Here is a 47,498-nt window from a genome sequence, read left to right as displayed (position 1 = left end):
TTTTTCGTTAATTGGGGAAGAATCGACTATTTTTTTAGCTATATCTTCCTTATTAAAATTAACTAGATTCTTTTTATCTAAAGGGTTTATAAGGTTTTTTTAATGTTAAATTAAAAATAAATTATTTAAAAATAAATAAGATGTAAATGCAATTACATTTATTTTATAACTAAAATAATAAATATAGGTCTATAAGAACCAATGAGTATTAAAATGACAAATATTTTTTATAATAGATTAACTATGTTTTACATTAAAAAAGTTCTAAAGTGATTACTACCATATTACATAAAAAATGATGTAATTATCCTTTATACTTTCATAAATGATTTTTAATACAGTTAAATTTTATTAAAGTAAATAAAAATTATATAAGAAGGTGGATTTAATTTAATAATAAGTGGATAGTAACATTGTTTAAAAATATTGGCACAATTATTTTAGAATTAACTAATTATGCTTAAATAAAAAATAGAAGAATTACATTATATTTATGGTAAGAAAAGCGTATGGTTTTTATCTGAAAAAATTTATTGTAAATTTGAATTGTGAAAAATAAGATTAACATTGCCGATATTCCTGGAATTTCATCATTAATTAAAGATTATATAAATAAAAAGGAAAGTACAGTACCCTATTATGATAGAAATTTATCAAAAGAATCTTTACTATTTCAGGCAAAAGAAAAAACATCTAAGTATACTAATAGGGAAACGTTAGTTAAAGAAATGTATACTCAGTTGGATAGATTGGAATTGAGTGAAAAACAAAAATTAAATTTGAAAAAATTAGCCGATCCCAATTCAGTAACTATCACAACGGGACATCAACTTAATTTAATGACAGGGCCTTTATATTTTATCTATAAAATTTTACATGTTATTAAGTTATGTGATTCAATGAATGGAAGTCAAGATGAATATAATTTCATTCCTATTTTTTGGATGGCAACGGAAGATCATGATTTTGAGGAAATCAATCATTTTTATTTTAAAAATGAAAAGATATGCTGGAATGAGAAACACAATGATTTTGTTGGAGAAATTTCAACTTTAGGCTTAAAAGAAGTTCTTTCCGGATTTTATGAAGAATTAAAATATTATCCTCACGGTAAAGAATTAAGAAAAATTATTGAAAAATCTTATTTTTCCGAACCCACACTTTCTGATGCAACACGTATTATAGTACATGAATTGTTTAAAGAATATGGATTACTTTTCATTGATGCTAATAGTAAAACATTAAAAAAGTTGTTTACTCCTTATATTAAAGATGATATAAAAGAAAAAAAGTCATTTCACGCTATTTCAAAAACCATTGATAAATTAAAAGATAAAAATTATAAAATTCAGGTAAATCCAAGAAAAATTAATTTCTTTTATCATAATAATGAAGAAAGAAATCGTATTGATGAAACGAATGGAAGGTATTATATTTTAGGAAGTTGCAAAAATTTTAGTGAGAGTGAAATACTTGATGAAATTGATAATAAGCCTGAAAATTTTAGCCCTAATGCTTTAATGAGACCCGTATATCAAGAAGTATTATTGCCAAATGTTGCTTATGTAGGAGGGAATGCTGAAATTGCTTATTGGTTGGAATTGAAAGAATATTTTATGGAACAAAAAATTTCTTTTCCAATTCTAATACCGAGAAATTCATTCTTGTTGACAAGCACCAATCAAGAAAAAAAAATGCAACGACTTCATTGGGAAATTACCGATTTATTTCATCCGAAAGAATCTATAATTAATTCTATAGTTGAAAAAGTATCTTCTTATAAATTTGATGTTTCAAAATATGAAAGTCGACTTGAAAGTATATTCAAAGATTTGTTAAATGAGTCTTCGAATACAGACTCGAGTTGGAAAGATATGATTCTTGCTCAACAAAAAAAACAATTAAACGGATTACAAAAAATAGAAAAACGTTTTTATAAAGCAAATAGGCTAAAGCATAAAGAAATTGTTTTGAATTTTGAATCTTTGTATGATGAAATGTTTCCTAATGGAACTTGGCAGGAAAGAATTCTAAATTTTTCTTATTACTATGCAATCATGGGAGCCGAATTTTTAGCTCGAATTTATAATGAAACTAGTGAATTCGAAAATAAATTAACAGTCTTTAATTTAGAAAAGGGAAATAAATAATTTAATTACATTTGCATCAAAGTTATTTAAGAATGAAAAAGCAATTTAATACGCTGCTATTATTATTTATAAGTTCCTTTATGCTTTCGCAACAGCATCATACTGTAGTTGCGAAAGAAACACTATATGGGTTGAGCAAAAAATATAATGTTTCAATTGAAGATTTAAAGAAAGCAAATCCTCAACTGAATAATCGTGCGCTGCAAATAGGAGATATACTAGTTATTCCGGATAAAAGCACGCCATCAAATTTAAATAGAATTTCCGAATACGATTCATCAATAAATTTACAACGTAAACAAAATGAGGAGAATTCAGAGTATATTTTTATTACCGTTGAGCCCAAACAAACTTTATATGGACTAAGTAAAAAATATAATACTACCATTAAAGCTATAAAAAGTTTAAATCCATCATTAGATAAAAATGGCCCTAAAATAGGAGAAGTTCTGAAAATTCCTAATAATTCAAAAGTTCAGGACAAAATCACTTATAGCCATGTTTACAATCAAAATGATCAAAATACTCGCAATGAACCTAAAAATGTTAATTCAGAATCTAAAGATGAAAAAGTAGGTGCGAATAATTTAAATCAAACTGAAACAAGAGTAAATAATGGGGAAGAAAAAGAGCCGATCAATTTAAACAATAATAAATCAGAGACAGTATCTGATCTAGAGTTCAAAAAAGAGGGGGTAAACATAGTTATGTTTTTACCATTCCATACAGGAGAAACTTCAAACAACGCAGAAAAGAGAATTGCAACCCAATTTTATTCCGGTGTTAAATTAGCTATGGATTCGTTATCCAATAAAGGAAAAAAAATTCATGTTAAAATATTTGACAGTAGTAATAATAAAGAATATCAGGAAATAATAAACACATATAATTTCTCAAATACTAACTTAATTATTGGACCTTTATTCAAATCTGATCTCTTAGCAATTACAGAAAAAATTAAAAAGGTCCCTATAATATCGCCGTTTTCCTCAAGTGATGATTTAGATGATTATGAAAATTTGATTTTATATAATACCAAAGATCAAATTTTAGTTGAAAAAATAGTTGATGAAATGATGAAAAAATATGCAGATGAAAAAGTGTATATTTTATATGATGACGATCATTATAAAGCTGCTATGTATTTTCAATCATTAGTGAAGGAAAAAAGTAGTAATGCTGAAATTGTTTTAACTAAAAACGCTGAGGATATTATACCGGATAGAAATCTTGTAACCAACGAATATAATAAGATTTATGCAATTTTATTTTCAAACCAAGAACCTATTGTAAATAAATATTTAGATACAATTGTAATGTATCAATCCAATCAGGTTAATCCAATATCTTTATTTTATTCATCTTTATTTGATAATAGTAAATATGAAGAAAAGCTTCTAGACTTAGGTTTACTTTATTTAGATACCAATTATGTAAATGAATATGGATTTAATGAACAAAAAATGCTGAAAATGTATACGAAAGAATATTGTCATATGCCGGATAAATATGCGATAGCCGGTTTTGATGTTACCTATGATATCCTTAGTCGAGTGGACGAGAAAGGTAACTTATCCAATTCAATAATGAAGGTAGAAACTAAACAAGTAAGCAATAAATATTCTTTTAGAAGGATTAAGAAAAATGGAGCGTGGGTAAATCAAGAAGCAAGACTTATAAAATTATTAAAGTAATAATAAACAAATAAAATAAAAACAATAAAATTCTTAATATTAAAAAAGATTAATGAATTCATTAGTATTTCCCGGACAGGGGTCTCAGTTTCCAGGCATGGGAAAAGAAATATATGAGAGCCGAGCAGATATTAAAGAAATGATGAACTCAGCAAATGATATACTGGGATTCAATATCATTGATATTATGTTTAATGGAACCGTAGAACAACTCATCCAAACCAAGGTTACCCAACCAGCTATTTTTATTTATTCCATAGCTTCAGCAAAAGTAAATGAAAATTCCAGAATTGAAATGGTTGCCGGCCATTCCCTTGGTGAATTTTCAGCTTTAGTAGGTAATGGGGTCCTTTCTTTTGATAGTGGGTTGAGATTGGTATATGAAAGAGCTTTGGCAATGCAGGACGCCTGCGAGGAAAATCCTTCTTCAATGGCTGCTATTATCGGATTAGAAGATAGCGTTGTAGAGTCTGTTTGTAATGAAATTTCCACTGAAAAAAATTTAGTTGTCCCTGCAAATTACAATTGTCCCGGACAGATTGTGATTTCCGGTCATACTTCGGCTGTAAAACGTGCATGTGAACTACTAAAAGAAAAAGGAGCTAAACGAGCAATTATGCTTCCGGTAAGTGGTGCCTTTCATTCACCTCTAATGAGTAGTGCCCAGAAAAGATTGGAAGATATTATATTAAAAACCAAATTTAATACTCCAAGTGTACCCATCTATCAGAATTATACGAGTAAAGCTGTGACCCATATAGATGAAATAAAAGAAAATCTTATAAAGCAATTAACGTCTCCCGTAAACTGGACTAAAACTATACGAAATATGATACAAGACAATTGTGACGTATTTGTAGAAACAGGACCGGGTAAAGTTTTACAAGGTTTGATTAAAAAAATTGACAATACAGTGGAAGTTACCTCTTTATCAAATTAAAATTTTATATCGTTTATATTTAAAGAGATCTGAATCAGGATCTCTTTTTTTTGTAAAATAAATTATAATTTTTAAATTGGATAAGCTAAATTGTAATTTAAAAAATATAAAAATATATACGATAGAGTTTTATATGATAAAATAACAATATATATTAAATAATATGTATTTTATATTGTTTATGGTGAAATATTTCAATTAGATTATTAAATTAGGTGTGAATACTTAAAACAGCCTTATAAATGATCTTCTAAATTTAATGTTAAATGTAACAATTTGCTGTTAAAACATACAAATTAGTAATTACAATTGTAAATGACATGATTTCATTGAAAAACATACATAAATATTATGACATTGGACATAATAAATTACATGTATTGAAAGGGATTAATCTTGAAATAGAGGAAGGAGAGATGGTTGCGATAATGGGGTCTTCCGGATCTGGTAAATCGACATTGTTGAATATATTGGGTATATTGGATTATGCGGATGAAGGAGAATATCTTTTGGATGGAGTTAAAATAGAAAAAGATTTAAGTGAGGCAAAGGCAGCGGATTACAGAAACAAATTTTTAGGTTTTGTTTTCCAATCTTTTAATCTTATAAGCTTTAAAAATGCAATGGAAAATGTTGCTCTACCTTTATATTACCAAAAAGTAAAACGTTCAGAAAGAAATGCTCGAGCAATGGAGTATTTAAAAATGGTAGGTCTAGATGATAGAGCTGATCACATGCCAAATGAATTGTCGGGAGGACAAAAACAAAGGGTTGCCATTGCACGTGCCTTGGTAACGCATCCCAAAGTAATTTTAGCAGATGAGCCTACCGGAGCATTAGATAGTCAGACAACTTATGATGTAATAAAATTTCTACAAAAAATTAATAATGAAGGAAAAACTATTTTAATAGTAACACATGAACCTGATGTGGCTAAGCAATGTAAGAGAGTTGTTCATTTAAAAGATGGAATTATTGAAAGAGATGAATGTATTAATCAAGAAGTTTTAGTATAAATTATTAACTATGTTTAGTATAGATCGCTGGCAAGAAATATTTTATTCTATTAAGCAGAATAAATTAAGAACTTTTCTTTCCGGATTTACAATATCTTTAGGGTTATTTATCTTTATTATACTTTTTGGATTCGGTAATGGTTTAAAAAACGGGTTTTCCCGTGATTTTATATTAGACTCTTCCAGTACTATTAATATAATTCCCGGAAAAACTACTGAGGCATATTTAGGTTTACAACAAAATAGGAATATTACCCTTAAAAATGAAGATTTTGATCTCGTTAGGAAAGAATATAATCATGAATTAGAATATAAAACGGCTACTATAACACAACCTGAGAATGTAATTTATAAAACAAGTTCGGGCATATATACAGTACAAGCTACATATCCGGATAAGCAATATATTGAAAAAGCAATCGTTACTTCAGGACGATTCTTAAATCAATCAGACATTAATAATAAGACAAAATTCGCTGTAATTGGGCGTTTAGTTGAAAAGGATCTTTTTAAAAATGAAAAACCCTTAGGTAAATATATCAATATCGGAGGCATAAATTATAAGGTTGTTGGAATATTTAGCGATGAAGGAGGAGATAATGATGAGCGAATAATTTACATACCAATAACTACCTTACAAATTCTCAAAAAAAATACTGATGAAGTAAGTCAAATAGATGTAGCGTATTTATCCGATATGGAGCCTAGCGTGGCTGTAAAATTAGGTGACGAAATTGAAAAAACCTTACGCACCAAATTAAAAATATCTCCTTCAGATAGAACCGGATTGGTTATCAGAAATAGAGCTCAGAATATGGAAGATACCTATTCTTTTTTCATGGTTATTTCATCTTTAGTTATGTTTATTGGATTTGGTACTATAATGGCCGGAATTATAGGTATCAGTAATATAATGGTTTATATAGTCAAAGAAAGAACTAAAGAAATTGGAATTAGAAAAGCCTTGGGAGCACGTCCTTTAAGTATAGTTGGATTAATATTACAAGAATCTATTTTTATAACAGTTCTTTCCGGAATTACTGGTGTTGCTTTAGGTAGCTTAACTTTATATTTAATAGGAAATAACCTATCAACTTATCTTATTGTTGATCCTTCTGTAAGCAAAGAATTATTGTTTTTTGCAACATTATCTTTAATAACTTTTGGCTCTATAGCAGGATTTATTCCGGCTAGAAAAGCTGCAAAAATTAAACCGATTGAAGCATTAAGTTCAGACTAAATTATTTAATAAAATAAATTATAAACTATAAAGATGCAAATTTTCGATAGAGAAACATGGGTTGAAATTTACCATACTCTCAGTAAAAATAAGTTACGCACGATTTTGACAATGATAGGTGTAGCCTGGGGTATGTTTCTATATGTATTTCTTCTTGGAGCTGCCAAAGGTGCTGAAAATGGATTTTACAAAATTTTCGACGGATATGCAACGAATAGTATATTTCTATGGGGAGGATCTACTGGAGAACCCTATAAAGGTTATCCCAGAGGAAGGGATTTAATCATTCATTTAGATGATGAAGAATACTTAAAAAAACAAATTCCAGAAATAGATTTTGTAGTGCCGAGAAGTGCGGCAGAATCAGAACAAAGCGTTATTAATCGAAAAAATAAAAGTAAAAATTTCACCGTTTTTGGAGATTTTGCTTCAGTTTCCAAAGTTCAAAAAAAACAATTGATAACCGGAAGATTATTAAATGAAGAAGATGATATTCAGAAAAAAAAGGTAACTATCATTGGTAAAGAAGTATATGAACAATTATTTAATCATGAGGAAAATGCTATAGGTCAATATATTAAAATCAATGGAATATATTTTCAAGTAGTGGGAGTATATAGAAATCCCAATTCAGGATTTTTACAAGAAGATGTAGTTTATATTCCTTTTAATACCTATCAAAAAATATATAATCAAGGAGATAAAGTAAACTGGATGGTAATTTCCATTAAGCCACAGTATAACGTAAATATAGTTGAGGAAAAAATTAAAGCAGCTTTAAGAAAAAAATACGACGTTGCTCCAACCGATGAAAAAGCATTTGGAGCTTGGAATTTTGCCGAAAATTTTAGAAAATTAACTAATTTCTTAAAAGGATTACAAATACTTACTTGGTTCGTTGGTGGATTAACGATCCTTGCCGGGGTAGTAGCAATTTCCAATATATTATTGATCACAGTTAAAGAAAGAACTTTAGAGATTGGTATTCGAAGAGCATTAGGAGCAAAACCCGCAGAAATAAGAACACAAATTCTTATGGAGAGTGTTTTCTTAACTGTTCTTTCCGGACTTCTTGGATTTATTTTGGGAGTGTTACTCTTAATAGGTATGAGCTCATTTATGGGAGAAGCCAATCCGAAGTTTCCGTTCTATAACCCAACTGTAAATATATGGAACGTATTAGCCGCCCTAATTTTAATGGTAAGTTTAGGGTTGTTTATCGGATTAATACCGGCACAAAGAGCTGTACAAATTAAGCCTATTGAGGCATTAAGAACAGAATAATAAAGCCTCTACAAGAAAGTTAATATATTAGCTATTATTTAAATAATAAATGGAGCAATCATATAACTAAGTTTAATTTTGGGTGTTAAAGTGTGAACATATCAAGTATTTGGTATATATTATGAAACGCTAAAACAAAGAAATAGGATTTTCATATGTTGAAAATCCTATTTTAATATCCGATTGTAAACAAATTATTAAAAAAAATTTTAATAAAATAGTACCTTTGTACTCATTCTAAAAAATAATAATTCATGTCAGAAATTACAGCAAAATATACCCCTAAGAATGTAGAAAATAAATGGTATAAATTTTGGATGGAAAACAACTTTTTTCATTCCGAGCCAAACGATAAAAAACCTTATACCATTGTTATTCCTCCACCTAATGTTACTGGAGTATTACATATGGGGCATATGCTTAATAATACTATACAGGATGTATTGATTAGGCGTGCACGTATGCTGGGATTTAATGCTTGTTGGGTACCAGGAACAGACCATGCTTCCATAGCCACTGAAGCTAAAGTAGTAAATAAACTAAAAGAAGAAGGCATAAGTAAATTTGACATTGGAAGAGAAAAGTTTTTGGAACATGCTTGGGAATGGACTCATACGCATGGAGGAATTATATTAGAACAATTAAAAAAATTAGGATGTTCATGCGATTGGGATAGAACTAAATTTACCCTTGATGGAGACCTTTATAATTCTGTGATTAAATGTTTTGTAGATCTTTACAACAGAGGATATATTTATAAAGGAAACAAAATGATTAATTGGGACCCTGAAGCAAAAACCAATATATCAGATGAAGAAGTAATTTATAAAGAACAAAACGGGAAATTATATTTTGTTCGCTATAAAGTAATAGGTGAAGATAACTATGTTATTGTTGCAACAACCAGACCTGAAACAATTTTTGGTGATACAGCGCTATGTATTAATCCTAATGATGAAAGATATAAATATTTAAAAGGGAAAAAAGTAATCGTTCCTATTTGTAATAGAGAAATTCCAGTTATAGAGGATGATTATGTAGATACCGAATTCGGGACAGGGGTTCTAAAAATAACTCCAGCCCATGACATGAATGACTATAACCTGGGAAAGAAGCACCAATTAGCTACCATTGATATTTTTAATGATAATGCAACTCTTAATGAAAATGGAATGCATTATAAAGGAAAAGATAGATTTGTAGTACGAAAGGAAATAGCAAGAGAACTTAAAGAAAAAAATCTACTTGAAAAAGAAGAGAATTATGTTAATAAGGTAGGAACTTCAGAAAGAACCGGAGCAGTAATCGAGCCTAAAATTTCGATACAGTGGTTTATGAAAATGAAAGATTTCGCTAAACCAGCTTTAGATGCTGTGTTAAAAGATGAGCTTAAATTATATCCGGAAAAATTTGTAACTACATATAGAAATTGGCTCGAAGATATTCATGATTGGAATATTTCACGCCAACTTTGGTGGGGACATAGAATTCCTGCTTATTATTATGGGACAGGAGAAAACGATTTTGTTATAGCTCAAACAAAAGAAGAAGCTTTAAAATTAGCTCTTGAAAAAAATTCTGACATTACCATTGATACGCTAAGACAAGAAGAAGATGTATTAGATACTTGGTTTTCTTCGTGGTTGTGGCCTATTTCAGTTTTTAATGGAATAAACGAACCCGATAACAAAGAAATAAATTATTATTATCCCACTCAAGACTTAGTAACCGGACCGGATATTATATTTTTCTGGGTTGCCAGAATGGTCATGGCAGGATATGCATTTAGAAATGAAAAGCCATTCTCTAATGTATATTTTACCGGAATTGTAAGAGATAAGTTAAGAAGAAAGATGTCAAAACAGTTAGGTAATTCACCTGATCCTTTACATTTAATTGAAGAATACGGAGCAGATGGAGTACGTGTTGGAGTATTACTAAGTTCTTCAGCAGGAAATGATTTAATGTTTGATGAAGAATTATGTTTACAAGGAAGAAATTTCGCCAATAAAATTTGGAATTCATTTCGTTTACTGAAATCTTGGAATATCGATTCATCAAAATCTCAAACAGTTGAAAGTAAAGAAGCCATTTCTTGGTTGAAAAATAAAATTGCCAAAACCGTAGTTGATATTAATACAGATTTTGAAAAATATCGAATTTCTGATGCTCTAATGAGCCTATATAAACTTGTATGGGATGATTATTGCTCCTGGTATTTAGAAGTTGTTAAACCGCCGTTTGGAGAATCCATAGATGAAAAAACGTTTTTAGATACTATAGCGATTTTAGAAGACCTTTTAAAATTATTACATCCGTTTATGCCATTTATTTCCGAAGAAATTTGGCAGACCATTAAAGAAAGAGATGTACAAGAAAGTCTTATAATTACTACCTGTGTTTCAGAAGACTCTTTTGACGAAACTATAATTTCCAATTTTGAAATAACTAAAGAAATTATATCCTCCATAAGAAATTTCAGATCCGAGAAAGGAATTTCTCCTAAAGAAGAGCTAATACTTATATTTAAATCCAATCAGCAGTTGGATAATATCGATATCATTAAGAAATTAGCTAATATTTCCGAAATTACCGACAAAATAACTGATGATAAACCATCCTATACTTTTTTAGTTGGTAAATTAGAATTCGCTATACCATTTACCCAAACTATTGATACAGAAGCTGAGAAATCAAAAATAATTGAAGATATCGCTTATTTAGAAGGATTTTTAAAAAGCGTTAATGCAAAATTATCTAATGAAAAATTTGTGAACGGAGCACCTGAAAAAGTAGTTGAAATGGAAAAGAAAAAACAATCCGATACCCTTGAAAAAATTTCAATATTAAAAGAAAGCTTAAAAAAATTATAATTAATACAATTTACATATAATTATTTTATAAGATAAAATCAAAAGTGCTTTACTATATTTTTTATAATATGTATTGAATCAATGCGTTAATTTTATAAAAAAATTAGTATTATATAATTAGTTAAATATCATTATTTTATGAAAGCTATTACTGTATTTTTTTGTTTTATCTCTATAATTTTATATGGGCAAATAGAGAAAAATTTTATAGATTTATCCGAATATCCGAATAAACATATTTTATCTTCTCTTATCAATGAAACTTCTGCCGTTGAATATTATAAGAATTATCTTTATACCTGTAATGATAGTGGAGGTAAGGCAGAAGTTTATAAATTGAATTCTAGTAATGGTAACGTTCTTCAAACTATTAAAATTAAAGGAATTAAAAATGTTGACTGGGAAGAATTAGCACGTAAGGGTGATACCCTTTATATTGGAGATTTTGGAAACAATTTAGGAATTCGTAAAGATTTAACCATATATTCAATCAAACTTCCTTCGGATTATTCACAAATTATAGAAGTTCCAATTTTGGAAAAATTCCGGTTTATTTTTGAAGATCAAAAGGAATTCAGTAACCAAGGAAGTTATCAAACCAATTTTGATTGTGAAGCTTTTATTTATTATAAAAATAAACTACATTTATTTACAAAACGATGGAGTGATTTTCAAACTACACATTATGAGTTGGATTTAAAATCATCTAAAATTCCTATCATAGCAAAAAAGATAGAAACATTTGACACCGAATGCCTAATTACAGGTTCCGATATTCATAAAGATACCTTATATTTGATAGGATATACCAAAGAAACAGCTTATGTTTGGAAATTTTATGATTTCTTTGAGAATAAATTTTTTAATGGTAAAGCCCAACAATCCCTGATCGGATTGACGGGAGCTGTAGGACAAACTGAAGGTATTGCAGTTACTGATAACTACATTTATATTACAGGAGAAGAAATGAATTATTCGTTATTTCATGTAGATCCTACTCTTTATATTTTAAATAAAGAAGAATTGAATTAAAAGTTAAAAAAATTATTGAGATCTATTATAATTATTAAATATTATTTTCTATCAATTTACACCCGTAAGTTTTATTATATAATTTAATTGTATATTCAAAATAGTATTTGTACAAATAAAAAATTATATATTCCTATACAGTCATTGAAAATAACTTAGTCTGAGGTGCATTTTTCATCATTCTTAAATCAAATGCCATACAGATATTACGAATAAAGGAACGTCCTTCTTCTTTAATAATTAATGAATTTTCATTCAATTCAATGAGACCATCAGCCTCAAATTCTTTTAACCTTTCAATAATTTCAGGATAATTAGTAAAGATAATTTCGTTTTCCCATCTTGTTTCTAATAAACACATCAAGTTGAGGATATGTCTTCTTATAAATAGATCTTCGGCATTTAAAATATGACCACGAAAAACGGGAAGTTTATGATCATTTACTTTTTGATAATATTCTTCAATAGTTTTTACATTTTGAGCAAAGGCATACCAATTGTCAGAAATGGATGAAACGCCTAATCCTATCATTACCTGTGTTGAGGAAGAAGTATAACCCATAAAATTTCTATGAATTTTTTTATTTAACATGGATTGATATAACGAATCAGATTTTAATGAAAAATGATCCATACCGATCTCAAAATATCCCATTTTTTCTAATAGTTCTTTGCCTTTTTCATATAATTCTCTCTTGATTTCTCCGCTAGGTAAATCTTCCTCTTTAAATCCTCTTTGTCCAACCCCTTTAATCCAAGGAACATGAGCATAGGAATAAAACGCAATTCGATCGGGTTGCAAAAATTCGGTTTTTTTTATTGTGTGAATTACTTTATTTAAATCTTGAAAGGGGAGACCAAATACTAAATCATGACTTATACTTTCATAGCCTATTTCACGAGCTATTTCAGTTACTTTCTTTACATTTTCAAAAGGTTGAATTCTATGTATTGCTTTTTGTACTCTTATATCATAATCTTGTACGCCAAAGCTCACCCTTTTAAATCCGAGATTATAGAGTGCTTGGAGATGTTCACGAGTAGTATTATTAGGATGACCTTCAAAACTAAATTCTTTATTCGGGTGAATCTCTGCTTTAGAAAAGATGTTTTCCAATAAATAGATTAGATTTTTGGGTGAAAAAAATGAGGGAGTTCCCCCACCTAAATGCAATTCTCTGATAATAGGTTTTTCAGACAAAACATTCAAATAAAGTTGCCATTCTTTTAAAAGAGTTTCAATATATACTAATTCTACATTATGTTGTTTTGTTATGCGTTTATTGCAAGCACAAAAAGTACATAAGCTTTCACAAAAAGGTAAATGAAGATAGAGACTTATACCTTCTTTTGAATTACTTTCTTTAAAAGATTTTTGTAGGGTATCGATCCATTTTTCGGTGGAAAAATTTTTTTCATCCCAATAGGGTACAGTTGGATAACTTGTATATCTTGGACCCGGAACATTGTATTTTTGTATAAGAGTATTATTTAGCATTTTCATATCGTTATTACAAAATTATTTATAATAAAACAGAAAATTTAAATAAAACAATTATTTTCAACTATATAATTATTAATTATAGTAATAATAGATTAACAAAGTTTATAACTTATGTAATTTAATATAAGTAATAAAAAATAATTGAGTATGCATAAGCATCCTTTATATTATAAATAATTTTGATAAAATAATAGAACTTATATGTATAATTTCAACTTATTAAAATTTTTAAAAATCTAGCTTATAGCTTCTCTTATTTTTACCAATTTTTCAAGAAGGTTTTCTAAAAAATCTAATTTGAGCATATTAGCTCCGTCAGAAAGCGCTTTTTCAGGATTAGGGTGAGTTTCGATAAAAATACCGTCAGCACCTACAGCTATACCTGCTTTAGCAATGGTTTCAATCATGTCAGGTCTGCCTCCGGTTACTCCAGTAGTCTGATTAGGCTGTTGCAAAGAATGAGTAACATCTAAAATGACCGGAGCGTATTGTCTCATAGTAGGAATTCCTCTATAATCAACAATTAAATCATGATATCCAAAGGAAGTACCTCTATCAATGATAGCATAATTGTTATTTCCGGAATCTTTAATTTTTTGAGCGGCAAATTGCATGGCTTCCGGTGATAAAAATTGACCTTTTTTTAAGGTAATGTATTTTCCGGTTTTTGCTGCCGCGATTAATAAATCGGTCTGTCTTATCAAAAATGCAGGAATTTGTAAAACATCTACATATTCGGCTGCCCACTTAGCTTGCTCATTTTCATGAATATCGGTGGTGGTAGGAATGGAATAAGTATCGCCTACTTTTTTTAATATTTCTAATGATTTTTGTTCGCCAATGGTTGTAAAACTATCCACCCTAGATCTATTGGCCTTTTTAAAAGAACCTTTAAAGATATAGGGGATACCTAATTTACTAGTAATTTCAACAATTTTACCTGCAATATCTATAGCCATTTGTTCTCCTTCAATAATGCATGGCCCCGCAATTAAAGTAAAATTATTTTTATCTATGTTTTTTATTTTAGGAATCGATAATAAGCTATTTTTCATGGTACTCTTTTTTACAAATTTACTATATATTTACGATCCATGGAAATTACTAATAAAAGCTTTCTTAACTATTAAATTTGATGGTAGTTAAAAAAATATTGATTACCAGCAAGTAGTATTAATTAGTGAGTATAAGCTAAAAAAATAATAAAAATTACTGAAGCTGATTATAATGAATGTATGATTTCCATTTATCAAGAACCTGCTTCATATCTTCAGGTAAGTCAACTTCAAAAAACATTTCTTTATTTGTTTTAGGGTGAACAAAACCTAATGTGCGAGCGTGTAATGCTTGACGCGGCAGAATTTGAAAGCAATTCTCAACAAACTGTTTATATTTTGTGAATGTTGTACCTTTCAAAATTATATGACCTCCATATCGTTCATCATTGAAAAGAATATGACCTTTATATTTCATATGAGCCCGAATTTGATGCGTTCTTCCTGTTTCAAGCCTGCATTCAACTAAAGTTACATATCTGAATCTTTCTAAAACTTTATAATGAGTAACAGCATGCTTGCCATGAGAACCATCCGGAAAAACGGCCATTTGCATACGATCCTTTAAATCACGACCAATATTACCGATGATGGTCCCTTCATCTTCTTCAAAATTACCCCATACTAAAGCATTATATACTCTTTTTGTTGTTTTATTAAAAAATTGCTTAGCTAGGTGATTCATTGCAAACTCATTTTTAGCGATTACCAACAAACCAGAAGTATCTTTATCGATCCTATGCACAAGTCCCGGACGTTTCTCTAAATCAGTTTGAAAATAAGGTAAAGTACTAAAATGGTATGCCAAGGCATTAACTAAAGTACCTTCAAAATTACCGAATCCGGGATGAACAACCATTCCGGCATTTTTATTAACAACTAGCAAATCATCATCCTCATAAATAATATCAATAGGTATATTTTGCGGTACAATTGTAGTGTCGCGAGGCGGATGCGCTAAAACTATAGATACTATATCGTTGGGCTTTACCTTGTAATTTGATTTTACAGGATTGTTATTCACTAAAATATTTCCCGCTAATGCAGCTTTTTGTATTTTATTTCTTGTCGAATTCTCAATAAGATTAACAAGATATTTATCAACACGTACAGAACCTTGCCCTTTATCTACATAAATTTTAAAATGTTCATATAGCTCATCGGCATCACTATTGTGATGTATATCTAGGTATTCTTCTTTTTCCATGGAAATTTGTGAAGTTACTATTCTACAATAACCCTTCTTGGCTTTTGTATAGGATTATCATTAGAAAGGTTCTGTTGAGATGTATTATTACCTGATGAATTAGACAAATCATTGTTTAAAGAAGGTACATTTTTACCATCAATTATAGTATTATCCGGGTCATCATACAAATAGTTAATAGAATTTAATGAATCCGAATATTTATGAATATTAAATATTTCATCTAAAGATTTTATTTTACCTTTCAATTTATCTAAAGGTTTGTTACTTAGATAAATATCAATGGGTTGTCCTTGGTCATAAATAAAGGAGGGAGCAGGAACTTGATAATAAACACGGTTATTACTAGTATTTGCAGGATCTTCATAAGTAATAGTTCCAATTGAAAACAAATTTTCTGCAATCATTTTTTTTGCGGTTTCTTCATTAAGTCCTATAAAATTAGGTACGGAAACATTCTTCGCAAGGCTCTTAGCTAAAACAATTGTTAAGGGAGAAAAACGAGGCAAAGTTTCGCCAGGCTGAATCTCTTTACCCTTATAAAGAAGCCTAAGAACCGTATTAGATGCAAAATTGGGTTCATAAATGGTATCAGCTACTTTTAAACCTACCAAATCCAATTGACTAAAAGCAAGATATTTATATTTTCCAATAACATTGGGAACTGTAGTAGGTTTCCATGTTTTAGCATTAGCACGTATAAATATTCTTCTTCCTTTTTTAACATTAGATCCAATCAATGGATATATATCTAAAATTTGATAAGATTTATATTTAGGATCATATTTAGAAGTATCAATTTCATATTCCAAATCAATTTCTTCAAGTTTTTTAACTGCTTGATCTAAAGATAGATTATTTAAGTTAGGAACTTCCACCTGAACACCATGATTAGTGAAAGCATTTAACCAAAGAAAAATTCCCTGTAAAAGTCCAACAAAAATGAGTACAGCCAGTACAAGATTAACCCAAAATTGCCAAGATGTTAACAGTTTTAAGATTTTCATATTTACTTTTTACGAAGCAAATATATAAATAATAAAAATAATATAGTTTATTAGTTAAAAATATGTTTAATTTTGTATGTCTTAATTCTAAATAACAATAATTAATTACTATCATTAGTAAACTTTAAATTTTATGATTACAGTTGGAATTGTAATGGGAGGTTACTCTGATGAAAGCCTTGTTTCACTTAAAAGTGGGGAATATTTTTATTCTCAAATTGATAAAACTAAATATAAAGTTTTTAAAATACATATTTTAAAGGATGGTTGGAATGTCATAGAAGAAGAACAAGCCTATCCTATTAATAAAGGAGATTTTACCTTTCAGTTAAATGAGAAAAAAATAAATTTTGATGTATTATTAAATACAATTCATGGTTATCCAGGAGAAAATGGATTAATGCAGGCATATTGGGAACTATTAAATATACCTTATTCCGGTTGTTCTTTTTATACATCTGCTTTGACTTTTAACAAAAGAGATACCTTATCGGTACTTAAGAAATTTAATGTTTCAGTAGCTAAATCAGTATATGTTAATAAAGGAGATCAAATAGATATTGATTCCATTATTAATGAAGTTGGTTTACCTTGTTTCGTTAAGCCCAATCAATCAGGATCAAGTTTAGGGGTTTCAAAGGTGAAAAAAAAGGAAGATTTTATGCAAGCTTTGGATTTTGCATTTAAAGAAGATAAGGCAGTATTAATTGAAAGTTTTTTAGAAGGAAAAGAGGTTCAGGTAGGAGTATTTAAATATAAAGGCGAAGTTGTTGTCGTTAATACAACGGAAATTATATCTAAAAATGAATTTTTTGATTATGAAGCCAAATACTTGGGAGCATCCGAGGAAATAACACCGGCTCGTATATCAGAAAAAGAAGATACATATATAAAAGAAGCTGCAGCACATATATATAAATCTTTAGATATGATTGGATTTTCAAGACTAGATTTTATTATTGTGAATGAAATTCCTTATTTTTTAGAAATTAACACAACACCGGGTTGCTCTCCGGCAAGTATCTTTCCTCAGCAAGTTAAGCAAGCAGGATTAAATTTTTCAGATTTATTAGATAACGAAATATCATTAGCATTACAAAGATTTGAAAAAAAATAAACATGGAAAGAGTAGCAGTATTTCCCGGTTCTTTTGATCCTATAACCTTGGGGCATTTTAATATTATTGAACGAGCAGTTCCTCTATTTGAAAAAATTATTGTTGCCATTGGTAATAACTCTAATAAAGAATATATGTTTCCTTTAGAGAAAAGAATGGAATGGATAAGGGAAACAGTAAAAATATTTCCGAATGTAGAAGTAGATTTTTTTGATGGTCTGACTATTGATTATTGTGCGAAAAGAAAAGCACCTTATATAATTAGAGGTCTTAGGAATCCGGCAGATTTTGAATTTGAAAAAGCCATAGCACATACCAATCGTACTCTAGCAAAAAAGTCAATAGAAACGGTTTTCTTTTTAACATCATCAGGAAAATCATTTATTAGTTCAAGTATTGTACGAGAAATTATGAGATATAAGGGAGATTATGAAATACTAGTACCCAAAGCTGTTAGAATATGATATTATTATTAAAATAATATATAACATAGTTTAATACAAAAATATTTTGTGAAATCAATAATTATGGAATAGATATCTTTTAATTGATGTAAGAGTATTTATTTCTTATTTTATCAAATCTTAGATAATAATTATTGTTTAGTTAAATTTTTTGTATTTATTTTACATAATATTTTTGAAAATAATTATAAAATTAATTTATATAACAAATGGAAAAACAACAACTAGCCCAATCAAACTCAAGAAAAAAAGTAGGAGGATTAAATCCTTTTATTACGATCATTATTTTAGTAATCATAGCAGAATGTATTTATCATTTTGTGTTAGGTGCATCTTCTAATTTTAAGGGAGAAACTACAGATAGTGATCCTAAAACATTCATGGGGATCATTCACAAAGGAGGGGTTATTGTTCCTTTTTTGATTTCCTTTTTACTAATGGTAATCGTATTTTCAATTGAAAGATTTTTTATTATTGGAAAGGCTGAAGGAACTAATAGCTTAACAAAATTCGTTAACGAAGTAAGATCATTATTAGATAAAAATGATATAGATAATGCCATATCACTATGTGATAAGCAAAAAGGTTCTATAGGAAATGTAGTTAAAGAAGGGTTAATTTCATATAGAGCATTATCAAATGACACTACCTTGGATAAAGAACAAAAACTTGTATCTTTAAATAAAACATTAGAAGAAGCTACAACATTGGAAATGCCAGTGCTCGAAAAAAATATGACAATTTTAGCAACTATTGCATCTATTGGTACACTAGTAGCCTTAATGGGTACTGTAATTGGTATGATTAAAGCATTCTTTGCTTTAGGTGAAGGAGGAGGATCTCCGGATGCCGCTGCTCTATCCGTAGGTATATCAGAAGCACTTGTAAATACAGCTCTAGGTATTGGAACTTCAGCTTTAGCTATTGTTGCGTATAACTATTTTACATCAAGAATTGATACTTTAACATTTAAAATTGATGAGGTAGGTTTAAGTATTCAACAGTCTTTTTCTGCTCACCATTAATTAAGTTTTAAATTTTCTTTTTTTAGTAAAAAGAAAGTTAAAAGAATAAGATTTGAAATTATTTTAAAAACTTAAAAAATAATATGGCAAGAGTTAAACCAAAAAGACACGGAATACATATAGATATGACGCCAATGAGTGATTTGGCATGGTTGCTGTTAACATTCTTTATCTTGACTACACAATTTAAGCCTAAAGAAACAGTTACCATAGACCCTCCTTCATCGATATCCCAGATTAAGGTTAAAGATCATGGAATGATGAAGATATCTATAACTTCAGATGGAAAATACTACTTCTCAATGGATGAAGAAAAATATAAAATTCAATTATTAGAAGCAATGGGAGAGAAGTACGGTATCAATTTTACGGATCATGAAAAAAGAGAGTTTAGAAATTTAACCGATTTTGGAGTATCAATTACCGGACTTAAACAATATTTAAATATACCGGAAGGACGAAGAGAGTCAGTTAATGTTCCAGGAATTCCTGCAGACAGTGCTAAACCTGAAATTACCGATTGGGTCTTTGAAGCTAGAGAACTAGCTAAGAAAAACGGTGACTCATTAGATTTAGGAATTAAAGGTGACGTAAATACGCAATACCCTGTTTTTAAAAATCTTTTGGCAAGATTACAGGAAAAGAATATGAATAAATTTCAATTAATTACATCTGCCGAAAATAAACCGGAATAATGTAATTAAATTAAACCCATTAATGAATAAGAAAATATGTCAGCAGGCGTAGATACAAGTACTAGTGGAAAAGGAGATGGAAAGGTAAGAGCTAAAAAAATGAACCTTAATGTTGATATGGCACCTATGTGTGATTTAGGTTTCCTTTTAATAACATTTTTCATGTTTACAACAACGTTCAGTAAACCTAATATTATGCATTTAAATATGCCACCTAAGGTTGAAATTCCACCTTCCAATATTCCAGAAATTAAAACTAAAAATTCCTTAACTATAATTTTAGGAAAAGACGATCAAATATATTGGCATCAACAGGAACAGAAAGATCTAAACACTTCGACTTTGATTAAATCTGACTACTCTAAAGATGGAATTCGTAAAGAAATATTACGAGCTCAGAAACAAGCAGATCAAAGTAAATTCACTGTTATAATAAAACCTACAGATGACTCAAGTTATAAAAACTTAGTAGATATATTAGACGAAATGGAAATTACTAATTCTGATCGATATGGAATTAAAGAACTTTCTTCTAAAGAGAAAGATGTGTATAAAGAAAAAGTTAATGAGTAACGAAAATTAAATAGAATGGCAGAAAATAATATGAAATCTTTAGATGACATAGTTTTTAAGCATAAGAATAAAAGCTATGGAGCCTATTGGTTAAGAAATAAAGAAAGTAAATATCTGACAAGGGCATTTGTTATTGGAACCGTTATCTTTATTGTATTCGTTATGTTATTATACTTTTATAATAAATGGCAGGCAAATAGTAAAGATGAGCAAAAGTCTGTTGTTATAGATCTAACGGATATTCAAACACCACAAGAAGAAAAAGAAGAAATTTACGAACCAAAATCAGAACCACCACCACCGCCTCCTGTACAACAAGATGAAGTCGCGCAGGTAAAAATGGTTATTCCAGAGCCTAAAAAGGTCGTTGTAAAGGAAGAAACTGTTCCTAAAGTACAAGACACTAAAGATAAAGCTATAGGATTAGAAGATAAAGATGGTAAAAGTACAACAGATGCAGCCATATCAAATGGTCCAAAAAATGATGTGCCTCCAGCACCGCCACCCCCGGTACCTCCGGCAGATCCTAATAAAGTATTTGAGCAAGTAGATGAGGAAGCAATTTTTAAAGGTAAGGGAAAAGTACATGATTTTATTTCAAAGCAAATTTATTATACGGATAGGGCAAGGGATAATGGTACAGAAGGTAAAATAACTGTAAAATTTGTTGTGGAAAAGGATGGTACGATAACAAATGTAGTAATTGCTGGAAAAAAATTAGGAGATGGATTAGATGAAGAAGCCATAAAAGCAATTAAAAAGACAAGCAAAATGTGGATTCCTGCTAAAGTTAATAATCAACCGGTTAGATCTTATTTTAGAGTTCCCATAACCTTTAGGTTGCCGGAATAATATAATAAATTAAGATATAAAAAAACTATCTCTATACTAAGGGATAGTTTTTTTATTTTATAAAAATAAATTTTCAATCTAGCTAGAAAAATTATTTAGATACATTCTAAAAGATTAAAATCTGACATATGTCATAACACTTAGGGTTAGAGGTTTTTTAAATTTGTATTCCAAAATTAAACATTAAAATATTATGACAAGATTTTACTCTTCCTCTATAGGAAGAAAGTTTATGATGGCTTTGACAGGCTTTTTTCTCATGATTTTTTTACTGGTGCATTTAGGATTAAATCTCACATTATTTGCCGGTAATACGGATGGAGAAGGAAAATTATTGCCTAAAGAAGAAGTAATATTTAATCAGGCGTCACATTTTATGGCGACTAATCCACTCATCCAGATTATGCAATATGTACTGGCTTTTGGATTTATTTATCACATCTTTTTAGGTATTATATTGACCTTTAGAAATCAAAAAGCAAGAGGAAAAGAGCGTTATGCCGTTAATCAGTTTTCAGCAAACACTCCTTTTAATTCACGGACAATGATCTATACAGGGATGTTAATTTTAATATTTTTATTATTACATCTTTATAATTATTTTGTTCCCATTAAGTTTGGAACAGTAGGAGATGATTATTTATTAGTGACAGAATTATTTAAAAGTCCCATTTATACATTAATATATGTGGTTGCTTTTATATTTTTAGGATTACATTTAAGTCACGGATTTTCATCGTCATTCCAGTCAGTAGGATTTAATCATAAAATTTATACTCCTGTTATTAAAATACTGGGAAAAGCATATTTTATATTTATCGCAGTTGGATTTGCCGCAATTGCAATTTATTTTTACTTCAAAGGCAATGGTTTAATTTAAATTATTTTAAGAAAATACTATTATGGGTATAAAATTAGAATCAAAAATACCGGAAGGAGATATCCATGAAAAATGGAAAAATCATAAAGATCATATGCGTTTGGTTGCGCCAAATAACCGTGGAAAAATAGATATAATTGTAATAGGTACAGGTTTAGCAGGAGGAGCAGCTGCAGCTTCTTTAGCTGAGATGGGGTATAATGTAAAAGCTTTCTGTTACCAAGATTCTCCTAGACGTGCTCACTCAATTGCTGCACAAGGGGGGATAAATGCTGCTAAAAATTATCAAAATGATGGAGATAGTGTATATAGATTATTTTATGATACTATCAAAGGAGGAGATTATAGAGCGAGAGAAGCTAATGTTTATAGATTAGCAGAAGTATCCAATTCAATAATAGATCAATGTGTAGCTCAAGGAGTTCCATTTGCAAGAGAATACGGAGGATTATTGGATAATAGATCTTTTGGTGGTACGCAAGTACAAAGAACATTCTATGCAGCAGGACAAACCGGACAACAATTATTACTAGGAGCATATTCTGCAATGAACCGACAAATAGGTAAGGGACGTTTACAAATGTTCAACAGACATGAGATGCTTGATTTGGTTGTTGTAGATGGTAAGGCAAGAGGTATTATTGCTAGAGATTTAGTTACAGGAGAAATTCAAAGGCATTCTGCTCATGCAGTAGTAATTGGATCAGGCGGGTATGGTAATGTATTCTTTTTATCTACAAATGCGATGGGATCTAATGGGACAGCAGTTTGGAAGATACATAAAAAAGGAGCCGCATTCGGAAATCCTTGCTTCACTCAAATTCACCCAACTTGTATACCGGTACATGGTGATCAGCAATCTAAGTTGACATTAATGTCAGAATCTTTAAGAAATGATGGACGTATTTGGGTTCCTAAAAAAATAGAAGATTCACAGGCTATACGAGCAGGAAAATTAAAGCCTACTGAAATAGCTGAAGAAGATAGAGATTATTATCTAGAAAGAAGATATCCGGCCTTTGGTAATTTGGTACCTAGGGACGTAGCCTCACGTGCAGCTAAAGAAAGGTGTGATGCAGGATTTGGAATTGAAAACAATGCTACTGGGGAAGGGGTTTATTTAGATTTCTCTTCATCTTTTGTAAAATATGGAAAAGAAAAAGCCAATGAACTTGATATTCATAATCCGTCTCAAGAAGAAATAATAAAATTAGGTAAAAAAGTGGTAGAAGCTAAATACGGAAACCTATTTACCATGTATGAAAAAATTACAGGAGATAATCCGTATGAAACTCCTATGAAAATATATCCGGCTGTTCACTATACAATGGGAGGAATTTGGGTTGATTATAACTTAATGAGTACTATACCAGGGTGCTTTGTAACCGGTGAAGCAAATTTTTCTGATCATGGAGCCAACCGTTTAGGAGCATCTGCTTTAATGCAAGGGCTAGCCGATGGATATTTTGTATTACCATATACAATTGCTGACTATTTAGCTGATGATATACGTACCGGTTCTATTTCTACAGATTTACCCGAGTTTGAAGAAGCTGAAAAACAAGTAAGAGACAGAATTCAACACTTCTTAACCAATAAAGGCACTAAAACAGTAGACTATTTCCATAAAAAATTAGGTCGAGTAATGTGGAATAAGGTTGGAATGGCTCGTGATGAAAAAGGATTGAAAGAAGCTATTGCTGAAATTGAAGAAATTAGAAAAGAATTTTGGAGAGATGTAAAAGTTCCGGGAACTGATAATACTATCAATATGGAATTAGAAAAGGCTGGTAGAGTAGCAGATTTTCTTGAATTAGGACAATTGATGGCAATGGATGCTTTAAATAGGAATGAATCATGCGGTGGACACTTTAGAATCGAATATCAAACAGAAGATGGAGAAACGTTGCGTAATGATGAAGAATATTCTTATGTAGCTGTTTGGGAATATAATGGAGAAGATTTGAATCAAGAAATTCTACATAAAGAAGATCTAAATTACAAGTACATTAAAATTGCAGCAAGAAATTATAAATAACCTGTAAAAATAAAAAATATAAAATGGCAGGAAAATTATTAAACCTAACACTAAAAGTTTGGAAACAAGCAGGTAGGGGACAAAAAGGAAAATTTGAAGAATATAAATTAGAAGGAGTATCTACTGAAAGTTCATTTTTAGAAATGTTAGATATGCTAAATGAACAATTAGTAGAACAAGATAAAGAGCCCGTAGCATTCGATCATGATTGTCGTGAGGGAATATGCGGTATGTGCTCACTTTATATAAATGGACGTGCACACGGTCCGGATAGAGGAATAACTACTTGTCAATTACATATGAGGATGTTTAATGATGGAGATACTATTGTAATTGAGCCTTGGAGATCAGCGGCATTTCCTGTAATTAAGGATTTAATCGTTGATAGAACAGCATTTGACAGAATTCAGCATGCAGGAGGATTTGTTTCAGTGAATACTTCAGGAAATACAATCGATGCGAATGCAATACCAATTGAAAAAGAAAAAGCAGACAAAGCATTTGCGGCAGCCGCTTGTATAGGTTGTGGAGCTTGTGTTGCTACTTGTAAAAACGGTTCAGCGATGCTATTCGTTTCTGCTAAAGTTTCACAATACGCATTATTACCGCAAGGTAAAGTTGAAGCTACTCGCCGTGTTTTAAACATGGTTAAAAAAATGGATGAGGAAGGATTTGGTAACTGTACAAATACCGGAGCCTGTGAAGTTGAGTGTCCAAAGGGAATTTCTCTTGAGAACATAGCCCGAATGAATAGAGAATTTCTTCATGCTAGTATTGTAAATGATGTAAAAGCAGAATAAATAATAGTCAAATATTTTAAGTATAATTAACAAACAGTTCAAAACAATAATTTGTTTTGAGCTGTTTTTATTTAATGAGGTAAGTTATATGATTGTAATTTCGACAGCTTAAAAAAATATAGATATTTAACTAAAAAAGAAACATATATTCTAAACTTTAAAGGTAATTATTAGAATTATTTAATTCTTATAACTACCCTTAAAATTATTTGATTAATGTAATTCACTTAAATTATTATATATGGCTTATAAAAGGAATTTTAAATTTCCTTAAAATAAGTCTTTCTTCTTTTATGATTAATCGGATTATAGTCTTTCCATAGTAATTGTATACTTTTGTTATCGTCCAATTCAGGATTGGTTTCCAGATATTTTATTCCCTTATTATTAAATAAATCGAAAAATTCTTTTAATACAATGGCAGTAATCCCCTTTTTTTGATAGTCAGGATGAATACCTATTAAATAAAAATTTGCCCAATCATTATTTTTAGAGGCTCTAAGTAAATGATACCATCCAAAAGGAAATAATTTTCCTTTAGCTTTTTGTAATGCTATCGAATAGGAGGGCATAGTGATGGCAAATCCAACTAATTTATCATTATCATCCGTGATACAAATCACAAAATCCTTATTAATAAATGGAATATACTTTTCCTTATAATATTTTATTTGCTTATCTGAAAAAGGAACATAGGTGGGTAAAACCTTATAAGTATCTTCTAACAATTGAAAAATTTCATCTGAACGCTCAATTAACTCATCTTTAGTTTTAAATTGTAATGATTTCAATTTATATTTTTCTTTCAATAATTTAGAAAATCGAATCACCTTATCAGGAAGTACTTTAACCACTTCAATATAAAATTCAACCCATTCATTAGACTTATTAAATCCTAATTTTTCAAAATGATCATGATAATAAGGTTCATTATAGATACCGATCATAGTTGCTAATTTATTATAGCCTTTGGATAAAAAACCCGCTTTATCAAGATTTGTAAATCCCACTGGACCTTCAATACGGTGAATATCATTTTCTTTAGCCATTTCATAGGCTTTGTCTATAAGCTTACGAGTAATTTCTATATCGTCAATGACATCAAACCACCCGAATCTAACTTTTTTAATCCCTGAGTATTTTTCCTCATTCTTATTGATTATCAAAGCAATTCTTCCGACTACCTCATTCTTTTTATAAGCAAGATATTTTTTACAGATTGAAAATTCAAAAACAGGATTTTTATTTTCATCGAAAATTGCCATTTCTTCAGTTATAAGTGGAGGTACGTAACAAGGATTATTTTTGTACAACCTGTTAGGAAATGTTATAAAATTTTTTAAATCGGCCTTTGTATTAACTTCTTTAATTATAATTTTGTTCATGCACTAAATTTAGTTTAACAAGTCTTTTTGGTAATACAACTAAAAAGTCATAATTTTAGCAAATATACTTAGTATAAATTAAATTTAAAATTTACAAAAATATACCTCTTAAAAGAATTTTAAACAATTATGGTAATATTAATTTCAGGAATTATTTTCATTATAAGCATGATTGTTCAAGTACAATTAAAAGCGAAATTTGAAAAATATTCTAAAACAAGACTTTCCAATGGAATGAGCGGTAAAGAAATTGCAGAAAAAATGTTACGGGATAATGGAATTACGGATGTTAGTGTTATTTCTACACCGGGAATGTTAACAGACCATTATAATCCAGTTAATAAAACTGTTAATTTATCGGAAGGGGTTTACAATCAACGTTCAACAGCGGCAGCAGCGGTTGCTGCACATGAGTGTGGCCATGCAGTGCAACATGCCGTTGGATATTCCATGTTACAATTACGCTCAAAATTAGTTCCTATAGTAAGTATCAGCACTAACCTTCTGCAATGGGTATTATTGGCCGGAATTAGCATTATGGCTTTCTCCGGTAACATTTTGGTACTAGGTATCGGTATTATGTTGTTCGCCATAACCACTCTTTTCGCATTCGTTACTTTACCCGTAGAATATGATGCCAGTAATAGAGCGTTACAATGGTTAGAAAATAATCATATCGTTGAGCCTATTGAACATGATGAATGTAAAGATGCATTAAAATGGGCAGCAAGAACTTATTTGGTATCAGCTTTAGGTTCTTTAGCTCAATTGGTATATTTTATCATGATACTTTTAGGAAATAACCGAAGAAACGATTAATTTATTATCTAATTATAGACCTTTATGAATAATATAAATCCCATATATTATGGAGTTGAGGGATTAAAAGAACTCAATACATTTATTCAAAATAATAAACCTTCCAAAATAGTCTTATTGGTTGATGAAAATACTCATGAATTATGTTATCCAAAGTTAATTACAGAGATTCAAGCCGATACAGAAATTGAAATATTAGAAATTGAATCAGGGGAAAATAATAAAAATTTATATATATGCATCAATCTATGGGAAGCATTAACAGAGCTTAAAATAGATAGAAAAGCCCTTCTAATAAATGTAGGAGGAGGAGTGCTTACAGATATGGGAGGCTTTATAGCAAGCTGTTATAAGAGAGGAATTAATTTTATTAATGTTCCTACCACACTTTTAGCAATGGTAGACGCATCTATTGGTGGAAAAACAGGCGTTGATTTAGGAAGTCATAAAAATCAAATAGGAAATTTTGTTTTACCTAAAATGGTGCTCGTTGATGTAGGCTTTCTCAATACCTTACCTTATGAGCAGCTTCTTAGCGGTTTTGCTGAAATATTAAAGCACGGATTAATTGCAGATAAAAAATATTGGCAAAAAATAATTGAATTAGATAAAATTGAAACTGAACATTTAGAGGAATTAATTAAAATTAGTATAGAAATAAAAAAGAACGTTGTTTCAAATGATTTTACTGAAACGGGATTGAGAAAAATATTAAATTTTGGACATACGATCGGTCATGCCGTAGAAAGTTTTTTTCTAGAAAAAAATGCACCAATTTTACATGGAGAAGGTGTAGCAATGGGAATTATAGTAGAAAGTTATATCTCAATGAAAAAATCTCTTCTTTCATATTGCGAATATGAAGAGATTAAATCTTATATCTCTTTATTATTTCCTAAGCTAAACTTAAAAAAAGAATATTTTAATGATATTTTTATATTTATGCAGAATGATAAAAAAAATATCAATAATGAAATAAAATTTGTTTTATTAGAAAAAATCGGAAAGGCTGTATATGATATTTCAGTTGATAAAGAATTGATTGAAGAAGCTATTTATTTGTATATAGATAATGAATAAGAATAAGAGCTTGTCGTTAAATTTTTCTTTTAAAATAGCTGATTTCAATAGTGAAAACTAATTTTTATAGATAGATTATAAACTTTTAGATTTATCAGTTTTTTTAACAAATTTTCAATCGTATTTATAACGATCTTCTGAACATTATTTTTACAGAATTTATATAATAATTAGATTTTGGTAAACCAATAAAAAACTTTATATTTGCACTTCGAAAAAAATAATTAAAAATTTTGATCTATGAATCATTACGAAACTGTTTTCATTTTAACTCCCGTTCTGTCTGATTCTCAGGTAGAGGAAGCAGTTAAATCATTTGAGACTTTACTCAAAGAAAACAATGCAACTATTGTAAACCAGGAAAACTGGGGGTTAAAAAAATTAGCATATCCTATTCAGTTAAAAAGAAACGGATTTTACAACCTGATTGAGTTTCAAGCTCCCGGAGAAATTGTTAATAATTTAGAATTAGCATTTAAGAGAGATGAAAGAGTACTGAGATTCTTAACTGTGAAATTAGATAAGCACGGGATAGAATGGGCTAGAAAAAGAGAAGAAAAAGTTAAATCATTAAAAAAATAAGACATGGCAATTGATGAATTAGCAAAACAAGCAGCAGGAGGAAATGTCAGTGAAGTAAAATTCTTAAGTCAATTAGACATTGAGACTAAGACAGAGAAAAAATATTGCCGTTTTAAAAAGTACGGTATAAAATACGTTGATTATAAAGATCCTGATTTCTTATTGAAATTTGTAAACGAGCAAGGTAAAATACTTCCTAGAAGACTTACCGGTACATCTTTAAAATTTCAAAGAAAAGTATCTCAAGCAATTAAAAGAGCAAGACATTTAGCATTATTGCCATATGTTGGAGATCAATTAAAACCTTAATTTAAAGAAAAAAAGAGATCATGGAAGTAATTCTTAAACAAGACGTTGAAAATTTAGGATTAGAGTTTGACGTGGTAAATGTAAAACCAGGTTATGCTCGTAACTATTTAATTCCAAAAGGTTTTGCATTATTAGCAACGCCTAAAAATAAAGCAGCATTAGAAGCAACCCTTAAAGAAAGAGAAGCAGAAGAAGCAGCACAAATAAAAACAGCTAATGATGTAGTAGCTAAATTAAAAGAAGTTGTGGTTTCTATTCCTGCAAAAGTAGGTGCCGGAGATAAATTATTCGGCTCAGTTAACAATCTAGATTTAGCAGAAGCATTAGCAAAAGCTGGAGTAAATATAGATAAAAAATATATTAAAATTCCTGGAAATACAATCAAAAGATTAGGAAAATATTCAGCAAAGATCCGTCTACACAGAACAGTTGAATATGATTATGCTTTCGATGTAGTTTCTGATGGAATTGCTGCAGAAGAATAATAGCTCTACTTAGTTATAAAAAATAATAAAAAACTGATAGTTAGACTATCAGTTTTTTTATTGTTTAAAAAACTTAGCCTACTTTTATCCAAAAGACTTACCTTTGATAAGAAAATATCATAAAATATGAAAGTAGCAGATGTTGTAGAATTTTTAAAACAGCTAGCAGTCGAATCAAATGCAGAGGATTTCGATAATGTTGGATTATTAGTAGGAGACTCTCAATCAATGATATCAGGTGTTTTAATAACTCTTGATTGCATTGAAGAAGTAGTAGATGAAGCTATTCAAAAACAATGTAATATGATTGTTACTTTTCATCCGATAATTTTTTCAGGGATGAAATCTATAACCGGTCAAAGCTATGTTGAGAGAGCAGTAATTAAAGCCATTAAAAATGACATTGCTATATATGCTATACACACCAACTTAGATATAGCTAAAGAAGGGGTTAATTTTGAAATTTGTAAACGATTACAAATACATGAAAGTCGGCCTTTAATACCTAAAGCCAGAAGTATAAAAAAACTACAGACCTATATACCCAAAACACATTTTCTCCAAGTGCAACAATCTTTATTTAAAGCAGGCGCAGGGGAGATAGGTAAGTATAAGAATTGTAGTTTCAGAGTTGAAGGAGTAGGAACATTTTTACCAACAGAAAATTCAAATCCATATATCGGACAAATAAATGTATTAGAAGAAACATCTGAGATGATGTTAAGCGTTATATTTGAAGATTACAAACAATCAGCCCTATTAAAAGCTTTAAAAAGTTCACATCCATATGAAGAAATAGCATATGAAATTTATGCTTTAGAAAATCAAAATCAAGATTTAGGAATGGGAAGAATAGGAGAGCTAGAAAAACATTTACCTGAAGATGAATTTTTATCTTTTCTTAAAGAAAAATTACCCACTTCCTGTATTCGTCATACCAAGCTGAAAAATAAATTAGTGAAAAAAGTAGCTGTATTAGGTGGGGCAGGTAGTTTTGCTATAAAAAATGCCATTTTAGCTGGGGCTGATGCTTTTGTTACGGCAGACATTAAATATCATGAATTTTTTCAAGCAGAATCGAAAATATTAATTGCCGATGTTGGACATTATGAAAGCGAACAATTCACTAAAAATTTATTACATAAATATCTGTCAGAAAATTTAAATAATATTATCATAATAATATCTGAAATCAATACCAATCCAGTATATTATTATTGTAAATAATTATAAAAAGATTATCAAAAATATATTTAATTTTTTTAAATAAAAAATTAAATTAAAATATAGCTTTTATCGTTTTACAATTAGCATTTAAAAATTATAAAACTATAGGAAAGCAAATGTACTATTATGTTTGAAACATATTATAAAATTTAGTAACTTTGTAAACTTTAATAAGATATAAAAATAATTCCAAAATAATTATAATCAACCCTATATGATAAAGAAAAAAGCAGATAATACTACAGTGGAAGAAAAATTGAGAGCATTATATGATTTACAGATCATAGACTCCCGCCTAGATGAATTGAGAAACCTAAGAGGAGAGTTGCCTATTGAGGTTGAAGATTTAGAAAATGATATTGCAGGTTTGGAGAAGAGAATAGGGAAAATGGAAGATGAAGTAGTACATTTAAATGGTGAAATTAAGATAAAAACAGAATTAAATAAAAATTCTGAAGCTCAAATAAAAAAATATAAAGTACAGCAAGACAATGTGCGTAACAATCGAGAATTTGAAGCATTAACTAAAGAGATTGAGTATCAAGAGCTAGAGATTCAATTGCAAAATAAAAAAATTAAAGAAATTAATGCTAAAATTGAATTTAAAAAGTCACAGATAGAAGAGCAACGTACCAAATTATCAAACTTTCAGGATCATCTTAAATTTAAGAACTCCGAATTATCAAATTTGATTAAAGAAACTGAAAAAGAAGAAAACTTTTTATTGGAAAAGTCTGAAGAATTTGCCTCAAAAATTGATGAAAGATTGTTAAATAATTATCGCCGTATAAGAAAAAGCTCCAAAAATGGATTGGCTATTACTAGTATTGATCGTGGTGCGGTAGTTGGTTCTTTCTTTACCGTTCCTCCGCAAAAGCAGGTAGAAATAGCTTCAAGAAAAAAAATTATTCTTGATGAACACAGCGGTAAAATTCTTGTAGATGAATATCTTGCAGGAGAGGAGCAACAAAAAATGAAGGATTTATTAAATTTAAATTAATACTAAACCCGTCATAAATAACAGACCCATTTCGTATAAATGGGTCTTTTTTGTATAATGTTATCTACACTAAACATCTATATTTATTAGATAAATTTATATAATTACAGTTTATAAATTATATAACTTATAAGTAAATAAATCATTTATAAAATAACAGACCATTTTATTTAATAAAATGGTCTGTTATTTGACAATTAATTAACTAATAAAAAATAAAATAAGGTTTAAAATTATTTTTATAGATTTGTTTATAACAAAAATAGGTAATTATGAATTGTATTTTTATTATATAAGAGAAAGCAATTCAAAAAATAAATATGAAAAAAAAAATAAACGAATTAATAGATAAATTGGAACTATATCCAATTTGTTTGCCTATAAATAAAAAAGAATTAGAGAATGTTGTTAAAGTATTATTTTCCAAAATGTTTCCTATATGTGAGCGAAAAAATCGTAATCATATAGAACAAGAGCTTACCCATGTGTATGAAACTCTATTAGACAATATCTCTAAAATAAAAGATTCTACTACATCAAAATCCATTATAGATAATTTTTTTAATAAAATACCTCAAATCCAGGAAGCATTATATAAAGATGCACATGCATTTTACCATAGTGATCCAGCCGCTGACTCAATAGAAGAGGTTGTATTAGCATATCCTGGTTTTTTCGCTTTAGCTGTATATCGAATAGCCCATGAATTTTATAAGCTGGAAGTTCCAATTATTCCTCGTGTCTTTTCGGAATATGCGCATGCTAAAGTAGGAATTGACATACATCCGGGGGCCCAAATAGGAGAAAGCTTTTTTTTAGATCACGGTACAGGAACAGTAATAGGAGAAACAACCATAATCGGTAATAACGTAAAAATATATCAAGGAGTAACTCTGGGGGCTTTATATGTAACAAAGAATCTTTCTAAAGTTAAAAGACATCCTACAGTGGAAGATAATGTGGTAATTTATGCTGGAGCTACTATTTTGGGAGGAGATACCGTCATTGGTCATGATTCTATTATAGGAGGAAATGTTTGGCTAACAAGGACAGTTTTACCTTATACGCTGGTTTATTATCCGGTAGAGATGAAGATAAAAACTGTTAAAGATTTTAAAGAGCCTATTAATTACGTAATTTAAAAATCTTTACAAATTATAAAATTTAAAAAATATAGTTATGAAAATAAACAGTGTATTAGAAGCTATAGGGAATACTCCTCATGTGAGATTGAAAAAAATATTTCCCGATCATGAAGTTTATATTAAACTTGAAAAGCAAAATCCGGGTGGGAGTATTAAAGACCGAATTGCCTTATCGATGATAGATGATGCTGAAAAAAGAGGTATTCTTAAACCTGGAGGAACTATTATAGAGCCTACATCCGGAAATACAGGAGTAGGATTGGCTTGGGTTGGAACAGTTAAAGGATATAAAGTTATATTGGTTATGCCTGAATCTATGTCTATTGAGAGAAGGAGACTTGCTGCTGCCTATGGTGCAGAATTGGTATTAACTCCAAGAGAAAAAGGAATGAAAGGAGCCATTGAAAAAGCAGAAGAATTACAAAAAAATACCCCTAATTCTTTTGTTCCACAACAATTTAAAAATCAAGCTAACCCTAAAATACATGCTCAAACTACAGCTAAAGAAATACTGAATGATTTTCCACAAGGTATTGATGTGTTTATTACCGGAGTGGGAACTGGGGGACATATAACTGGAGTAGGAGAGGTTTTAAAAGAAAAATTTCCCTCTGTGAAAGTGTACGCAGTAGAACCTACCGATTCACCTGTAATTTCAGGCGGAAAGCCCGGACCACATGCCATACAAGGAATAGGAGCCGGTTTTATACCGGAAACATTGGATACTAAAATTCTGGATGGCTCTATTCAAATAACTAAAGATGAATCTTTTAAATACGCAAAACGTTTAGCCAAAGAAGAAGGTATTTTAGGAGGTATATCGACTGGTGCTTCATTAGCGGCTATAGCTAAAAAAATTAAGGATTTACCTAATAATTCCGTAATATTGACTTTTAATTACGATACTGGCGAAAGGTATTTTTCTGTCGAAGGATTATTTTAAAATATTTACTTTTATAAAAAGTGTGTATATGATCTTCTATACACACTTTTATAAATTAAACAAAAACCCTTATAATTTATTTTGAAAATAAAATAAGGAATAAGATGGGGATTGAAATGCCTAATACCAATTCAATTCCTTTGCTTCCCAGCAATGGAGTATTTACCATACAGATGCCTGTAATGGTTATAATCATTAAAGATATAGCAAAAATATCGGAAATATAGGTCCACCATTGATTAGGATTGTAATGAAGAAATGATAATTGATTAAAAAGAGGCCTCTTTTTTATATGCTCATATCGTACTTCTCCAGTATTTAAGTTAAGTAAAAATGTAGATCCGTCTTTTAAAAATATTCTCATTTGATGATCTGTAGGATAATAAAATTGTTTAAAATTATCCGTCTGATTTATTCTATTGAGTAATTGCATCACCTGTTCTTTAGTAAAATCAGGTTTTCTAGGAAAATTTCCGGAAGCTTTATAGTTTTCAACTTGTATGGAATATTGAGGGTTAAAGTTATTCAAATGATTCATAGTTAGACCTGAAATAGCATAAGTTAATATAATACCTGCAAAGATGAACGAGAGATGAGAATGTATTTTTCTGCAATACTTTCTTATAATATAAAGATTCATGTTTATTAATAATTTAGGTTATTTACAAATGTTTTTTTATCCATACTTTAGTTATTTCACTGATAAATAAATTATGCAAAGAGGGGTCTGAAGTATACCAATCTTTAACAATAGTTTCTCTTACGTTTTTAGAAATATTTTCAGTTTGCAAAGGTGCCGTAAATAATTTTTTACATTCAATAATCATTTTTGCTTCCTTATAGGCAACTAAACCAGAGGGTGTTAATACATATTGAAGTCCCGATTGTTTAATTTTATTTTGATTCCTTCCGGAACGGTTACCAAGAATTCGTAACGCGCCTTTAAATTCTTCAGGAAAAAAACATAATGTAAACCCCTCTTTTTGTTCGAGAAATTCATATGTATATCTAACATCTCTAATGAAAATAAACGAACAAGGTTTATTCCATACTTCACCCCAACCTCCCCAACTTACGGTCATTGAATTAAATTTTTTAGAATCACCGCAGTTACTAACGTACATTCATTGCCGATTATATCAATAGGATTTTCTTGTATATTTTAAGCAGAAATTTCTAGAAATAAATCATTCCATTCATTTTGAACTGTTCTTAAATTCTTATCAATAATCTGAGTGGAATAATCACTCTTATTTTCTTTCCAACTACTAATTGCTATCCATCATGCGGTAAGTAAGTAAATAATCTTTGTTTTCATTTTTAGTAAATATCTTTTTGATAATGTTTGGTTTCTATAAGATTATTGATAAATTCTCTAGCTTGAATTAAATCAAAATGTCTTTCTTTACTAATTATTTTTATAAGATCCTGATTAACTCCTATGGCCATTTTTTTAGCATTGCCGCAAACATTGATAATAGCCCCTTTAGTTATCCAACTATATTTTTCTTTAGAGTTTTTAAATAAAATATCTTGTACATTAGACCTTACTTTCCTGATCACGAGACCAAGCAGTATCTAAACGACTTAACAATCCGGAATTTAAATACTCATTAATTTCATCTTTATATAAAAAATCCGAGTGAGAAAATTGATGTCCATATAATAACCAATTTTTACCTTTTGCCCGGTCGTACTTTCTTTGCTGTAGAAAAGCCCTGAATGGTGCAATTCCCGTACCGGTTCCGATCATAATTATAGGTATATCAGAATCTTTAGGTAATTGAAACCGATCGGTTGGTATATGGGATATCTTAATGGAATCTCCTACCTTTACATTATTAAGATAATTTGAAATTGCACCTCTACGTAATTTACCGTTTGAGTTATATTGAACTATTTTTAGGGTAATATCTAAGCGATCGGGATTTATACTTTGAGAAGAGGAAATAGAGTATTTTCGTGGACTAAGAGGTGTTAAAATTGTTATTAAATCTTGTGCCTTAATTTTTGTATTTACTGGATATTTAATTATAAAATCGGCGATGCAGAATTTAGTTATTTCTTGTAACCATGTATTTTCTAGTTTTAGGTCTTGTATCAACGATATGTTATTAGCTTTTTCCGCATATTTTTTAATGAAATTAACAGTGCAGATTGAAATTTCAAAATGATATTTTAATGCATCTAAAATTGTGATCTGGGAATTTTTATAGATTATTATTTCTTTTTCATCAATAGTAAGATAAGATAATATTTCATGAACTAGCTGAATGTCATTTTCCGGTACAATGCTTATAACATCTCCGGGAAGGTAGTTTAGAGTATCTTTATCAATCTCAAGGCTAATTGAATAAGTGATATGGTTAGGATTTGAACTTAAACATATTTTATCTAAAATTTTAGATTCTGATAAAATTTCTGTAGTTATAAATTGATTTTTGTTAATTATTGGATTTTTATTTTTTTGAAAATTTTTTTTAATTAATAGCATTACATTATTTTTCCATTTTTCAAACATCTCATCGTAATATACATCTGCTTTTACGGTTTCAATGCTTTGAATGGCACCTTTAGTTCGTAATAAGTAGTCTATATTTTCTGCTGCTTTGCAAAAAAACTTATAAGATGAATCTCCGAGTCCAAAGACGCAATACTGTAATTGAGAAAAATCGAAATTTTGAATATTTTTTAAATTTTTGTAAAATTTTAGGGCTTCATTGGGAATTTCTCCTTCACCATAAGTAGAAGTAATAAACAGTAATATTTTACATCTATTTAAGATGGATATATCTGTAAATTTACCAACCGAATAGTGTTGTACATTAAATCCATCAATAAATAGCCAATGCCTCATTCAAATTTTCGGCTAATTTTCTTACATTTCCTGTTTCTGTTGCAGAAAGAATAAGTATTTCTAAACCTTCAAAAAAATAAAGATTGTTTTTATGTTTAGAATTCTTTTTAGTTTTCCATAATATAAAATAAGATACAACATAGAGCAATTAAGAAAGTGAGTAAGTTATATATCATAAATTTAAATTTATACTTATAAAACTAGAATACTAATTACTCAATAATTAGTAAAAAAATAGAAATAATTTTAATTTTATATCATGTTAAAATTTAATCAAATAGATTATTTAATTATAAATCGCCTTATAGAAAATGAATATTATTGTGAAATGCATAAACAAGATCATTATGAACTTATCTATATAGAAAGAGGAAAAGGTAAACATTTTTATAATGATTCGATTATTGAATATTCTGATGGTGATTTATTTGTACTTTCAACCAATGATAAACATTATTTTAAGGTAGATCATGAGACCAGCTTTTTTTACGTAAAATTTACCCAAGAGTATTTTGATTTACATAAAGATTTATATATAAATAAAGAAAATAGAGCCATCTCATTTATTGAATTACTTAATTTAGAATGGTTGAAGCAAGAAAAAGTCTCTTTTCAATATCCCTGTGATGTTCTATTAAAAACAACGATGAATAACTTATTTTTATATTCAACGGAAAGAAAGGTTGAGCAATCTATTTTTGTTTATTACCAAATCATTTCTGTTTTAGGGTATGATAGAAGAATATCTAATAAATAGAAATCTCATTCTATCCGACAATACAATACCTATAAAAAATAGAATTTCAATATATATTCAACAAAATATTTTTTGTAAAGAAAAGTTATCCATATCAGCAATATCCTATTATTTTAATATATCTCCCAACTATTTTAGCAGTTTTTTTAAAGAGAAATTTGAAGTAAATTATAAAACATATGTTAATATGTATTTGATAAAGATGATAAAGAAAAAACTTAAAAATAAAGATATTAAATTAAAAGAAATAGCTCAAGAGTTTGGCTTTACTGATACGAGTCATTTAGCTAAATTTCTAAAAAAAAATAATGTAAATTAATATTTATAAGAGTAAGAAATAAAAATTCCGATAATTAATTATCGGAATTTTTTATAAGGGAGAATTTATTAATCTAAAAATTCTTTAATTTTTTGAATTTTATTTTTGGCTTGTGCGAGTTTATTTTTAAATTCTTCTTTAGATGATAAAGAATCTTGTACAGAGAAATAAAATTTAATTTTTGGTTCTGTACCCGAAGGTCTACAAGCTAACTTCGTACCTTTATCAGTGTAAAATATTAGTACATTTGATTTTGGTATATTAATGGGTGTTTTTTCACCGGTTTCTAAATTTAAAGAAGTAGAAGATTGATAATCATCTAGTTTTACAATTTTTTGACCGATCAATTCTTTAGGAGGATTTACTCTGAATTCTTCCATCATCTTAGCAATTTGTTCGGCACCGTCTTTACCTTTTTTAACTATAGAAACTAATTCTTCATAATAATAACCAACTTTTGTATAAACTTCAAGAAGTTTATCGAATAAAGTTTTACCTTCATTTTTAGCTTCTTGAGCTGCTTCACAAGCTACTAAAATAGAAGAAATAGAATCTTTATCACGAACGTAGTCACTAGGCATGAAACCAAAGCTTTCTTCACCGCCGCAAATAAATTTTTCCTTTCCTTCTGCCTTTCTAATTAAGTCCGCTATCCATTTAAAGCCGGTTAATCCCACTCTACATTTTACTCCGTAATACTCAGCTAATGGGAAAAATATATCAGAAGTAACTATAGTCGATCCGATGAATTGTTTTCCGTCGATTTTTCCACTATCTTTCCATTTTCCAAGAATATAATCGGTAATAACTGTATTGGTTTGATTACCGTTTAAAAGAACCAATTTACCATCTAAATCTCTTACGGCTACACCTAATCTGTCTGCATCAGGGTCTGTACCAAAAACAATATCAGCATTTTGCTCTTCGGCATATTTTAAAGCTAAAGAAAGAGCTTCCGGTTCTTCCGGATTTGGTGATTTTACAGTAGGAAAATCTCCATCAGGAATTTTTTGTTCCGGTACTATGAATACATTTTCAAAACCGGCTTTTTCTAATGCATCAGGAAGAATTTTTATAGAAGTTCCATGTAAAGAAGTATATACAATTTTTAAATCCTTTTTACCTTTACAATAAGAAGTATTTTCAACAGCAGCATTGATAAATTTCTGATCTTCCTCTGTTTCTAAATAAGTTATTTTCGTATCATCACCATTGAATTTAATATCAGCAAAGTCAACCGAGCGAACTTCTTTTATAATTGCCGTATCATGAGGAGGAACAATTTGAGCTCCATCATTCCAATAAACCTTATATCCGTTATATTCAGGAGGATTGTGAGAAGCAGTCAATACGATACCCGCATCACATTTTAGATTTCTTACTGTGAAGGATAATTCTGGTGTAGGACGAAATTCTTTATATAAATATACATATATTCCATTAGCAGTAAGAACATCGGCAACCAATTTAGCAAAAGTGTTGCTATTATGTCTAACATCAAATGCTATGGCTACTGTAATTTTTTTATCCGGAAATTGCTGGTGAAGGTAATTAGCCAAACCTTGGGTGGCTTGACCGTAGGTATATTTATTTAGACGATTAGTTCCAATCCCCATAATTCCACGCATACCACCCGTACCGAATTCAAGATTTTTATAAAATGCATCGTCCAGTTCTTTTGGGTTCGAATCAATCAAATGTTGTACAGCCTTTTGAGTTTCCTCATCAAAAGGAGATTGTAACCAAGTTTTTGCAAATTCTAATGAATTCATAAATATAAATGTTAATTTTATAATTATTTAAAATTTATAACAGCTAAGTCTTTTTGTTGAATATTTTTAGCGGGATTTCCAATGACAGTTAGTTTTGTATTATCAGATATTTTTCCTTGTAATTTGCTTTTAACAGCTAATTCGGCATTAGCAACGTCTGAAAGCTCAACTTGAGCTTCAGATAATTCAAGAAACGGTGCTGTAAAATCACTGGAATCATGCGCTAATAAAGTAAGATTATTGCTTGATCCTCTAAGGTTAATTTTAGCATCATTTTTTAATTGAACATTTATATCATTTGCTATAACGGTATTAGCTATAAACTTTGTAGTATCATAAAGATTTATAGTTAATTTTGAAACTCTTAATTGAGTATTTATATCAACATGTACATTATCATGTATATCAAACTTTTCAATTTGTTTGTTGTAGAGGTAAATGTTGTAAAGATCAGGATTAGATACTTTTCGGGATTCAGAAATGGAAAGCTTTCCATTAGAATCTTCTATTTTTAGATTTTCAATTAAGTTCTTATATGACTCTATAACTATTCTAGGACTATATATATCATACAAATAAATGAGTCTGTAAGAACCATGTGCGGAAATTTCTTTAATTTGGCTGATTTTTATTTCTTTATTGATTATTTCTCCTTCACCCTTAATAGAACGAGAGCAAGAAATAATCAGAAAAGATATGGTAGATAAAATGCTGTAACGAAAAAAATTTTTCATATTAATCTATATTTAAGTATTTAGAGATTGTATAATCGTCCTTTTTTCTACGCTTCAATTGAACAATTAGTTCCCCTAAAAATCCGGCAATAAATAATAATGTTCCCAAAATCATCATGGTCAAAGCTATGTAAAATAATGGATCATTCGTTATCAGTTGAGCTGGTATTTTTTTCCATACTTTTATCAATTTGCTTATTCCAAGCCAAGCTGAAGAAAAAAATCCTATAATAAACATTAAGGTACCGATAAATCCAAAAAAGTGCATAGGTCTTGTTCCAAACGTTGACATAAACCATACTGTAATTAAATCAAGAAAACCGCGAACAAATCGATTAGGACCGAATTTCGATTTCCCATATAATCGGGCTTGGTGAGGAACTTCTTTTTCAGTTATTTTAGTAAATCCTTCATTTTTAGCTAAAACGGGTATATAACGATGCATATCTCCGTGGACATCGATAGCTTTGGCTACCTCTTTTCTATATGCTTTCAGTCCATTATTAAAATCATGTAATTTTACTCCTGAAGTAATTTGGGCAGCTTTATTAAACAGTTTGGAAGGAAGATTTTTTGTTAATACATTGTCATATCTTTTTTTCTTCCATCCCGAAACTAAGTCGAATCCATCATCAACAATCATTTTTCTAAGTGCGGGAATTTCTTCTGGAAAATCTTGCAAATCTGCATCCATAGTAATTATGACCTCACCTTTTACAACTTTAAAGGCTGCATTTAGTGCTTGAGATTTTCCATAGTTCTTAGCAAATTTAATACCTTTTACTTCCGGGTATAATCGACTAAATTCTGAAATAATTTTCCAAGATAAATCAGTACTTCCATCATCAACAAATACGATTTCATAAGTATAACCTTCTTTTTCACATACGGTTTGAATGCGATTCAATAATTCTTGTAAAGATTCTGCCTCATTGAGCAGGGGAATGACGATGGAAAGTTGCATTAGGTAATCTCGTTCTAAAAAATATTGACAAAAGTAAGGATATTATAAAGTAAAAAAAGAAAAGTGCACTTAAAAATACGCATGAATTTTTAAAAGTAAAAAAAGGTTCATTCATTGCCATTCTCAATTTCAGAATAGACACGTATTCATTGTACTTTGATGTAATTTCCTCCGATGGATTTTGAATAGTAGCATACTCGGCATTAAGATTTTCCATAAGCTTACTCATACCCTGATTGTATAATAAGTGTTGCGCATGTAAATCTATATAATTGAAAAAAATTGCTATGAATATATATGACAATGTTCCTCCTAAAGCTAGCGTTGTAAATGAATAACTCAAACATTTTAAAAAAGGTAATTTTGTTTGATTAGTTAGTTTATATAATAAAATCAATGCTGTTAAAGTATATAAACCTGGAAGAACAAAAAAATTTACCTTTATACTTATCATATAATAATCCTCTCCCAAATATAAGAGATAAACAGCAAAAAATATTATAATGGTTATTGCTGCCAATAATAATCCGTAATGTGTAGGTTTATTTTTCATATCGATATGAAAGCAAATTTAAACTTTTTTGCTATAATCGAAAAATATAGTTAATATTTACTTATAAAATAGGCTAGGTTTGTTTCAGAACGAAAAGAATACACCTATTTACATTCTCCAAATAACTATTTTAAAAATGTAAAAGGTGTATCTAAAATAATAAAATGTTTGAAATGAAAATTTTTACTTCAGCAAGGGAAGATATTTTTCATGGATATAAGTATCGATCCAAGAATAAAAATTGGTCAATTCTTTTTCATTAATTTTATCTTTATTTCTCCATTCATTTAAAATTAATTCACATCTTTGAATAATTTCATTTTCAATAGAAATTAGTTTCGGTTTAATTACCAAAAGAGTAGGGACATGTATGTAGTCTGATCCTTCTCCTTTTTGTATAGGAAATAATTTCTTTTTAATAGCACTTGCCCATTCGTCCATAGGGGTAACCTGTTTTGAATCGGAGGTCAATACTTTAGGAAAGGTTTTATTAGAGTTTAGCCATAAGGGAATGGTTACAGATCCTAAAGAGGTTCCTAAAATTGTCCATGAAGTAGTTAGCGAAGGAGATTCCGTGGGTTTCACTCCTTGTATGGTAACCACGGATGCGGTAAAATAGCGAGGAATAAAGTCTCTGAACGCGGAAAATTGTTCATTATACTTATTCAAGTCAATTTTTGTCAATCCATGAACTAAACTCCTTGAAACATCTTGTAAAAAGAATTTTGGAGTAAGCGAATTGGTTAGTGAAGCAGAATATAATAATTCTTGTGCTTGTAAATATCTACTATATCCTTTACCATCTTCGGGTTTTCCCGAAAAAGAATAATTAGTTCGTATAATATACCCGAAGGGAGCAATATCAGGATTATTGGCATCATATTTTACAAATCCCAGATTTCCGGTTTCGTAATAGGCTGCACCACCATGAGCATCTATTACTCCGAAATTAGAACTTAGACGTAAAGGTTTGGAAAGTGAATTGAGTAGTTTTTCAAAATCTTCCAGCGTAGAGCAACTTTCCAATGCAAGTCTCATGATCTCACCATCTCGTCGTTGATCTTCCTTTATTTCCGGATAATTTATATTATAGCTGTCAGAATTCATAATGGCAAATCCGGCACTGTTATGACCGTTCAAAATATTTTTATTTTCTAGGTCATTTGGATTGGTCATTCCTATAAAAGAATATTTTCCAGAAGTTAAATATACTAATCGACTATGCAAAGTGTTCGTATCTCTATTCTTATATAGTATAGGTCTACCGTCCGGAGTAGCTTTACCGGATACTACGGCGGTAGTACAACTATATCCTATGCTGATTGAAAAAAGTAAAATTGTGATGAGATAAGTTTTTTTCATAAGTATAATTTATTTTATTAAATCTTCAATCCTTTGTATAAGCTCTTCTTCGTCAATCAATCCTACTTTTTCCCATTGTGCTTTTTGATCTTTATAGGCAATTAGCTTAGGAAAACCATCTTGTATAAACACTTTAGATAAATTTCTGTTTTCATCACTATTGATCTTAATTAATTCTATTTTATTTTTATATTTTTCAGCTAACTTTTTAAACATAGGTGCCATTTTTAAACAAGGCCCGCACCAAGGTGCATAAAAATCAATGAGCACAATACGATGAGAAGAAATCATTTTATTAAAATCTTCATTAGATATTTTATCAGCAGATTCTCCGACAACAGGAAGACTTTCTTTTTTCCAAGCGTTTATTCCTCCTTTGAGATCATATAAATGAGTAAATCCAAGATTTTTTAGAGAATCAACTGTTGAAGCAGACCGCACACCGGATCTACAATAAATCATATAGGTTTTTGAAGGATCCAACTTTCTGATTTTATCTTTAAAAGTTGCATTTCTGTAATCTAAATCCACTGCATTTTTAATATGTCCGGTTTCAAATTCTTCTGGAGTGCGAACGTCTAAAATCACAACATTAGAATTATTTAGCTTTTGAAAGAAATCTTTGGGCTCCAATACCGTGTTTACCTGTCCGGACAAATAGAGTCCGAATAGTATTTTAAAGGTTAAAATTATTTTTTTCATGGTTTATTATAAATTAAAATTTAATCGGGTAAATACATATCGACCATTAAAGCCAAATTGGCTCACATATCGAGAATAAACAAATTGACCATTATTACTATTAGCGTTTATCGCAACTTTTTCAGGATAACAGTTAAAAAGATTATTTGAACCTACAGTTATTTTTAAAAAGTCAGTTACCTTATATGTAATAGAAGTATCTGTTATCCATCTTGGATTATAATATTGTTGGTTAGATGTTATATTAGAGGGTTCTGTAACACCTCCAAAATAATTATTTCTTATAAAAATATTCCATTTTTGTATGGCATAGGTAATAGAAATATTGAATTTTTGATTTGGTACAACATTTTCCAGATACATTTTACTGGAATTACTGAAATAAATGTCTTCTTTGTCTTGTAAAAGTTTGGATGTATGAATTTTACCTACTTGCTGGGTGTAGGAAATATTACCTGCTAAGTCAATAAATATTTTTCCAAGTCCAACATTTGTATGATAAGAAAGTACAGCATCTAATCCTTTAGTTTCGGTATCTACAGCATTGGCAAAAAAGCGAGCTTTTTGAGCTCCTGCTTGTTGCAAAATTCGATAGATTTCTTTATCCGAATCTGATCCATTAGGATCTCCACTAAATAAATCCGTATAAACAATTTTATCATTTATTCGGGTAAAATAACCATCAAGGCTGATATTAAATCGCCCGACTTTGGAAGTCATTCCTGCACTTATGCTTTGTGATTTTTCCGATTTTAGTTTTGGAATACCTAAAAGATGTGCGACTTTACTATCATTTGTAAAAGTACCTACTTCATACATATTTCCATTAACATAAGAAGTTCCCGTGCTAGAATAATAACGTTGCTGCAAAGATGGAGCACGAAATCCGGTACTACCCGAACCTCGGATATTAAGAAAGTTAGCTATTTTATATCGTAATGCGAGTTTTCCATTAACCGTTGAACCAAAATCATTGTAATATTCATATCTACCGGCAAGGTCAATAAGGAAGGATTTGTTAAAATTAATTTCGGCATCTGCATATGCAGCTAAAGAATTTCTATTTGAATCCGTGGAATTAAGAGGGGAGAATCCGGCGCCACCCTGAGCTCCTCCAGATAATGGAGTTTTTCCATCAGGTCCAAACTTTATGGGTATGGAACCGTTAATATCTGGTACGATGGCAACACTTCCATCTGGGTTAAGGATTTCTTTTCCCATTGCATAATTAGCATAGGAAGCTTCTTCTCCTTCTATAATTTGATATCTTTCATATCTATATTCACCTCCCCATGCTAATCCTAAGTCCGACAACCAATTAATTTTCCTAGAAAAATCAAGATTGACAATTTCTTGTGTAAATTTTAATTTTCCTCCTTGAAATGTTGTCGGAGAATTTTCTCCCAAGGAAGCATTTAATGTATTTTTGGCTTTATTGTTAAATATATTTTGTCCAAAAGTATTACTAATTTCCATATTCCAACCTAGTAGTATACTTTTCACTCCAACAGTTGCTGATCGGTCGTATATACTTACCTCTGATTGAGGTCTAAATCCTAAAGGATATATGGATTTAATATTATTTTCAGAATTCGGATATCTATAAAATTGTGAAGCTGTACTATTTCTATATCCAAAAATTCCAAAAGAATATATTTGTGTATTTTTGGATAATGGGAGATAAGCATTATAGGCAACTTGACTATTAAGAGCTTCCGATTGCCCTATGATTAAACTATAATCTCTACGAGAAGTATGTGTTTTTTCAAGAAATTCATTGGATTTATCTTGGCCTATTCCATTTGAATAATCTTTATATATAGTACCCTGATATATTCCCCCTCTGTTAGTAGGGTTTCTTCTATCGAAAGAAGCAGAAAAATTTATATATCCTCCGTTATAATTTAATGGAATACCATAATTTAATCCAATTTGAACGGATTCTCCATCCTTTGAAGTTTTATCTTGAGCATCATTCTTGCTAATGTATTCTCCACCGGTAATACTTAGGTTAAATTTATTAATTGTATTTTTCAATATTATATTAATGACTCCTGCAACGGCGTCACTGCCATATTGTGCTGCAGCGGCGTCTCTTAATATTTCGATTCGGTCTATAGATGAAATAGGAATGGCATTTAAATCGGTTCCTACAGTACCTTTTCCAAAGGTACCGTTTACATTTAATAATGCCGAATTATACCTTCGTTTTCCGTTAATCAATACTAAAACCTGATCGGGTGTCATTCCTCTTAATGATATAGGATCGGTCATATCCGTTCCACCACCTAATGATTGCGTAGTAGATGTAAAGGATGGAGCTACGTAATTTAAAATCTGATTTACACTAACTTGAGCATTATTTTCTGCCATTTTTTTTACATCAATGATGTCGACAGGGGTAGGAGATTCCAATAATGTCCTTGGTTTTGATCGCGTACCGGTAACTACTACATTTTCAAAAGTGTAAGTTTTTATGGTGAAATTTACAATTTTTTGAGGTTCATTATTTATGCTAATTAACTCGGATATCTCATCATTTTCAGGAGTAATAATGATAATTTTATAATTACCATTCGGAATCGTAAATTCATATTCTCCGTGGATATCTGTTTTTGTTTCCATCCCATTTTCCTCAATATAAATTTGGGCGTCTTTTATTTTTTCTTTTTTATCATTTTGAACAATACCCTTAACAAGCGTTTGAGCAGATAATAAAGAACAATAAATGCTAAAAACTGCTACTAAACTTTTACCACTTAAATTTTTCTTCATTAAAAATTTAATACATTAAATTATTTATAAATATTTCCTACTTAACAGGTAGGAATTATGTCAAATGTAAAGAATTTATTTTATATTATTCTATATTTATTATTAAATTTTTATATTATTTTTAGTGTAGTATGTTAATGTATTAAAAATCAACATTTTGAAAATAATAATAATTTTTAATAAACAAAATTATTAAATGATTTTAATTACATTTATAACATATAAAATTAATAAATGAATATTAAAATTACCTAATTAAAGTCATTTTTATTTTATTAATTT

At 29.5% G+C, this 47,498-nt stretch carries 44 protein-coding genes; 28 read left to right on the top strand and 16 right to left on the bottom strand.

What is annotated here, in order from left to right:
- Window positions 1–548 precede the first annotated feature (548 nt).
- The 8 genes from bshC to Q0T35_RS09835 all read left to right on the top strand — a co-directional run bounded on the left by bshC (window position 549) and on the right by Q0T35_RS09835 (window position 12,229).
- The gene (gene bshC / locus Q0T35_RS09870; RefSeq protein ID WP_293918330.1) at window positions 549–2,150 is read left to right on the top strand and encodes a bacillithiol biosynthesis cysteine-adding enzyme BshC; all 1,602 of its coding nucleotides are present in this window, start codon (window positions 549–551) and stop codon (window positions 2,148–2,150) included.
- Between the two features lie 32 nt (window positions 2,151–2,182).
- Window positions 2,183–3,844, top strand: a complete 1,662-nt coding sequence (locus Q0T35_RS09865; RefSeq protein ID WP_295811201.1) for a LysM peptidoglycan-binding domain-containing protein — start codon at window positions 2,183–2,185, stop codon at window positions 3,842–3,844.
- 52 nt (window positions 3,845–3,896) lie between these two features.
- Window positions 3,897–4,784, top strand: coding sequence for an ACP S-malonyltransferase (gene fabD / locus Q0T35_RS09860; protein WP_293918346.1), 888 nt, complete (start codon window positions 3,897–3,899; stop codon window positions 4,782–4,784).
- A gap of 320 nt (window positions 4,785–5,104) precedes the next feature.
- Window positions 5,105–5,800, top strand: a complete 696-nt coding sequence (locus Q0T35_RS09855; RefSeq protein WP_293918334.1) for an ABC transporter ATP-binding protein — start codon at window positions 5,105–5,107, stop codon at window positions 5,798–5,800.
- A gap of 10 nt (window positions 5,801–5,810) precedes the next feature.
- Window positions 5,811–7,040 (top strand): ABC transporter permease, encoded by a 1,230-nt coding sequence (locus Q0T35_RS09850; protein ID WP_295842884.1) that lies wholly within the window; start codon window positions 5,811–5,813, stop codon window positions 7,038–7,040.
- 33 nt (window positions 7,041–7,073) lie between these two features.
- Complete coding sequence (locus Q0T35_RS09845; RefSeq protein ID WP_295842883.1) at window positions 7,074–8,324, top strand: ABC transporter permease; 1,251 nt, start codon at window positions 7,074–7,076, stop codon at window positions 8,322–8,324.
- Between the two features lie 254 nt (window positions 8,325–8,578).
- Entirely contained in the window at window positions 8,579–11,197 is a 2,619-nt protein-coding gene (locus Q0T35_RS09840) for a valine--tRNA ligase (RefSeq protein WP_295842882.1), read from the top strand.
- 138 nt (window positions 11,198–11,335) lie between these two features.
- Complete coding sequence (locus Q0T35_RS09835; RefSeq protein WP_295842881.1) at window positions 11,336–12,229, top strand: hypothetical protein; 894 nt, start codon at window positions 11,336–11,338, stop codon at window positions 12,227–12,229.
- Between the two features lie 133 nt (window positions 12,230–12,362).
- On the opposite strand, the gene hemN is transcribed toward Q0T35_RS09835, so the two are convergent.
- The 4 genes from hemN to Q0T35_RS09815 all read right to left on the bottom strand — a co-directional run bounded on the left by hemN (window position 12,363) and on the right by Q0T35_RS09815 (window position 17,002).
- The gene (gene hemN, locus Q0T35_RS09830; protein WP_366937739.1) at window positions 12,363–13,733 is read right to left on the bottom strand and encodes an oxygen-independent coproporphyrinogen III oxidase; all 1,371 of its coding nucleotides are present in this window, start codon (window positions 13,731–13,733) and stop codon (window positions 12,363–12,365) included.
- Between the two features lie 236 nt (window positions 13,734–13,969).
- On the bottom strand, window positions 13,970–14,788 hold the full coding sequence (gene kdsA / locus Q0T35_RS09825) for a 3-deoxy-8-phosphooctulonate synthase (RefSeq protein ID WP_293918341.1): 819 nt from the start codon (window positions 14,786–14,788) through the stop codon (window positions 13,970–13,972).
- Window positions 14,789–14,942: 154 nt separating this feature from the next.
- Window positions 14,943–15,995, bottom strand: a complete 1,053-nt coding sequence (locus Q0T35_RS09820; RefSeq protein ID WP_295811216.1) for an RluA family pseudouridine synthase — start codon at window positions 15,993–15,995, stop codon at window positions 14,943–14,945.
- A gap of 17 nt (window positions 15,996–16,012) precedes the next feature.
- Complete coding sequence (locus tag Q0T35_RS09815; protein ID WP_295811219.1) at window positions 16,013–17,002, bottom strand: PASTA domain-containing protein; 990 nt, start codon at window positions 17,000–17,002, stop codon at window positions 16,013–16,015.
- A 133-nt stretch (window positions 17,003–17,135) separates the two neighbouring features.
- Between Q0T35_RS09815 and Q0T35_RS09810 the strand changes: the two genes are divergently transcribed.
- The 9 genes from Q0T35_RS09810 to Q0T35_RS09770 all read left to right on the top strand — a co-directional run bounded on the left by Q0T35_RS09810 (window position 17,136) and on the right by Q0T35_RS09770 (window position 25,446).
- Entirely contained in the window at window positions 17,136–18,119 is a 984-nt protein-coding gene (locus Q0T35_RS09810) for a D-alanine--D-alanine ligase (RefSeq protein WP_293918182.1), read from the top strand.
- Between the two features lie 2 nt (window positions 18,120–18,121).
- Entirely contained in the window at window positions 18,122–18,583 is a 462-nt protein-coding gene (coaD, locus tag Q0T35_RS09805; RefSeq protein ID WP_293918180.1) for a pantetheine-phosphate adenylyltransferase, read from the top strand.
- Between the two features lie 209 nt (window positions 18,584–18,792).
- Window positions 18,793–19,608 carry a MotA/TolQ/ExbB proton channel family protein gene (locus Q0T35_RS09800; RefSeq protein ID WP_293918178.1) on the top strand — a complete coding sequence of 272 codons (816 nt, stop codon included), beginning with the start codon at window positions 18,793–18,795 and terminating at the stop codon, window positions 19,606–19,608.
- Window positions 19,609–19,691: 83 nt separating this feature from the next.
- Window positions 19,692–20,303, top strand: coding sequence for a biopolymer transporter ExbD (locus Q0T35_RS09795; RefSeq protein WP_295842877.1), 612 nt, complete (start codon window positions 19,692–19,694; stop codon window positions 20,301–20,303).
- A 36-nt stretch (window positions 20,304–20,339) separates the two neighbouring features.
- On the top strand, window positions 20,340–20,876 hold the full coding sequence (locus tag Q0T35_RS09790) for a biopolymer transporter ExbD (protein ID WP_293918174.1): 537 nt from the start codon (window positions 20,340–20,342) through the stop codon (window positions 20,874–20,876).
- A 15-nt stretch (window positions 20,877–20,891) separates the two neighbouring features.
- Window positions 20,892–21,728: a TonB family protein gene (locus Q0T35_RS09785; RefSeq protein WP_295842873.1), complete on the top strand. Its 837-nt coding sequence runs from the start codon at window positions 20,892–20,894 to the stop codon at window positions 21,726–21,728.
- 193 nt (window positions 21,729–21,921) lie between these two features.
- The gene (locus Q0T35_RS09780) at window positions 21,922–22,608 is read left to right on the top strand and encodes a succinate dehydrogenase cytochrome b subunit (protein ID WP_293918170.1); all 687 of its coding nucleotides are present in this window, start codon (window positions 21,922–21,924) and stop codon (window positions 22,606–22,608) included.
- Window positions 22,609–22,630: 22 nt separating this feature from the next.
- Window positions 22,631–24,646, top strand: coding sequence for a fumarate reductase/succinate dehydrogenase flavoprotein subunit (locus Q0T35_RS09775; RefSeq protein WP_293918168.1), 2,016 nt, complete (start codon window positions 22,631–22,633; stop codon window positions 24,644–24,646).
- 23 nt (window positions 24,647–24,669) lie between these two features.
- On the top strand, window positions 24,670–25,446 hold the full coding sequence (locus Q0T35_RS09770; RefSeq protein ID WP_293918166.1) for a succinate dehydrogenase/fumarate reductase iron-sulfur subunit: 777 nt from the start codon (window positions 24,670–24,672) through the stop codon (window positions 25,444–25,446).
- 260 nt (window positions 25,447–25,706) lie between these two features.
- On the opposite strand, the gene Q0T35_RS09765 is transcribed toward Q0T35_RS09770, so the two are convergent.
- On the bottom strand, window positions 25,707–26,831 hold the full coding sequence (locus tag Q0T35_RS09765) for a GNAT family N-acetyltransferase (protein ID WP_293918164.1): 1,125 nt from the start codon (window positions 26,829–26,831) through the stop codon (window positions 25,707–25,709).
- A gap of 126 nt (window positions 26,832–26,957) precedes the next feature.
- Between Q0T35_RS09765 and Q0T35_RS09760 the strand changes: the two genes are divergently transcribed.
- From Q0T35_RS09760 to cysK, 9 genes are all read left to right on the top strand, one after another.
- Entirely contained in the window at window positions 26,958–27,650 is a 693-nt protein-coding gene (locus Q0T35_RS09760; RefSeq protein ID WP_295842886.1) for a zinc metallopeptidase, read from the top strand.
- A 24-nt stretch (window positions 27,651–27,674) separates the two neighbouring features.
- The gene (gene aroB / locus Q0T35_RS09755) at window positions 27,675–28,730 is read left to right on the top strand and encodes a 3-dehydroquinate synthase (protein ID WP_295811240.1); all 1,056 of its coding nucleotides are present in this window, start codon (window positions 27,675–27,677) and stop codon (window positions 28,728–28,730) included.
- 240 nt (window positions 28,731–28,970) lie between these two features.
- Complete coding sequence (gene rpsF, locus Q0T35_RS09750) at window positions 28,971–29,312, top strand: 30S ribosomal protein S6 (RefSeq protein ID WP_293918160.1); 342 nt, start codon at window positions 28,971–28,973, stop codon at window positions 29,310–29,312.
- Between the two features lie 3 nt (window positions 29,313–29,315).
- Window positions 29,316–29,621 (top strand): 30S ribosomal protein S18, encoded by a 306-nt coding sequence (rpsR, locus tag Q0T35_RS09745; protein ID WP_055425972.1) that lies wholly within the window; start codon window positions 29,316–29,318, stop codon window positions 29,619–29,621.
- 20 nt (window positions 29,622–29,641) lie between these two features.
- Entirely contained in the window at window positions 29,642–30,106 is a 465-nt protein-coding gene (gene rplI, locus Q0T35_RS09740; RefSeq protein ID WP_295811245.1) for a 50S ribosomal protein L9, read from the top strand.
- 126 nt (window positions 30,107–30,232) lie between these two features.
- Window positions 30,233–31,333, top strand: a complete 1,101-nt coding sequence (locus tag Q0T35_RS09735; RefSeq protein ID WP_295842868.1) for a Nif3-like dinuclear metal center hexameric protein — start codon at window positions 30,233–30,235, stop codon at window positions 31,331–31,333.
- A 217-nt stretch (window positions 31,334–31,550) separates the two neighbouring features.
- A complete protein-coding gene (locus tag Q0T35_RS09730; RefSeq protein ID WP_293918184.1) occupies window positions 31,551–32,333 on the top strand; it encodes a hypothetical protein in 783 nt (260 codons plus the stop codon).
- A 320-nt stretch (window positions 32,334–32,653) separates the two neighbouring features.
- Entirely contained in the window at window positions 32,654–33,475 is an 822-nt protein-coding gene (epsC, locus tag Q0T35_RS09725; RefSeq protein ID WP_293918158.1) for a serine O-acetyltransferase EpsC, read from the top strand.
- A 37-nt stretch (window positions 33,476–33,512) separates the two neighbouring features.
- Window positions 33,513–34,421, top strand: a complete 909-nt coding sequence (gene cysK / locus Q0T35_RS09720) for a cysteine synthase A (RefSeq protein WP_295842866.1) — start codon at window positions 33,513–33,515, stop codon at window positions 34,419–34,421.
- A 76-nt stretch (window positions 34,422–34,497) separates the two neighbouring features.
- Here cysK and Q0T35_RS09715 read toward each other — a convergent pair whose 3' ends face one another.
- The 4 genes from Q0T35_RS09715 to Q0T35_RS09700 form a co-directional block, all read right to left on the bottom strand.
- Window positions 34,498–35,061, bottom strand: coding sequence for a PepSY-associated TM helix domain-containing protein (locus Q0T35_RS09715; protein WP_293918154.1), 564 nt, complete (start codon window positions 35,059–35,061; stop codon window positions 34,498–34,500).
- A 22-nt stretch (window positions 35,062–35,083) separates the two neighbouring features.
- Window positions 35,084–35,545, bottom strand: coding sequence for a flavin reductase (locus tag Q0T35_RS09710; RefSeq protein ID WP_295842863.1), 462 nt, complete (start codon window positions 35,543–35,545; stop codon window positions 35,084–35,086).
- A 196-nt stretch (window positions 35,546–35,741) separates the two neighbouring features.
- Window positions 35,742–35,984, bottom strand: coding sequence for a hypothetical protein (locus Q0T35_RS09705; protein ID WP_295842860.1), 243 nt, complete (start codon window positions 35,982–35,984; stop codon window positions 35,742–35,744).
- Window positions 35,962–37,278, bottom strand: coding sequence for a sulfite reductase flavoprotein subunit alpha (locus Q0T35_RS09700; RefSeq protein ID WP_295842859.1), 1,317 nt, complete (start codon window positions 37,276–37,278; stop codon window positions 35,962–35,964). The genes Q0T35_RS09705 and Q0T35_RS09700 overlap by 23 nt, the downstream gene beginning before the upstream one ends.
- 259 nt (window positions 37,279–37,537) lie before the next feature.
- Here Q0T35_RS09700 and Q0T35_RS09695 point away from each other — a divergent pair, with 259 nt between their 5' ends.
- Window positions 37,538–38,035, top strand: coding sequence for an AraC family ligand binding domain-containing protein (locus Q0T35_RS09695; RefSeq protein ID WP_295842857.1), 498 nt, complete (start codon window positions 37,538–37,540; stop codon window positions 38,033–38,035).
- Window positions 38,010–38,354, top strand: coding sequence for a helix-turn-helix domain-containing protein (locus tag Q0T35_RS11195; protein ID WP_366937738.1), 345 nt, complete (start codon window positions 38,010–38,012; stop codon window positions 38,352–38,354). The genes Q0T35_RS09695 and Q0T35_RS11195 overlap by 26 nt, the downstream gene beginning before the upstream one ends.
- Before the next feature lie 68 nt (window positions 38,355–38,422).
- Here the strand turns inward: Q0T35_RS11195 and Q0T35_RS09690 are convergent, their stop codons facing one another.
- The 7 genes from Q0T35_RS09690 to Q0T35_RS09660 form a co-directional block, all read right to left on the bottom strand.
- Window positions 38,423–40,126: a phospho-sugar mutase gene (locus Q0T35_RS09690; RefSeq protein ID WP_295842855.1), complete on the bottom strand. Its 1,704-nt coding sequence runs from the start codon at window positions 40,124–40,126 to the stop codon at window positions 38,423–38,425.
- Window positions 40,127–40,149: 23 nt separating this feature from the next.
- On the bottom strand, window positions 40,150–40,860 hold the full coding sequence (locus Q0T35_RS09685; protein WP_295842852.1) for a DUF2807 domain-containing protein: 711 nt from the start codon (window positions 40,858–40,860) through the stop codon (window positions 40,150–40,152).
- A 1-nt stretch (window position 40,861) separates the two neighbouring features.
- The gene (locus Q0T35_RS09680; protein WP_293919136.1) at window positions 40,862–41,824 is read right to left on the bottom strand and encodes a glycosyltransferase family 2 protein; all 963 of its coding nucleotides are present in this window, start codon (window positions 41,822–41,824) and stop codon (window positions 40,862–40,864) included.
- Entirely contained in the window at window positions 41,790–42,377 is a 588-nt protein-coding gene (locus tag Q0T35_RS09675; RefSeq protein ID WP_295842851.1) for a DUF4199 domain-containing protein, read from the bottom strand. Before Q0T35_RS09675 ends, Q0T35_RS09680 begins: the two co-directional genes overlap by 35 nt.
- A gap of 183 nt (window positions 42,378–42,560) precedes the next feature.
- The gene (locus tag Q0T35_RS09670) at window positions 42,561–43,739 is read right to left on the bottom strand and encodes a carcinine hydrolase/isopenicillin-N N-acyltransferase family protein (protein WP_295842849.1); all 1,179 of its coding nucleotides are present in this window, start codon (window positions 43,737–43,739) and stop codon (window positions 42,561–42,563) included.
- A 9-nt stretch (window positions 43,740–43,748) separates the two neighbouring features.
- Window positions 43,749–44,441: a thioredoxin domain-containing protein gene (locus tag Q0T35_RS09665; protein ID WP_295842828.1), complete on the bottom strand. Its 693-nt coding sequence runs from the start codon at window positions 44,439–44,441 to the stop codon at window positions 43,749–43,751.
- Between the two features lie 6 nt (window positions 44,442–44,447).
- On the bottom strand, window positions 44,448–47,216 hold the full coding sequence (locus Q0T35_RS09660; RefSeq protein ID WP_295842826.1) for a TonB-dependent receptor: 2,769 nt from the start codon (window positions 47,214–47,216) through the stop codon (window positions 44,448–44,450).
- Window positions 47,217–47,498 lie beyond the last annotated feature (282 nt).

It is taken from the genome of uncultured Apibacter sp., assembly GCF_946479295.1.
Lineage (GTDB): Bacteria > Bacteroidota > Bacteroidia > Flavobacteriales > Weeksellaceae > Apibacter.
Note: the sequence above shows the minus strand (reverse complement) of the source record. Positions and strands in the feature narration are given on the sequence as shown.

What these genes read in the sequence shown, in the direction of transcription:
- aroB (WP_295811240.1), top strand. Translation starts at nt 27,675, where the DNA reads ATGAATAATATAAATCCCATATATTATGGAGTTGAGGGATTAAAAGAA.
- Q0T35_RS09765 (WP_293918164.1), bottom strand. Translation starts at nt 26,831, where the DNA reads ATGAACAAAATTATAATTAAAGAAGTTAATACAAAGGCCGATTTAAAA.
- Q0T35_RS09690 (WP_295842855.1), bottom strand. Translation starts at nt 40,126, where the DNA reads ATGAATTCATTAGAATTTGCAAAAACTTGGTTACAATCTCCTTTTGAT.
- Q0T35_RS09840 (WP_295842882.1), top strand. Translation starts at nt 8,579, where the DNA reads ATGTCAGAAATTACAGCAAAATATACCCCTAAGAATGTAGAAAATAAA.
- fabD (WP_293918346.1), top strand. Translation starts at nt 3,897, where the DNA reads ATGAATTCATTAGTATTTCCCGGACAGGGGTCTCAGTTTCCAGGCATG.
- cysK (WP_295842866.1), top strand. Translation starts at nt 33,513, where the DNA reads ATGAAAATAAACAGTGTATTAGAAGCTATAGGGAATACTCCTCATGTG.
- Q0T35_RS09680 (WP_293919136.1), bottom strand. Translation starts at nt 41,824, where the DNA reads ATGCAACTTTCCATCGTCATTCCCCTGCTCAATGAGGCAGAATCTTTA.
- Q0T35_RS09790 (WP_293918174.1), top strand. Translation starts at nt 20,340, where the DNA reads ATGTCAGCAGGCGTAGATACAAGTACTAGTGGAAAAGGAGATGGAAAG.
- Q0T35_RS09835 (WP_295842881.1), top strand. Translation starts at nt 11,336, where the DNA reads ATGAAAGCTATTACTGTATTTTTTTGTTTTATCTCTATAATTTTATAT.
- Q0T35_RS09685 (WP_295842852.1), bottom strand. Translation starts at nt 40,860, where the DNA reads ATGAAAAATTTTTTTCGTTACAGCATTTTATCTACCATATCTTTTCTG.
- Q0T35_RS09665 (WP_295842828.1), bottom strand. Translation starts at nt 44,441, where the DNA reads ATGAAAAAAATAATTTTAACCTTTAAAATACTATTCGGACTCTATTTG.
- Q0T35_RS09850 (WP_295842884.1), top strand. Translation starts at nt 5,811, where the DNA reads ATGTTTAGTATAGATCGCTGGCAAGAAATATTTTATTCTATTAAGCAG.
- Q0T35_RS09670 (WP_295842849.1), bottom strand. Translation starts at nt 43,739, where the DNA reads ATGAAAAAAACTTATCTCATCACAATTTTACTTTTTTCAATCAGCATA.
- Q0T35_RS09780 (WP_293918170.1), top strand. Translation starts at nt 21,922, where the DNA reads ATGACAAGATTTTACTCTTCCTCTATAGGAAGAAAGTTTATGATGGCT.
- Q0T35_RS09770 (WP_293918166.1), top strand. Translation starts at nt 24,670, where the DNA reads ATGGCAGGAAAATTATTAAACCTAACACTAAAAGTTTGGAAACAAGCA.
- Q0T35_RS09800 (WP_293918178.1), top strand. Translation starts at nt 18,793, where the DNA reads ATGGAAAAACAACAACTAGCCCAATCAAACTCAAGAAAAAAAGTAGGA.
- Q0T35_RS09845 (WP_295842883.1), top strand. Translation starts at nt 7,074, where the DNA reads ATGCAAATTTTCGATAGAGAAACATGGGTTGAAATTTACCATACTCTC.
- Q0T35_RS09855 (WP_293918334.1), top strand. Translation starts at nt 5,105, where the DNA reads ATGATTTCATTGAAAAACATACATAAATATTATGACATTGGACATAAT.
- rpsR (WP_055425972.1), top strand. Translation starts at nt 29,316, where the DNA reads ATGGCAATTGATGAATTAGCAAAACAAGCAGCAGGAGGAAATGTCAGT.
- Q0T35_RS11195 (WP_366937738.1), top strand. Translation starts at nt 38,010, where the DNA reads ATGATAGAAGAATATCTAATAAATAGAAATCTCATTCTATCCGACAAT.
- rplI (WP_295811245.1), top strand. Translation starts at nt 29,642, where the DNA reads ATGGAAGTAATTCTTAAACAAGACGTTGAAAATTTAGGATTAGAGTTT.
- Q0T35_RS09710 (WP_295842863.1), bottom strand. Translation starts at nt 35,545, where the DNA reads ATGTACGTTAGTAACTGCGGTGATTCTAAAAAATTTAATTCAATGACC.
- Q0T35_RS09810 (WP_293918182.1), top strand. Translation starts at nt 17,136, where the DNA reads ATGATTACAGTTGGAATTGTAATGGGAGGTTACTCTGATGAAAGCCTT.
- Q0T35_RS09700 (WP_295842859.1), bottom strand. Translation starts at nt 37,278, where the DNA reads ATGAGGCATTGGCTATTTATTGATGGATTTAATGTACAACACTATTCG.
- Q0T35_RS09675 (WP_295842851.1), bottom strand. Translation starts at nt 42,377, where the DNA reads ATGAAAAATAAACCTACACATTACGGATTATTATTGGCAGCAATAACC.
- Q0T35_RS09695 (WP_295842857.1), top strand. Translation starts at nt 37,538, where the DNA reads ATGTTAAAATTTAATCAAATAGATTATTTAATTATAAATCGCCTTATA.
- epsC (WP_293918158.1), top strand. Translation starts at nt 32,654, where the DNA reads ATGAAAAAAAAAATAAACGAATTAATAGATAAATTGGAACTATATCCA.
- Q0T35_RS09775 (WP_293918168.1), top strand. Translation starts at nt 22,631, where the DNA reads ATGGGTATAAAATTAGAATCAAAAATACCGGAAGGAGATATCCATGAA.
- Q0T35_RS09815 (WP_295811219.1), bottom strand. Translation starts at nt 17,002, where the DNA reads ATGAAAATCTTAAAACTGTTAACATCTTGGCAATTTTGGGTTAATCTT.
- Q0T35_RS09820 (WP_295811216.1), bottom strand. Translation starts at nt 15,995, where the DNA reads ATGGAAAAAGAAGAATACCTAGATATACATCACAATAGTGATGCCGAT.
- Q0T35_RS09735 (WP_295842868.1), top strand. Translation starts at nt 30,233, where the DNA reads ATGAAAGTAGCAGATGTTGTAGAATTTTTAAAACAGCTAGCAGTCGAA.
- coaD (WP_293918180.1), top strand. Translation starts at nt 18,122, where the DNA reads ATGGAAAGAGTAGCAGTATTTCCCGGTTCTTTTGATCCTATAACCTTG.
- Q0T35_RS09865 (WP_295811201.1), top strand. Translation starts at nt 2,183, where the DNA reads ATGAAAAAGCAATTTAATACGCTGCTATTATTATTTATAAGTTCCTTT.
- kdsA (WP_293918341.1), bottom strand. Translation starts at nt 14,788, where the DNA reads ATGAAAAATAGCTTATTATCGATTCCTAAAATAAAAAACATAGATAAA.
- hemN (WP_366937739.1), bottom strand. Translation starts at nt 13,733, where the DNA reads ATGAAAATGCTAAATAATACTCTTATACAAAAATACAATGTTCCGGGT.
- rpsF (WP_293918160.1), top strand. Translation starts at nt 28,971, where the DNA reads ATGAATCATTACGAAACTGTTTTCATTTTAACTCCCGTTCTGTCTGAT.
- Q0T35_RS09795 (WP_295842877.1), top strand. Translation starts at nt 19,692, where the DNA reads ATGGCAAGAGTTAAACCAAAAAGACACGGAATACATATAGATATGACG.
- Q0T35_RS09660 (WP_295842826.1), bottom strand. Translation starts at nt 47,216, where the DNA reads ATGAAGAAAAATTTAAGTGGTAAAAGTTTAGTAGCAGTTTTTAGCATT.
- Q0T35_RS09785 (WP_295842873.1), top strand. Translation starts at nt 20,892, where the DNA reads ATGGCAGAAAATAATATGAAATCTTTAGATGACATAGTTTTTAAGCAT.
- Q0T35_RS09715 (WP_293918154.1), bottom strand. Translation starts at nt 35,061, where the DNA reads ATGAATCTTTATATTATAAGAAAGTATTGCAGAAAAATACATTCTCAT.